The sequence below is a fragment of the Celerinatantimonas yamalensis genome, from assembly GCF_046054155.1.
Classification (GTDB): Bacteria; Pseudomonadota; Gammaproteobacteria; order Enterobacterales; family Celerinatantimonadaceae; genus Celerinatantimonas; species Celerinatantimonas yamalensis.
In genome coordinates, this window is sequence record NZ_JBEQCT010000014.1 from 1 (window position 1) to 57,167 (window position 57,167).

Annotated in this window: 60 protein-coding genes and 8 pseudogenes; 39 read left to right on the forward strand and 29 right to left on the reverse strand. The window is 43.8% G+C overall.

Going from position 1 to position 57,167, the window contains the following annotated elements; all coding sequences use genetic code 11:
• Positions 1 to 140 precede the first annotated feature (140 nt).
• The 10 genes from ABUE30_RS18145 (at position 141) to ABUE30_RS18190 (ending at position 6,274) form a co-directional block, all read left to right on the forward strand.
• On the forward strand, positions 141 to 575 hold the full coding sequence (locus ABUE30_RS18145) for a GNAT family N-acetyltransferase (RefSeq protein ID WP_408625257.1): 435 nt from the start codon (positions 141 to 143) through the stop codon (positions 573 to 575).
• A 135-nt stretch (positions 576 to 710) separates the two neighbouring features.
• Positions 711 to 1,202: a GNAT family N-acetyltransferase gene (locus tag ABUE30_RS18150; RefSeq protein WP_408625314.1), complete on the forward strand. Its 492-nt coding sequence runs from the start codon at positions 711 to 713 to the stop codon at positions 1,200 to 1,202.
• Positions 1,203 to 1,355: 153 nt separating this feature from the next.
• Entirely contained in the window at positions 1,356 to 1,757 is a 402-nt protein-coding gene (locus tag ABUE30_RS18155) for a GFA family protein (RefSeq protein WP_408625258.1), read from the forward strand.
• Between the two features lie 85 nt (positions 1,758 to 1,842).
• Positions 1,843 to 2,334, forward strand: a complete 492-nt coding sequence (locus tag ABUE30_RS18160) for a GNAT family N-acetyltransferase (protein WP_408625259.1) — start codon at positions 1,843 to 1,845, stop codon at positions 2,332 to 2,334.
• Between the two features lie 56 nt (positions 2,335 to 2,390).
• Positions 2,391 to 2,768: a nuclear transport factor 2 family protein gene (locus tag ABUE30_RS18165; RefSeq protein ID WP_408625260.1), complete on the forward strand. Its 378-nt coding sequence runs from the start codon at positions 2,391 to 2,393 to the stop codon at positions 2,766 to 2,768.
• Positions 2,769 to 2,831: 63 nt separating this feature from the next.
• On the forward strand, positions 2,832 to 3,248 hold the full coding sequence (locus tag ABUE30_RS18170; RefSeq protein WP_408625261.1) for a GNAT family N-acetyltransferase: 417 nt from the start codon (positions 2,832 to 2,834) through the stop codon (positions 3,246 to 3,248).
• 491 nt (positions 3,249 to 3,739) lie between these two features.
• Positions 3,740 to 4,159: a GNAT family N-acetyltransferase gene (locus ABUE30_RS18175; protein ID WP_408625262.1), complete on the forward strand. Its 420-nt coding sequence runs from the start codon at positions 3,740 to 3,742 to the stop codon at positions 4,157 to 4,159.
• A gap of 106 nt (positions 4,160 to 4,265) precedes the next feature.
• Positions 4,266 to 4,694, forward strand: a complete 429-nt coding sequence (locus ABUE30_RS18180; protein ID WP_408625263.1) for an ester cyclase — start codon at positions 4,266 to 4,268, stop codon at positions 4,692 to 4,694.
• A gap of 206 nt (positions 4,695 to 4,900) precedes the next feature.
• Positions 4,901 to 5,659 carry an alpha/beta fold hydrolase gene (locus ABUE30_RS18185; RefSeq protein ID WP_408625264.1) on the forward strand — a complete coding sequence of 253 codons (759 nt, stop codon included), beginning with the start codon at positions 4,901 to 4,903 and terminating at the stop codon, positions 5,657 to 5,659.
• A 117-nt stretch (positions 5,660 to 5,776) separates the two neighbouring features.
• Positions 5,777 to 6,274, forward strand: coding sequence for a GNAT family N-acetyltransferase (locus ABUE30_RS18190; protein ID WP_408625265.1), 498 nt, complete (start codon positions 5,777 to 5,779; stop codon positions 6,272 to 6,274).
• Positions 6,275 to 6,295: 21 nt separating this feature from the next.
• Here the strand turns inward: ABUE30_RS18190 and ABUE30_RS18195 are convergent.
• Positions 6,296 to 6,569, reverse strand: a pseudogene (locus ABUE30_RS18195) (transposase); the annotation flags it as partial.
• 105 nt (positions 6,570 to 6,674) lie between these two features.
• Here ABUE30_RS18195 and ABUE30_RS18200 point away from each other — a divergent pair.
• Positions 6,675 to 7,148, forward strand: a pseudogene (locus tag ABUE30_RS18200) (transposase); the annotation flags it as partial.
• A gap of 198 nt (positions 7,149 to 7,346) precedes the next feature.
• Here the strand turns inward: ABUE30_RS18200 and ABUE30_RS18205 are convergent.
• Both ABUE30_RS18205 and ABUE30_RS18210 read right to left on the reverse strand, forming a co-directional pair.
• Positions 7,347 to 7,817, reverse strand: a complete 471-nt coding sequence (locus ABUE30_RS18205; RefSeq protein WP_408625266.1) for a CoA-transferase — start codon at positions 7,815 to 7,817, stop codon at positions 7,347 to 7,349.
• A complete protein-coding gene (locus tag ABUE30_RS18210; RefSeq protein ID WP_408625315.1) occupies positions 7,804 to 8,352 on the reverse strand; it encodes an HPP family protein in 549 nt (182 codons plus the stop codon). The genes ABUE30_RS18205 and ABUE30_RS18210 overlap by 14 nt, the downstream gene beginning before the upstream one ends.
• Positions 8,353 to 8,487: 135 nt before the next feature.
• On the opposite strand from ABUE30_RS18210, the gene ABUE30_RS18215 reads away from it, so the two are divergent.
• Positions 8,488 to 9,048, forward strand: a complete 561-nt coding sequence (locus ABUE30_RS18215) for a TetR/AcrR family transcriptional regulator (RefSeq protein WP_408625267.1) — start codon at positions 8,488 to 8,490, stop codon at positions 9,046 to 9,048.
• A gap of 249 nt (positions 9,049 to 9,297) precedes the next feature.
• A pseudogene (locus ABUE30_RS18220) lies at positions 9,298 to 9,698 on the forward strand (transposase); the annotation flags it as partial.
• 68 nt (positions 9,699 to 9,766) lie between these two features.
• On the opposite strand, the pseudogene ABUE30_RS18225 reads toward ABUE30_RS18220, so the two are convergent.
• From ABUE30_RS18225 to ABUE30_RS18255, 7 genes and pseudogenes are all read right to left on the reverse strand, one after another.
• Positions 9,767 to 10,297, reverse strand: a pseudogene (locus ABUE30_RS18225) (ISAs1 family transposase); the annotation flags it as partial.
• A gap of 189 nt (positions 10,298 to 10,486) precedes the next feature.
• Positions 10,487 to 12,256, reverse strand: a complete 1,770-nt coding sequence (locus ABUE30_RS18230) for an ABC transporter transmembrane domain-containing protein (RefSeq protein WP_408625268.1) — start codon at positions 12,254 to 12,256, stop codon at positions 10,487 to 10,489.
• Positions 12,256 to 12,420 (reverse strand): hypothetical protein, encoded by a 165-nt coding sequence (locus ABUE30_RS18235; RefSeq protein ID WP_408625269.1) that lies wholly within the window; start codon positions 12,418 to 12,420, stop codon positions 12,256 to 12,258. The genes ABUE30_RS18230 and ABUE30_RS18235 overlap by 1 nt, the downstream gene beginning before the upstream one ends.
• A gap of 15 nt (positions 12,421 to 12,435) precedes the next feature.
• Complete coding sequence (locus tag ABUE30_RS18240) at positions 12,436 to 13,134, reverse strand: methyltransferase domain-containing protein (RefSeq protein WP_408625270.1); 699 nt, start codon at positions 13,132 to 13,134, stop codon at positions 12,436 to 12,438.
• Between the two features lie 219 nt (positions 13,135 to 13,353).
• Positions 13,354 to 13,644, reverse strand: a pseudogene (locus ABUE30_RS18245) (heteromeric transposase endonuclease subunit TnsA); the annotation flags it as partial.
• Between the two features lie 104 nt (positions 13,645 to 13,748).
• On the reverse strand, positions 13,749 to 14,933 hold the full coding sequence (locus ABUE30_RS18250) for a BaiN/RdsA family NAD(P)/FAD-dependent oxidoreductase (protein WP_408625271.1): 1,185 nt from the start codon (positions 14,931 to 14,933) through the stop codon (positions 13,749 to 13,751).
• Between the two features lie 275 nt (positions 14,934 to 15,208).
• The gene (locus tag ABUE30_RS18255) at positions 15,209 to 15,952 is read right to left on the reverse strand and encodes a class I SAM-dependent methyltransferase (RefSeq protein WP_408625272.1); all 744 of its coding nucleotides are present in this window, start codon (positions 15,950 to 15,952) and stop codon (positions 15,209 to 15,211) included.
• 150 nt (positions 15,953 to 16,102) lie between these two features.
• Here ABUE30_RS18255 and glf point away from each other — a divergent pair, with 150 nt between their 5' ends.
• From glf to waaA, 4 genes are all read left to right on the forward strand, one after another.
• Complete coding sequence (glf, locus tag ABUE30_RS18260; protein WP_408625273.1) at positions 16,103 to 17,206, forward strand: UDP-galactopyranose mutase; 1,104 nt, start codon at positions 16,103 to 16,105, stop codon at positions 17,204 to 17,206.
• 90 nt (positions 17,207 to 17,296) lie between these two features.
• The gene (gene rfaD, locus ABUE30_RS18265; protein WP_408625274.1) at positions 17,297 to 18,241 is read left to right on the forward strand and encodes an ADP-glyceromanno-heptose 6-epimerase; all 945 of its coding nucleotides are present in this window, start codon (positions 17,297 to 17,299) and stop codon (positions 18,239 to 18,241) included.
• Positions 18,242 to 18,317: 76 nt separating this feature from the next.
• The gene (gene waaF / locus ABUE30_RS18270; RefSeq protein ID WP_408625275.1) at positions 18,318 to 19,370 is read left to right on the forward strand and encodes a lipopolysaccharide heptosyltransferase II; all 1,053 of its coding nucleotides are present in this window, start codon (positions 18,318 to 18,320) and stop codon (positions 19,368 to 19,370) included.
• Complete coding sequence (gene waaA / locus ABUE30_RS18275; protein WP_408625276.1) at positions 19,370 to 20,632, forward strand: lipid IV(A) 3-deoxy-D-manno-octulosonic acid transferase; 1,263 nt, start codon at positions 19,370 to 19,372, stop codon at positions 20,630 to 20,632. The genes waaF and waaA overlap by 1 nt, the downstream gene beginning before the upstream one ends.
• 17 nt (positions 20,633 to 20,649) lie before the next feature.
• On the opposite strand, the gene ABUE30_RS18280 is transcribed toward waaA, so the two are convergent.
• From ABUE30_RS18280 to ABUE30_RS18295, 4 genes are all read right to left on the reverse strand, one after another.
• On the reverse strand, positions 20,650 to 21,453 hold the full coding sequence (locus tag ABUE30_RS18280) for a glycosyltransferase family 2 protein (protein ID WP_408625277.1): 804 nt from the start codon (positions 21,451 to 21,453) through the stop codon (positions 20,650 to 20,652).
• Positions 21,450 to 22,217, reverse strand: a complete 768-nt coding sequence (locus ABUE30_RS18285) for a glycosyltransferase family 2 protein (RefSeq protein ID WP_408625278.1) — start codon at positions 22,215 to 22,217, stop codon at positions 21,450 to 21,452. The genes ABUE30_RS18280 and ABUE30_RS18285 overlap by 4 nt, the downstream gene beginning before the upstream one ends.
• 23 nt (positions 22,218 to 22,240) lie before the next feature.
• Positions 22,241 to 23,257, reverse strand: a complete 1,017-nt coding sequence (locus ABUE30_RS18290) for a glycosyl transferase family 90 (RefSeq protein ID WP_408625279.1) — start codon at positions 23,255 to 23,257, stop codon at positions 22,241 to 22,243.
• 97 nt (positions 23,258 to 23,354) lie between these two features.
• Entirely contained in the window at positions 23,355 to 24,080 is a 726-nt protein-coding gene (locus ABUE30_RS18295) for a 3-deoxy-D-manno-octulosonic acid kinase (RefSeq protein WP_408625280.1), read from the reverse strand.
• Positions 24,081 to 24,170: 90 nt separating this feature from the next.
• Between ABUE30_RS18295 and ABUE30_RS18300 the strand changes: the two genes are divergently transcribed.
• Positions 24,171 to 25,259 (forward strand): glycosyltransferase family 9 protein, encoded by a 1,089-nt coding sequence (locus ABUE30_RS18300; protein ID WP_408625281.1) that lies wholly within the window; start codon positions 24,171 to 24,173, stop codon positions 25,257 to 25,259.
• On the opposite strand, the gene ABUE30_RS18305 is transcribed toward ABUE30_RS18300, so the two are convergent.
• Positions 25,189 to 26,187, reverse strand: a complete 999-nt coding sequence (locus ABUE30_RS18305; protein ID WP_408625282.1) for a glycosyltransferase family 9 protein — start codon at positions 26,185 to 26,187, stop codon at positions 25,189 to 25,191. The genes ABUE30_RS18300 and ABUE30_RS18305 overlap by 71 nt on opposite strands.
• 132 nt (positions 26,188 to 26,319) lie before the next feature.
• Here ABUE30_RS18305 and coaD point away from each other — a divergent pair, with 132 nt between their 5' ends.
• Entirely contained in the window at positions 26,320 to 26,805 is a 486-nt protein-coding gene (gene coaD, locus ABUE30_RS18310) for a pantetheine-phosphate adenylyltransferase (protein ID WP_408625283.1), read from the forward strand.
• Positions 26,806 to 26,809: 4 nt separating this feature from the next.
• Here the strand turns inward: coaD and mutM are convergent, their stop codons facing one another.
• From mutM to radC, 5 genes are all read right to left on the reverse strand, one after another.
• Complete coding sequence (gene mutM / locus ABUE30_RS18315) at positions 26,810 to 27,628, reverse strand: bifunctional DNA-formamidopyrimidine glycosylase/DNA-(apurinic or apyrimidinic site) lyase (RefSeq protein ID WP_408625284.1); 819 nt, start codon at positions 27,626 to 27,628, stop codon at positions 26,810 to 26,812.
• Positions 27,629 to 27,636: 8 nt separating this feature from the next.
• On the reverse strand, positions 27,637 to 28,137 hold the full coding sequence (locus ABUE30_RS18320) for a hypothetical protein (RefSeq protein WP_408625285.1): 501 nt from the start codon (positions 28,135 to 28,137) through the stop codon (positions 27,637 to 27,639).
• 276 nt (positions 28,138 to 28,413) lie between these two features.
• Entirely contained in the window at positions 28,414 to 28,584 is a 171-nt protein-coding gene (gene rpmG / locus ABUE30_RS18325) for a 50S ribosomal protein L33 (protein WP_408625286.1), read from the reverse strand.
• A gap of 12 nt (positions 28,585 to 28,596) precedes the next feature.
• A complete protein-coding gene (rpmB, locus tag ABUE30_RS18330; protein ID WP_408625287.1) occupies positions 28,597 to 28,833 on the reverse strand; it encodes a 50S ribosomal protein L28 in 237 nt (78 codons plus the stop codon).
• A gap of 143 nt (positions 28,834 to 28,976) precedes the next feature.
• A complete protein-coding gene (radC, locus tag ABUE30_RS18335; protein ID WP_408625316.1) occupies positions 28,977 to 29,651 on the reverse strand; it encodes a RadC family protein in 675 nt (224 codons plus the stop codon).
• A 214-nt stretch (positions 29,652 to 29,865) separates the two neighbouring features.
• On the opposite strand from radC, the gene coaBC reads away from it, so the two are divergent.
• From coaBC to ABUE30_RS18365, 6 genes are all read left to right on the forward strand, one after another.
• Positions 29,866 to 31,071, forward strand: coding sequence for a bifunctional phosphopantothenoylcysteine decarboxylase/phosphopantothenate--cysteine ligase CoaBC (gene coaBC / locus ABUE30_RS18340; protein ID WP_408625288.1), 1,206 nt, complete (start codon positions 29,866 to 29,868; stop codon positions 31,069 to 31,071).
• Positions 31,058 to 31,513 carry a dUTP diphosphatase gene (dut, locus tag ABUE30_RS18345; protein WP_408625289.1) on the forward strand — a complete coding sequence of 152 codons (456 nt, stop codon included), beginning with the start codon at positions 31,058 to 31,060 and terminating at the stop codon, positions 31,511 to 31,513. The genes coaBC and dut overlap by 14 nt, the downstream gene beginning before the upstream one ends.
• Before the next feature lie 41 nt (positions 31,514 to 31,554).
• Positions 31,555 to 32,148: a nucleoid occlusion factor SlmA gene (slmA, locus tag ABUE30_RS18350; protein WP_408625290.1), complete on the forward strand. Its 594-nt coding sequence runs from the start codon at positions 31,555 to 31,557 to the stop codon at positions 32,146 to 32,148.
• A 220-nt stretch (positions 32,149 to 32,368) separates the two neighbouring features.
• Positions 32,369 to 33,202 carry a small-conductance mechanosensitive channel MscS gene (mscS, locus tag ABUE30_RS18355; protein ID WP_408625291.1) on the forward strand — a complete coding sequence of 278 codons (834 nt, stop codon included), beginning with the start codon at positions 32,369 to 32,371 and terminating at the stop codon, positions 33,200 to 33,202.
• Positions 33,203 to 33,593: 391 nt separating this feature from the next.
• The gene (locus tag ABUE30_RS18360) at positions 33,594 to 33,797 is read left to right on the forward strand and encodes a hypothetical protein (RefSeq protein ID WP_408625292.1); all 204 of its coding nucleotides are present in this window, start codon (positions 33,594 to 33,596) and stop codon (positions 33,795 to 33,797) included.
• Positions 33,798 to 34,327: 530 nt separating this feature from the next.
• Positions 34,328 to 34,456, forward strand: a complete 129-nt coding sequence (locus ABUE30_RS18365) for a hypothetical protein (RefSeq protein WP_408625293.1) — start codon at positions 34,328 to 34,330, stop codon at positions 34,454 to 34,456.
• Positions 34,457 to 34,556: 100 nt separating this feature from the next.
• On the opposite strand, the gene pyrE is transcribed toward ABUE30_RS18365, so the two are convergent.
• A complete protein-coding gene (pyrE, locus tag ABUE30_RS18370) occupies positions 34,557 to 35,210 on the reverse strand; it encodes an orotate phosphoribosyltransferase (RefSeq protein WP_408625294.1) in 654 nt (217 codons plus the stop codon).
• Positions 35,210 to 35,941: a ribonuclease PH gene (gene rph / locus ABUE30_RS18375; protein ID WP_408625295.1), complete on the reverse strand. Its 732-nt coding sequence runs from the start codon at positions 35,939 to 35,941 to the stop codon at positions 35,210 to 35,212. Before rph ends, pyrE begins: the two co-directional genes overlap by 1 nt.
• Before the next feature lie 130 nt (positions 35,942 to 36,071).
• Between rph and ABUE30_RS18380 the strand changes: the two genes are divergently transcribed.
• From ABUE30_RS18380 to ABUE30_RS18445, 14 genes and pseudogenes are all read left to right on the forward strand, one after another.
• On the forward strand, positions 36,072 to 36,932 hold the full coding sequence (locus ABUE30_RS18380) for a YicC/YloC family endoribonuclease (RefSeq protein WP_408625296.1): 861 nt from the start codon (positions 36,072 to 36,074) through the stop codon (positions 36,930 to 36,932).
• A 180-nt stretch (positions 36,933 to 37,112) separates the two neighbouring features.
• Entirely contained in the window at positions 37,113 to 37,442 is a 330-nt protein-coding gene (locus ABUE30_RS18385) for an Arm DNA-binding domain-containing protein (RefSeq protein WP_408625297.1), read from the forward strand.
• Between the two features lie 217 nt (positions 37,443 to 37,659).
• Positions 37,660 to 38,163, forward strand: a complete 504-nt coding sequence (locus ABUE30_RS18390) for a restriction endonuclease subunit S (RefSeq protein ID WP_408625298.1) — start codon at positions 37,660 to 37,662, stop codon at positions 38,161 to 38,163.
• A complete protein-coding gene (locus ABUE30_RS18395; RefSeq protein WP_408625299.1) occupies positions 38,160 to 39,047 on the forward strand; it encodes a GIY-YIG nuclease family protein in 888 nt (295 codons plus the stop codon). Before ABUE30_RS18390 ends, ABUE30_RS18395 begins: the two co-directional genes overlap by 4 nt.
• 20 nt (positions 39,048 to 39,067) lie before the next feature.
• The gene (locus ABUE30_RS18400) at positions 39,068 to 39,970 is read left to right on the forward strand and encodes an NAD-dependent epimerase/dehydratase family protein (protein WP_408625300.1); all 903 of its coding nucleotides are present in this window, start codon (positions 39,068 to 39,070) and stop codon (positions 39,968 to 39,970) included.
• A complete protein-coding gene (locus ABUE30_RS18405; RefSeq protein ID WP_408625301.1) occupies positions 39,967 to 41,262 on the forward strand; it encodes a glycosyltransferase in 1,296 nt (431 codons plus the stop codon). Before ABUE30_RS18400 ends, ABUE30_RS18405 begins: the two co-directional genes overlap by 4 nt.
• Complete coding sequence (locus tag ABUE30_RS18410; RefSeq protein WP_408625302.1) at positions 41,259 to 42,287, forward strand: radical SAM protein; 1,029 nt, start codon at positions 41,259 to 41,261, stop codon at positions 42,285 to 42,287. The genes ABUE30_RS18405 and ABUE30_RS18410 overlap by 4 nt, the downstream gene beginning before the upstream one ends.
• Entirely contained in the window at positions 42,287 to 43,948 is a 1,662-nt protein-coding gene (locus ABUE30_RS18415) for a methyltransferase (RefSeq protein WP_408625303.1), read from the forward strand. Before ABUE30_RS18410 ends, ABUE30_RS18415 begins: the two co-directional genes overlap by 1 nt.
• Before the next feature lie 3 nt (positions 43,949 to 43,951).
• Positions 43,952 to 44,560, forward strand: a complete 609-nt coding sequence (locus tag ABUE30_RS18420; protein WP_408625304.1) for a histidine phosphatase family protein — start codon at positions 43,952 to 43,954, stop codon at positions 44,558 to 44,560.
• Between the two features lie 15 nt (positions 44,561 to 44,575).
• Positions 44,576 to 46,055: pseudogene (locus ABUE30_RS18425) on the forward strand (HsdR family type I site-specific deoxyribonuclease); the annotation flags it as partial.
• A gap of 101 nt (positions 46,056 to 46,156) precedes the next feature.
• Positions 46,157 to 46,597, forward strand: coding sequence for a transposase (locus ABUE30_RS18430; RefSeq protein ID WP_408625305.1), 441 nt, complete (start codon positions 46,157 to 46,159; stop codon positions 46,595 to 46,597).
• A gap of 307 nt (positions 46,598 to 46,904) precedes the next feature.
• Positions 46,905 to 47,097, forward strand: a pseudogene (locus ABUE30_RS18435) (transposase); the annotation flags it as partial.
• A 726-nt stretch (positions 47,098 to 47,823) separates the two neighbouring features.
• On the forward strand, positions 47,824 to 49,356 hold the full coding sequence (locus ABUE30_RS18440; RefSeq protein ID WP_408625306.1) for a PTS transporter subunit EIIC: 1,533 nt from the start codon (positions 47,824 to 47,826) through the stop codon (positions 49,354 to 49,356).
• Positions 49,357 to 49,847: 491 nt separating this feature from the next.
• The gene (locus ABUE30_RS18445; protein ID WP_408625307.1) at positions 49,848 to 50,510 is read left to right on the forward strand and encodes a DsbA family oxidoreductase; all 663 of its coding nucleotides are present in this window, start codon (positions 49,848 to 49,850) and stop codon (positions 50,508 to 50,510) included.
• 152 nt (positions 50,511 to 50,662) lie between these two features.
• Here the strand turns inward: ABUE30_RS18445 and ABUE30_RS18450 are convergent, their stop codons facing one another.
• The 7 genes and pseudogenes from ABUE30_RS18450 to ABUE30_RS18480 all read right to left on the reverse strand — a co-directional run.
• Positions 50,663 to 51,460: a DUF2931 family protein gene (locus tag ABUE30_RS18450; protein WP_408625308.1), complete on the reverse strand. Its 798-nt coding sequence runs from the start codon at positions 51,458 to 51,460 to the stop codon at positions 50,663 to 50,665.
• Positions 51,461 to 51,527: 67 nt separating this feature from the next.
• On the reverse strand, positions 51,528 to 52,328 hold the full coding sequence (locus ABUE30_RS18455; protein WP_408625309.1) for a DUF2931 family protein: 801 nt from the start codon (positions 52,326 to 52,328) through the stop codon (positions 51,528 to 51,530).
• 66 nt (positions 52,329 to 52,394) lie between these two features.
• A complete protein-coding gene (locus ABUE30_RS18460; protein ID WP_408625310.1) occupies positions 52,395 to 53,195 on the reverse strand; it encodes a DUF2931 family protein in 801 nt (266 codons plus the stop codon).
• Between the two features lie 67 nt (positions 53,196 to 53,262).
• Entirely contained in the window at positions 53,263 to 54,060 is a 798-nt protein-coding gene (locus tag ABUE30_RS18465; protein ID WP_408625311.1) for a DUF2931 family protein, read from the reverse strand.
• A complete protein-coding gene (locus ABUE30_RS18470; protein ID WP_408625312.1) occupies positions 54,041 to 56,125 on the reverse strand; it encodes a phospholipase effector Tle1 domain-containing protein in 2,085 nt (694 codons plus the stop codon). The genes ABUE30_RS18465 and ABUE30_RS18470 overlap by 20 nt, the downstream gene beginning before the upstream one ends.
• Positions 56,126 to 56,914, reverse strand: a complete 789-nt coding sequence (locus tag ABUE30_RS18475) for a DUF4123 domain-containing protein (RefSeq protein WP_408625313.1) — start codon at positions 56,912 to 56,914, stop codon at positions 56,126 to 56,128.
• Positions 56,911 to 57,167: pseudogene (locus ABUE30_RS18480) on the reverse strand (hypothetical protein); the annotation flags it as partial. The gene ABUE30_RS18475 and the pseudogene ABUE30_RS18480, both read right to left, overlap by 4 nt.

Below are 57,167 nucleotides of genomic sequence, written 5' to 3' on the forward strand. Positions count from 1 at the left end.
TAACAAACGGCTCAAGAGGGATTGCCAACGCGTGGCGGCTTTGGTGCAAAATTGAAGTTCAGCGTTTACAGTGTGTTTTTTGAGCTCGGCGGTGCGTTGTCAACCCCTTAGCCGGGCGTTAGTTGCATTAAAGAGGGTAAATGGAATACATAAAGTCAACTCAATCAGATGGAAACAAATTAGCTGAAATTAGAGCGGCTGCTATGAAACCGAGCCTAGAGGCTATAAGACGATTTGATGAAAATCGAGTCAGAAGCAGGTTTCTAGAGTCGTTTGTTCCAGATGAAACCTTTAAAATTGTATATGATAATGAAGTCGTAGGGTTTTATGTGGTGCGAGACAAGGGCGACCATATTTATTTAGATCACCTATACGTCGAGCCAAGCTTTCAGAACATGAAAATCGGTAAGAGTGTCATTGATAAGGTAAAGAAAGATGCAACCCAACGCGGGCTCCCCGTACGGTTAGGGGCTCTAAGAGGTAGCAAATCAAATGACTTTTATAAACAAAATGGCTTTATTAAAACTAATGAAGATGAGTTTGATCTTTACTATGAGTATCGTGGCGGCAACTAACAATCAATTATTGTTCAAGCCCGCTAAAGACTTGCTTCGCAAGCGGGCTTCGGACTCGTTAACACTCGCCGCAAAATAAGGGCGTTATGTAACAAGGAAGGTTCAGTGGAAAAAATATTTTCAGATCGTTTAGTGATGTCTCCGATATCAGAAGATGATTGGCCTCTATTTCACACACTTCAGACCGATCCAGAGGTCATTTCACTTTGCTTCGATGAACCGACTTTGTTGGAAATTCAGTCTAAATTTCGTTCTAAGCTTGAACCATGGACACCAGATTCTAGCCATTGGTACTGTTTGGTTGTTTCGGAATTAGAAACTGGTATCAAAGTAGGCATAACGGGTTATTGCATCCAGAATGGAACAGCTGAAGTTGGTTTTATGTTTTTACCTAGTTTCCACGGTCGAGGTTATGGAACTGAATCATTACGAGCTTTAGTCGAATATTCCCGAAAACATTTTTGCCTAAAAAGTTTTTCGGCTGTGGTTACTGAAGGTAATCTTGGTTCGGAAAAAGTGTTAATCAAAAGTGGATTCACATTACATAGTGTTATTCCTGATGCATATGGAATTGGTGGTCAAATGTATGCTGATCACATATACATGATGGAAAATATTGTTACATAACAAACGCTTCAAGAGGGACAGCCAACGCGTGGCATTTTTATAATGCGTTGGTTTTCAGTGATTACGGTGTTATGCGGAAAGTTGGTAGTAGCGTTGGCTGCTCCTTAAGCGGGCGTTATGTGTTTTCACCCACAGGCCATGGAAGGAGTTCTGATGACTGATCATTTCGGTTCTTGTCTATGCGGCACCGTGAGTTTTGAGGTAAAAGGTGATTTCGACAGCTTTTACCTGTGCCATTGTCAGCATTGCCAAAAAGATACAGGTTCGGCTCATGCGGCAAATCTATTCTCGTGTTCAGCTAAATTAGTCTGGCTGTCAGGTGCAGATGCTGTGACTTCCTTTACGCTCCCTGGCACTCGTCATAACAAAAGCTTTTGTAAGTTGTGTGGTTCAGCATTGCCAAACACTCAGATCGCAGGCTTGCTCGTCGTTCCCGCAGGGTGTTTGGACACTGAGATCACGATGTTGCCAACTGCGCATATCTTTTCATCCAGCAAAGCTGTTTGGGATGAGGGGTTAGGAGAGGTGCCAAAGTTCGAGGGACTTCCAGGTTGAGCTACCATCACATAACCAGTGGCTGTTGTCGGACGCACCTACGCTGCGCTCCGGTAAGCCGCAAAGCCAGGCGTTAAGTACCCAAATGGACAGCAAATTTTTGTCGTATAAGAAAATCTCAATTGATGAACTTCCTCATTTATTTGGAATTATGAAGAATTCCCAATACATGAGGTATAGCGTGGATTTAAATACCTATGAGAAGTGTTTACGGTATGTTCGGAATTTTTCGTCGCAATGGGACACTCTTGGCTATGGGTGTTGGTCAATTACTGAAAAGTCTACCGGAAGCATTATCGGCTGGGGCGGTATAGTCATAGATGAAGACGATCCTAAATGGGGGCCTGAATTGGTCTACTATATCGCCCCAGAAAAAAGCGGATGTGGGTATGCAAGTGAGCTAGCAGAGTTTTCAATGAACTATGCAGCGACAGTCATTGGACTAAATAAAGTAGTCGCTTTCGCCCATCCCGAGAATATTGCATCAAATAGAATATTAGTAAAGGTTGGCTTCAAGCCAGTGCGCTATCTAAAAGCCATGAACAGAAACTACTTCGAGTTCAGTCTAGATACTTAACAAACCGTCGCAAGGGACTCGTAAACTCGCCCGCGAACAGGGGCGTTAAGGTGTTTATGAATATCGAGACTCTGATAATTGAACTAGAAAAGTCGCTACTTACTTTTGAAGTAAGGCACTCTGAAACTGAGCTAAGAAAAAGAATAGCACCGGATTTTAAGGAAATTGGGGCTTCGGGTGCTTATTTCGGTCTAGAAAACATCTTAGAACGTTTGCCTACGGAACAAACTTGGAGCGCTATAGTACAAGACTTTGAGTTCACGCAGCATAGTGATGATATCTGTCAACTGATTTTCAAAGCCTTTATTAAAGGTAATGATGCAGACGAAGGAACATATTCTCTTCGTAGTAGTCTTTGGCAAAGGTTTGGTGATGAGTGGAAAGTTATTTTTCACCAAGGAACAAAGGTGGAGCCTTTTGAGCTTTCACCTTAACAAATGCAGGCAGTCGACGCGAAAAAGCCCGCGCAACTGCTCCAAACGTTACGTGTAGGAAATATGGAATTTGTAAAATCTGAAAATTTTGAAGGAGCAATATCTGCCATTAAAGAAGCTATGGCTTTCGATTATGAAAAGCTCGGGCTTGAATGGGATGATGCAAAGAAACTCGTTCAATATCAGAAGTGCTCGCTTTGGAATATTTCGGTAGAAGGTGAAGTTGTAGGCTTTAATATGGTTTATGAGCACTCTGGTGTTTTTTACTTGGCTGAACTACACATTGGTTCCTGTTACAGAGGTAAAGGTTTTGGTACTGAGGCTTTAAGAAAAATAAAGTCAGTAGCCTCGATGCAAGGTTATTCTGAAGTTCGAGTTGGTGCTTTTAAAGAAGGCAGAGCGCTTAAACTCTACGAGAGAAACGGCTTTGTAAGAGAAAAAGAAACGGAATTAACCTACGAACTAGTGGCAAACACGTAACAAACCGTAGCAGTTCATGCCCGCTAAAACCGCTCCGCGGCGGGCATTGGACGCGATTTCGCTGGCGCTACATTGCGCCACTGTACAGCGGCGTTATGTACTTTCAAAAATCATTAAATCTATCAGTAACTAAAATTCACTCCAATTCAGTTTTACTAAGTGATAAGTTGTATTCATAGGATTCAATTAGGGCGCTATATATCATGGAAAAATCTTCAAATAACTACTGGGAAAACAGGGGTTATCTACAATTTTTAATCTTTAATGGTTTTATATGTTTTTCTATTCCGGTATTTATTCTAGATAATATCTATAACTATTTTTTTCACTCAGCAGAACTGTCTCCTGCGTATTTATTCAAAAGTCTGGCTAGTTGGTTGTTAGTTGGTTTCATTTTTGGTTCATTAAAATGGTTCAGGAGAAAATATCAACAAAGTAAGTTAAGTCGGTAGAACGCACATAACAAAACGTTATATGCATAGAGGTATCTGATGATAACCATTGTTGATTCTCTGCTCAGTGATATTCATCTTGAAACATACCGGCAATGGATATCCGAAGAGTGGGGCCAAGATCATTCTTTTGAATCATTGGATAGGTTCAAACCTTTACCCTCACCCCTACTTGCTATGGTTGGTGAACGTTTGGCTGGCGGCATTTCGTTTACCTGGCATATTGCGCCAGACTATCCAAAGGTGGCATTGTGGATTAACACGGTTTATGTAGAGCCAGCGTTTCGCGGCAAAGGAATCGCAAGAACACTGATCGCTGCTGCTGATGAACATGCTCGAACGGTAACTGAAGAAGAAACGCTTCTCGTGTATACCAATGTCCCTCAGTTGTATGAAGAGAATGAATGGGTACCGACTAGGCAAGAAGGTGAAATGTGGGTACTGCGCAAGGAACTATGAGAACTGCATATAACAAGTACATAAAGTACTCTCCCTTCGGTCGCCGAATGCAGCCTATGGCGGCACCGCTTATAAATGGCCGTTAGCTGAATGTAAGGAAGCTTTAATGTCAGTGGAAGAAGTTGTAAGAGGTTTTATCGACCAAGTCCGTTCTGGGAAACGCCCTGAATTGTCTGCTCAATATTTAGCACCCGTTGTCATAGCTCATCAAATTGTGTCCGGAGTGTCGGAAACAATAGAAAGAACTCCGGAAAATTATCGTTTACATGTAGAAGAATTTCTCGAGGCTTATGGAAGTTATGAACTTTTCATTGAAGAGTTTCTAGTCCAAGGCGAAAAGGTGTATGTGCGTTGGCGTCAAGAAGGTCGACATGTAGGAAGAATCTTGGGTTATGAGCCAACAGGTTTAAAGCTTTCGACAGTAGGAAGCGCTGTTTATCGAGTTAATGAAAACAAAATAGTCGAATACTGGATTCAGCAGGAAAATCAGGGTTTACGTAATCAACTCGCAGCAAACCTTGAGCAATTCAGCTAACAAACGCCTCAAGAGGGACTGTCAACGCGCGGCGTTTCCAGTCCCATTGAGCCGAAGTGGTTACGGTTGTTGTGTTTGGGTTTTGTGGTCATGCGTTGTCAGCCCCTTTGGCGGGCGTTAGGTTCTAAGATGAATCCAAGGCTGTATATAAACACAGTTGTTTCATGATATTATCAATGGCTAAAAATTAATGACTGAGTAGTAACATGAAAGAGTTTAAACTTGATAATAATGTGATTCTTAGGTATCAGGACTTTCCTGGAGATGATGTTCCAATTGTATTTATTCACGGACTTGGTTGCGCCTCATCATTTGACTATCCACAAGTGGCATCAATGAGAAGCTTATCTGATCATAGACGTATTCTCGTTGACTTGATCGGGTCTGGTTACAGTGATAAACCAGAGACATTTGATTACACGATAGCCAATCATGCTAACTGCATAGAAAAATTACTAGATCATTTACATATCGACAATGTTGTAATTTATGGTCACAGCATGGGGGGCGCAATATCTATCGTGTTAGCTAATCTTATAAAAAATAGAGTGAATGCCCTTATTTTAAGTGAAGCTAATCTTGATGCCGGTGGCGGTTTTTTTAGTAAAAAAATTGCAAGTTTTACTGAAAATGATTTTAAAAATTTCGGATATGCGAATCTTATTAAAGAGAGTGTAGCAAGTGGTAATACTGAATGGGCTGCTGGATTATCAAATAGTTCACCAATTGCGATTCACAGAAATGCGATATCTTTGATAAATGGTCAAGTGCCAAGCTGGAGACAATTATATTATTCGCTTGGTACAGCTAAAACATATATTTTTGGAAGTCATAGTCTTCCGGATTCAGACTATGATGAATTGAATAAAAATCATATTAATGTAGTTGTGGTATCAAACGCCGGACACTCGATGGCATGGGAGAATCCGAAAGAGTTAGCCTCAGTCATAGCGAGTTCGATTTAAACAAACCTAACAAATCGCATCAATTGACAAAAATACATGGCGCTACATTTTGGGTACCAAAATTCGTGACATGTATTTTTGAAACTGTGCTCAGCGTTATGTTTTTAAGGAGGTTCAGTGCCAAAAATAATTATTCGACACAGTGAAGTAAATGATATTCCAGCTATCAAAAATATTTATGAGGGTGAGCTTGCTTTTGGCGGAACATTACAGCTTCCGTTCCCTTCTCTGCAAAAATGGGAATCTCGATTAAGTAATCTTCCTAGTGGTTCATACAGTTTCGTTGCTGAATTTGACGGTGAAATAATTGGCCAACTGGGTTTTGATGCTTACCAAAACCCGAGACGAAAACATGTTGGTAGTTTTGGTATGGCAGTTAAAGATAACCATCAAGGTAAAGGTGTTGGTAGTCAGTTATTAGGCGCTGCGATAGAGTTATCTGATAATTGGTTAAACCTAAATCGTCTTGAGATAGAAGTTTACACGGATAATAAAGCCGCAATTAAACTGTATAAAAAATATGGTTTTCAAATTGAAGGTGAATCGGTTAATTTTGCTTTTCGAAATGGAAAGTTTGTTAATGTATACCATATGGCACGTGTAATCAAAACATAACAAGAGGCTATGGCGTCAGAGTTAATTTTTGGCGCTGTTTGCATCCCACATGCAACCATCTCTTAGCATTGAATTTAGGATGACGACCATCTTTCTTACGCAGGCAATAATGGCTACTTTTTTGGGTTTTCCTGCGGCTAAAAGTCGCTGATAGGTCTCTTTAAATACAGGGTTGCATTGCGGGCATCATAGCCATGTATAAAACGGTCCTTACTTGCATTCGCCCACCTTTGATCATTCTCTTCCCTTTAAAGCGACCACTCTCGTGCGTAATTGGTGCGACACCGATTAATGACGTGGTTTAATTGATACGACTAACCCAGTTAAGACATAATTGATTTAACTGGAGATTCAAATGAACACACGTAAATCCTATTGAAAAGAATTCAAGCTTGATGCCATTGCACTGGTAAGAGAGCAAAATTACAGTATTGCTGAAGCGCTAGAAATTTAGAGGTCACACCTCAGCTACTCGGCCGCTGGATAAAAGAAGCAGAAAATGATGAGGGTCATGCATTTCGAGGCAATGGCAAGCTGACACCTGAGCAGGAAGAGATCCGAAAGCTAAAAGCACAAGTAAAGCGCTTAGAAATGGAGCGTGAAATACTAAAAAAAGCGGTCTTCTTTGCCAAAGAAACGAAGTAAAATACGCGTTTATTGCCCAAAATAAGAAGATCTGGCCGGTGATATTAATGTGTCACGTGTTGATACAGAGCATCAAGAGATGTTGCAGTGGGTGAAGAATATTGCCGAGTTTAGCGATAACACCTATGGACAAAGACGCATTCAAAAGGCATTGAATTCACTTGATTACTCTGTTGGGCGTAGGAAAACAGCGCAACTGATGAAAGAAGCAAACGTTTGGGTGCGCTATTAAAAGAAGTCTCTTGACGAACTTAACTAGGGTGACCGAATTCAGTTGACCAGGTCAGATGATCTTGCCGCCATTGCTTGCCAGAAAGCATCATGAAGAGCCGCTTCGCCAGTCATTGATACATTCCCATAGCGGTCGCTTCGCGTCCCTCTTAACAAAGCAAAATCAACCCCTATGTTTGGGTAGTGGAGATATTGTTTACCCAGAACTTCCGCCTCTTCTATAAAGACATGACGATTTAGCATTTAACCTCCCTCCGTCTAAGGGCGGGTCGATAAAAGTGCCGAGCCCTACTCGACTTAATAAGCCGGTAGCACCTTCAGCCATACTCCTAAATAAATGGCTCACGACACCCATTGGCCAATTATGTACTTCAATCTCTCCGTCGATGGCCATTTTTGCTAGGCTTGGGCAGAATCCCCAAAACCCACCAATAGCTCTTGACACTAATCCTGGTAAAGCCAATTTATCCTGACCTTTGCCCGCTTTGTTGCCACCGCCAGATGCAAAGAGTAAGGTTAGATTCTGTGGTTTTTGCTCTGACAGGTATCGGTCGGCAATCGCATCTGATAGTGCGTCAGGGAATCCACAGCAACCAAAGCCACCGGGGATAACAACTGCATTGTTGTGAATCTTTGACGCCGCTTCCAGAGAACTAATAACTTGCATCGTTATTACCCTTCTTTTTCCCAAAACCATGCCAGTAAACAGGCCATCCGTCTTTTACGCCAAAGTTGTTAATAATAGAGGCGATAACAACAAGTAGTGTGCTTCCCACTAAAACGGGAGTGAATAAGAAGCTCAGTCCAACAACAGATTTACCTGCAAGAATAATCACAATTGGGTTAGCTCCAGCGGGTGGATGAACTACACGCAGAAATTGCATCGCCATGATGGATACCCCGACCGCCATAGACATAATGATGTATGAGTCACCCAGTCCATATAGGGCAGCCAAGCCGACCGATGCGGAAATCAAGTGTCCACCAATAACATTTCTTGGTTGAGCGAGAGGTGACGTTGGCGCGGCAAATAAAATAACGCATGTGGCGCCAAATGGAGCCATTAACCAAGGCACTCCTGAGTACTGACCAAGAAGGCACAAACATAAAATTCCTAGCGTTCCCCCAATCAAGCCTTTTGATAGTTGAAGAAGTGATGGGTGTCGCGGAAGTGGTCCGCCACCTTTTAGTTTGTTCATAATTAATTCCTTAATAAAAAATGATATCAATGAAATTTGTGTTACATTAAATGGTACAAGTCTGTACCATTCGAGAATAATGTTACAGATCTGTACACGTTATGCAACTGTTTTATTTTAAAGTTTGGAAATGTATTTATGGGCACCAAAGAACACATATTAGATACCGCTGAATATTTATTTAATGTGAATGGGTACACTGCCGTTGGGGTCGACCTTATTCGCGACACAGCGGGAGTCTCGAAAACGTCTATGTACCGTTATTTCGGTTCAAAAAATAAACTTATACTAGCAGTGCTTGCTAGAAGACATTTACGCTTCGAAGAAACGTTGGGCAGTGCTGTTAAACCTGAAATGAGCATGGAAGAAAAATTGGATGTATTCGTTGACTGGCACTTTAATTGGTTCGGCACTGAGGATTTTCACGGCTGCATGTTTATGCATGCTATGTCGGAATTCAAAGAATCTGATGGCGCTATTGCGGATTCAGCCTATACGCATAAAAAGTGGCTTAAAAGTCTCATAAAAAATATTATTTTGGATAATACTGATTTTGGTGGAAAGCAAGCTGAGGCAAAATCGGAAGCCATAATGACATTTGTAGAAGGCATGATTGTCCGAGCTGAATTTGACGATATCACACCGTATAGACCTGTTTTTCGGTTAGCGATTCGATCACTATCCAAAACACGTTTCTAAAAGAGTGCAATAGTCGTTTTATTGGCTAGTGGCACACACTATATTGGATTAGCCCTATCAAAGCTTGAAGTGCATGCGGAGACCCTTACCCAACTATTGGGACAGGAGGAAGTAAAGTGCCGGGAAGATTATCCAGTCATCTTTGTAAAAGGCGACACGGTTTCTTTAGTATTGTGTAGTGGCATAGTGAATTTGGCCACCTGAATAGAGGTGTTAAACTTACACCTCGCACACATAACAGGTGACATTATGAACAAGCGAACCAGACGAACATTCAGCCCTGAATTTAAACTCGAAGCAGCTCTTTTAGTTGTTGAACAAGGTTATTCCGTTGTTGATGCAGCGCAAGCTATGGGCGTAGGTCAATCCACTATGGACAAGTGGGTTCGACAACTTCGACAAGAGCGTAATGGCATTACACCCAAGGCTTCACCGATGACACCCGAACAAATTGAAATCAGAGGGCTTAAAAAGAAAATTGCTCGCCTTGAAGAGCATAATGAAATCTTAAAAAAGGCTACCGCTCTGGTGATGTCGGACGCACTGAACAATGCTCGATAATCGAGAAACTAAGCCAGTGCTATAGCATACAAACATTGTGCAAAGCCTTTGCGCTACACCGAAGTAGTTTTCGTTATAAAAAACCAGACAAGATATCAGTCTGAATTAACCTTAAATTAAGTTTGTAGTCGCTTCTGATAGATGGTATCTACATATCGAGGGGTTCTCGCTGACAATGCAGCGCATCAATAGTAATGATACTGCCCTTTACATGAATAACATCAATCAGTTGGCGCACAACATTGATCTCACCATTTTTAGTCGCTGTCGGCTTCTGGCTTAAAACGAGACCACGCTCAGTGTCATAAGCGGTCACCAGCTGTAACGCTGTTTTGCTGTCATTTCGGTACGAGCCACGTAGGACTTTTCCATCAAATGCGATGACAGGCTTATTTTGGCTAGTTCTTTGTTCGTTAATCCAACAAGCAAGCGCTTCAAGTAACGCCTCAGCAACGACTGAACGCAGGATGCGTGCGATGGTATGTCGACGTGGAATACCATTTTCAAATGGACGATACTTTCTCAACCAGTCGAGTTTTTCTTCGCCATATAGTTCAATATCTTGCCAACCTTCACACCCCGATGCGATGGCGCTGATAACGAGGAACATGACGTCGACAAGGTCATGTTTTTGATTAATGTCTGAGCGAGTATCTTTGACTACGGATAGATGTTCTATTAGGTTCAAAATGGCTGAATGAATGAGGGCTTTCCGATATTAGATCATATTCGCTAACAAAGTTCGATCCCCCCCTGTAAGGCAGTATGAGACTGTGAGAAAATATAGTCATTAAAAAACACTTTGCATCATTCAAATCAAACATATATCTATACTTCTCTTCATGAATTACTCAGTTAAAGATCTTTAAGCAATAATTTAAGATGTTTCATAAACTCTATTTGATAAATCGTCCAACATAAGATTAAAATTATCAACACGCATCACTTGGTCGACACATGAAGATAGGGTTTTCTCATGAGAAATAACAATCATAATATTAGGATTGATTACACTTCTTATATTATTAAATATATCAATACACATTTTTTCATCTAGATTAGATAATCCCTCATCAATAATTAGAACTCCACCACTTTCTATACCAAGAAGAAAACGAGCTAATATTAACCGTTTTGTTTCACCGTATGAAAGCACTCTTCCACCATCACCAATTGGAGTGTCCAATCCATTTTCTAAATTTTTAGAAACCTGTGTCAGACAGACTAAATCCAATACCCTTTGAATATCTTCATACGAAAATTTATTTCTGAATCCAGTGATGTTATCTTTAAATGATGCTGAAAATATATGACTATCCTGAGGAACAAGAACCAAATATCGATAACGAGATTTTAGTGAAAAAGCATGTGAATATTCATTATTAATAAGAAGATTACCTTTAAAAAAATTATTCTCACTAGCTAATATTTCCGCTAACGAAGATTTTCCTATACCACTTGGTCCAGAAATAAGGTAGGTTTTTCCTTTTAAAAAAGATGCATTCACATGCTCAAATATCTTATGTTGCCTGCCAAAAGTCAGTGAAATATCATTCAAAGAAACTTTTGTAACTTCAGTAATATTTTTTTTGTTAGAAGATGGCTCTATATCGAGTATTTTCTCACTTGAGGTATCATCAACAATATCGAGGTAACGTTTTGCATAAGCTTCAACTTCTTTCAGTTTAATTGACACTTTAAATATATCTGATAGTGGATTACGAAGATAGGATAACAGCATAATAAATGCAGAGAAATCACCAATAGATAATTTCCCAGAAAGTGTCATTTTCGTCCCCCAAAAAACACAAATAATTAGTGATGCTGAAAATATAACTCCAGAACTAATTATTTCTATTGAATTTAAAACTCTTAGATTCATATCTTCTTTTCTAAAACGAAGAGATAAAATTTTCAGTCGTCTTAAAACATTTGATTTAATACCAAGCTTCTTAATTGTTTTAAATAGATATAAGGATTCATATGAAGCTGAAGACATTCCAGACTGAGTCAATGCAGAATATTTAGCTCTTATTTTAGCATGCTCAGAAATAAAAATATTGACAATAAACAACACTGGTATGGTCATTAATGATATTATAGTTAATTTCAAGCTGATTGTTATCATAACTATAGGAATAGAAAGTAGAAAGCAACAACTCGAAAACAACATATTGATAATACTTATCACTTGTTTTCTAGCTGAGCTAGCATCTCTTAATCTTGAAAGAAGATCAGGAACTTTGTGTTTTTTTAAAAACGAAATATCTTTATTAAGAATACCATCAATGTAATCTAATCGAATATCAAAAGATATACGATGCTGCAGAGAGTTATTAATGTAAAGGGAAAGAGAAGACAATATAGGAATAGAAAGATAACAACATAAAAGCGAAGTCATGATTAATGACAACTCATCTGAATTCTTCTTAAGAAGAACATGATCAAACAGATAAGAAATTAATAATGGTCCTGGTATATACATGAACACCAAGATAATATTGATAGCTAATAATAGACTCAAACCACGATAGTATGGTTTAAGTGTTAGAAAGAAGCGCATTACCGGATTTGAAAGAAACTTTTTATAATACATACCGATTCCTATAATTTCTGCCACATAATGTGGCAGAAATAATAACGACATTAAAGTCCACAAGGACAGGGGCCGCATGGACAAGGGCCCGGGCCAAACATACCGATACCCGCATCAACTTTATTAATATATTTTTTATCACTTTCACCTACAGATAGAGATATATTCTCCATAGATAAGTCAAGATCCCCGGATAAAATACTCATATTATCCATTTTTTCCTCCAGTTTTTAAGATAGATAATTTAAAGCCAAAGCATTAAATACTGACTTTTCAACTAGACAATTCGTTGTGGAAGACATCACGTCTCCATGCTCTCTATATGCATCAGCAACACACCCGCCAGCACAAAATGCTTCTATGTCACACCCCTGGCAACTAGGGATATTACCTGTGTACGGGTCACCGAGTGAGCAAACAACTATATCGAAAGTGCCTTCAGAATACGGGATTTCCCTAACGGTGCTACATATGGAATTATCAGTGTCTTCAGCTTCTGAAACCATGGAATGTGAAAGCTCAACTGAGACGTAATTGAACCTCATAAGGTTAAAGCTATTTCTAAACCAGCCTTTTCCAGGTCCAATTTCTAATATTTTTGTTGAGTCGCGCTGATTTGACAGGAAAGCTGAGATATAGTATTCGGTTAGTTTATGAAAATCTGCCGTTGTTTTTCTTCTATCTTCTGTGAACTCTTTCGCAACCCTTGAGTAGCCGTAACGATTAACTTTATCGACCAATTGAGGCTCGGGAAAAGTGTTCTTGAATATAACTCGTGCTTTCAATGAACGTTCTGGATACTTAGCTGCGGACGGTAAATCTGAGAAATGTTCCATATTTACTACAATATCTACTTGATCAGATCCAAACTCATTAAAAAAACTCTCTGTCGGATTTATTACGGTTTGGGTCTCTGCCCGCTGAGCCATCGGGCTTTACTAGTACTTTAATTATCGATTCAAAGATGCCTTCGAATTTATGAAAATTTGAAGGATGAATTTCCTTGATAGGAATCTTGTTTTCGCTATTAAGGCTGAAGATGCTATCCGCGGATATGCCATAATATTGGCCATAAACTTCATCTAAATTGATTAAGCCCCCAGAAAGATAGGCCTCTTTTATTTCTGCCTTACGCTTAAAAAAATATTCTTCATTACTTTCAGAATGTCGCTTTGTAGTGGCAGTAACGGAAACTGCTCCCGAATATCGGTAACTGAATCGGAAAACTCAGCTAAATAGAAAAAGCATGTCTCTTGCTCAGATAAGGTATGGTGAGTCCGTCCCGATTTTATTCCGTCAATCTTACCGCTGTGCCCATGAGACTTAACATCCTGAACTCTTATCCAAGGAGTGTAATTGACTCCTGCCCCTAAACCATATTTTTGTTTTAAAGCCCGCTTAAAATCAGCGAGCTTTTCAAGTTTTCTTCGTCCGGCCACAACATATACTCTCCTCAATTCGATAAAGTGCATTATAGCCTAGTGTACAAGCTTTATTATCCCAAATCGCACTTGTGTACAAACTTTATTGTTCCAAAACATCACTAAACAGCTTGTCCTGCCGCCCAGCCACAGCTCCACGCCCACTGAAAGTTATACCCACCCAGCCAGCCGGTCACATCCACCACTTCACCAATAAAATACATGCCGGGCACTTTTTTACTTTCCATGGTTTTCGAAGAAAGCTCGTCGGTATCTACACCGCCAAGGGTGACTTCTGCGGTGCGATAGCCCTCGTTGCCATTGGGTTTAATCAACCACTCACTGAGCATCAAGGCCAACTGCTGGCGCTGCTCACTCGGTAACTGGCCAATAGCGGTCGTCGCGTCCTTAAAGTCGGCTAAAAAAACCTCAACAAAGCGTTTGGGCAGCTGTTCATTCAATAGATTTTTACAGCTCACACGCGCGCGCTCACGGGCACTCGCTTTAAGCCACTCGTGGCTATCTAGATCTGGCAGTAGGTTGATACGCAAGGCTTGGCCGGGCCACCAGTAATTAGAGATTTGCAGCATGGCCGGCCCAGAGAGACCCCGGTGGGTAAAAAGTAGATTTTCTCGAAACTGATGCCCTGACTCGCTGCTGACAAGGCAGTCTAAACTTACCCCAGCAAGCGGCTCGAAGCGGCTTTTATCATGCGCATGCAAGGTGAAAGGGACTAATCCCGCTCGCGTGGGATAAACGTTTAAACCAAATTGTTCAGCCAGTTTCAGGCCAAAAGGTGTTGCTCCAAGTTTTGGCATCGACAATCCACCGGTTGCCACCACCAGCGAGTCACACTCAAGTGGTCCTTGGCTCGTGGTGAGCACAAAGCCCAGATCAGTAGTGCTCACCGCTAAGATCTCGGTGCGTAGTTGCAAAGTCGCACCGGCGTATTGTAATTCCGTCAGTAGAATATCGAGTAAATCTTGGGCGCTCTCATCGCAAAACAGTTGGCCGAGGGTTTTCTCGTGAAAACTCAACCCATGGCGCTCAACCAGTTCGATAAAGTCTTGGGCGCGGTAGCGGGTTAAAGCCGATTTAACAAAATGGGGGTTATGGCACAGATAAGCCTGTGGTTGGGCATTGATATTGGTAAAGTTGCAACGACCACCACCAGAGATGAGGATTTTACGGCCCGCTTTTTTGGCATTATCAACAAGCAATACGCGCCGACCTCGGTAAGCTGCCTGCGCAGCGCACATTAACCCTGCTGCGCCAGCACCTATGACCACTACATCCCAATGCTGCATTGCTTGACTCCCCATCTGCCCTATCGTTGCATGTATTCGCTAAAATCGCGCCATCATAACGATTTTAAAACAAAAGCCAAAGAAAAACGGGAGGAGCTTTCGCCTCTCCCGTCTTTGGTCGGTCAACAAAGGTCAGATGTTATCTCTTTCCATTACCACGCTATCCCTGCGCGATATAATTAATTTAGTCTGCCCCCTCGCGGAGTGCAAGCCACGCGGCAGGTTTTGTCCGAGAAATTAGAGCTAAGTCACTCTATTTGAGAAATTTTGTTCGCTCAGCGTAGATAGATATCAAAGCGATGATTTTTCGTCTTTAACTCTGCTTGTGGCTTCTCTTTATTGAGCGGCTCAGCAAAGCTTGGCCGCTTCACAACAATCCGTTTAGCGTTCGTTGCTCGCGCGGCTTCCAGTAACCCATCGGCATCATGGTCATCACCCACCAACAGTTGAAATAGGCGCATCTCTTTTTTTACTTGCGCTGATTTTTTCTTATGTGGATACATCGGGTCTAAGTACACGGCATCAACGCCTTCGCCAATATCCGCCAATGCTTGTAAGCTGCTGGCATAGTGCAAGCTAAGCCGCTGGTCTATCCACGTCGATAACTCTGCATTTAAACGCGCTCTGGCTAACCCATCGCTGAGCATGGCTGCCACCGCGGCGCTGCGCTCAACCATGCGGACCTGGCAGCCTAGTGAAGCAACCACAAACGCATCTCGGCCAAGCCCAGCGGTGGCATCTAACACCACTGGACGTTGCCCTTTTTTGATTCCCAGCGCCTTGGTGACAGCTTCTGCGCCGCCATATTTACGCCGGTAATCACTGCGACCATGCACAAAATCCACACAGATCCCATTCAGCTTAGGTTCATCGGCATAATAAAGACTCAGCCCCTGGAGGGTATACTCTAAATAAAGGCCTTGCTCTGGGCGATGGCGACTCAAGGGCAGATCAAAAGTGCTCGCTAATTGCTGGGCGCTCGTTTGTAACAGTGATTCTTGACAAAACAGTGGGATCACACGCACTCCTGATGTTAAAAATTACTCGAAAGTGTAATCGCTCTGGGCATTTTCAACAACACCTCAAAGGCGCAAGTAAATGATTTGAAATGAAGCGAAGCCTGTTACCATAAGCCATGATGAATGGCGTTTGGCAGGAGCAACTTTACCATGGCAAAACTCGATGTACTGATCGTCGGCGCAGGTTTTTACGGCGCGGTGTGTGCCCAGCAACTCCATGCGCGCGGCTATCGCGTGGCGGTGATTGAAAAACGCGCTCATATTGCGGGCAATGCCTATACCGAGTCAAAAGATAACATCATGCTGCATTGCTACGGTGCCCACATCTTCCACACCAGTAACGCCAAAGTTTGGGATTATGTGAATCAATTTGGCGAGTTCAATCGCTTCACCAACAGCCCACTGGCCAATTACCAAGGCCACCTTTATAACCTGCCGTTCAACATGAATACCTTCTACCAGCTGTGGGGCGTCACCACCCCAGAGCAAGCTCTACACAAGCTGAACCAACAGCGCGCTGAGATGGCAGGCATTGAGCCACAAAATTTAGAGCAACAAGCCATCGCCCTTGTCGGCCGAGATATCTATGAACGGTTAATCAAAGGCTATAGTGAAAAGCAGTGGGGCCGCCCCGCAAGCGAGCTCCCGGCATTTATTATTCGCCGTCTACCGCTGCGCTTAACCTTTGATAACAACTATTTTACGGACCGCTTTCAAGGGATCCCCATCCACGGTTACACTGCATTAGTCAGCAATATTCTCGCCGATATCGAGGTCACTCTTAATTGTGACTACTTGGCTGAAAAATCCCATTATGATGCGATGGCGCACCAAGTGATCTACACCGGTCCCATTGATGCCTATTTTGCCTATTGCTATGGTGCCCTTGAGTATCGCTCCTTGAAATTTGAGACCCAGTGTTTTGAGCAAGCCAACGTGCAAGGTAATGCTGTCATTAACTATACAGAACAAAGCATTCCGTACACCCGCAGCATTGAACATAAACATTTTGCCCCCGTTGAGAGCCCAGTCAGCTATGTCAGTTATGAATATCCTGTGCCGTGGCAGATGGGGGATGAACCCTACTACCCGATCAACGATAGCGTAAATAATGCACTCTATCAGCGCTATCGACAACTCGCGACAACCTGCCCTAACGTGCACTTTGGCGGCCGCCTTGGGCAATATCGCTATTACGATATGCATCAAGTCATATCTGCTGCGCTCACCTTTTGCCAGCAATTTAATCTGTGATGAGAGGGTATTTTCTCCGAGAGATAAATTGCTATTGATGAACACGAGCTTTAAAATTTGCCTAAACCTTTTATAACAGGATCTATCTAGATGATTATAGTTACCGGCGGAGCTGGTTTTATCGGCTCAAATATTGTCAAAGCGCTCAACGATGCAGGGCACGAAGATATTATCGTGGTCGATGATCTGCAAGATGGCACTAAGTTTGTCAACTTAGTCGATCTGAAAATCGCTGATTATCTAGATAAAGACGACTTTATTGCGCGTATCGTCTCAGGCGAAGACTTTGGCTCGATTGAAGCCATATTTCACGAAGGTGCATGCTCATCCACCACCGAGTGGGATGGCAAATTTATGATGGAAAACAACTACGAGTATTCCAAAGAGCTACTGCACTACTGCCTAGATCGAGACATTCCCTTTTTGTACGCCTCATCTGCAGCGACCTATGGCGATACCGACACCTTTATCGAAGACCCACAGTATGAAGGCCCACTGAATGTCTACGGTTACTCAAAGCTGCAATTTGATAACTACGTCCGCCGTTTGCTACCATCGATTCGCTCGCAAGTGGTTGGTTTTCGTTACTTTAACGTCTATGGCCCGCGCGAGCAGCATAAAGGCTCAATGGCAAGCGTTGCCTTTCATCTCAACACGCAAATCAATAAAGGTGAAAACCCCAAATTATTTGAAGGTATTGACGGCTACCCAAATGGCGGCCAAAAACGTGATTTTGTCTACGTCAGTGATGTCTGTCAGGTCAATTTATGGTTTTGGGAACACCCTGAACAGTCCGGCATTTTCAATTTAGGAACAGGTCGCGCCGAACCATTCCAAGCCGTTGGGGAAGCGGTCGTCGCTTTTCATCAAAAAGGTCGCATCGAGTACATCCCTTTCCCCGATCATCTAAAGGGTCGTTATCAAAGTTTTACTCAAGCCAATATCGACAAACTACGCGCTGCCGGTTATGACAAACCATTTAAAACCGTCGCTGAAGGCGTCGGCGATTATATGGCTTGGCTTAATCACGCGTAATAGCATAGCTGGCCGGGCAGGTGCTCGGCCAAGTAGGCGGCAGCAGTCGCCGCATTCGTCACAGGATCGATCCCCTATGAAAATACTTGTCATCGGCCCCTCTTGGGTAGGCGATATGGTGATGTCGCACAGTCTTTATCAAGCCTTGAGTGCTCGTTACCCTGACGCTCAAATCGATGTTATGGCGCCCGATTGGTGTCGGCCGCTATTAGAGCGGATGCCAGAAGTGAACCAAGCGCTGCGAATGCCGCTCGGACACGGCGAGTTTAAGCTATCAACCCGCTGGCGATTAGGCCGACTGCTCAAAGGACGCTATGATCATGCGTTTATTTTACCTAATTCATTAAAATCGGCGTTGGTTCCTTTTTTTGCGGGAATTTCCAAACGTACTGGTTGGAAAGGTGAAAGCCGTTATGGCTTGCTCAATGACCTGCGTGCCAATAAGCATGATTTTACGCGAATGGTGGACCGTTATGTGGCGCTGGCTTATCCCAAAGAGCAGATGCGCAGTGAACGTGACTTACCTAATCTGCCCAAGCCTTATTTGCGAGTGACTCGAACCGCCCAGTTAGAGGCGCTTCACACCTTGCAACTGACTGAGCAGCGCCCCATTTTAGCGCTGTGTCCGGGCGCCGAGTTTGGCCCAGCCAAGCGCTGGCCAGAAGCTCAGTATGCGAGCGTCGCCGCCTTTTGGATTGAGCAACGTCAAGGCCAAGTCTGGATTTTTGGCTCAGCCAAAGATCAACCCGTCGGTGAGCAAATCCGCTCAAAATTGGCGCCGGCCCAACAATCACATTGTCATCTGTTAACTGGGCAAACCTCGCTTGGGCAAGCGATTGAGCTGATGAGTTTAAGTAGCGCAGTGGTTTGTAATGACTCAGGACTGATGCATATCGCCGCCGCTTTAAACCGGCCAATTGTAGCCGTGTATGGCTCCACATCCACCCAATACACGCCGCCGCTCAGCGATCAAGTCGCCGTATTACACACCAATATTGGTTGTCGCCCGTGCTTTAAACGCACCTGTCCATTGGGCCATTTAAAATGTTTAACTGAGCTACCCGCCAGCGATGCGATCAATGCGTTAGATAACCTACTACCGACCCTACTCGAGGTGCAAGAAGCGTAATGAAGCAGTTATTGGTTAGGCTTGCCTATAATCTACTGCTGCTGCCCGGGCTTATCTTTGCCTGTTATCGCTTGTATTGGCCCAAAGCGGGTAAGCAGCCCTTTGGGCGGCGCTGGCGAGAGCATTTTGGCATTAGTCGTGCGGTCAAATCGCCTGAAATTTGGTTGCATGCCGTATCGGTTGGGGAGGTCATTGGCTGTGTAGCATTGGTCAAAGCCCTCAAAGCGCGCCATCCCGATTGGCAAATACTGCTCACCACCACGACGGCAACGGGGGCTCAAGAGGTGCACAAACGGCTAGGCGATCAGGTCGTACACCGTTATGCCCCTTTTGATTGTTGGCCCTGTATTTGGCTCTTTTTACAACGTCATCATCCCCAGCAACTGTGGATTATGGAAACTGAGCTATGGCTGAATTGGCTTAGTTTATGCCGCAAACGCCAGATCCCTGTCAAACTCATTAACGCGCGCCTATCTGCGCGCAGCACCCAGCGTTATCAACAATTTGCTACGTTTGCGCAGTTGCTCTTTACTCGCTTAAGCTGGATCGGGGCCCAATATCCGACTGATGCCCAAAACTTTATTGCTGTGGGCGCCGCGCCTGAAATTGTCGAAGTAACTGGCTCTATCAAATACGATTTGCATCTCGACCCAGCGCGCATTCAAGCGGCCCGCTCCCAGCGTTATCAGCTATTTGGCCAGCGTCCGGTGGTCATTGCCGCCAGCACGCATGCTGGGGAAGATCAAATCATGTTAGATATTGCCGCTAAGCTTCGCGTCAGCCAGCCAGCATTATTACTGATTTTAGTGCCTCGTCATCCCGAACGTTTTACCGAAGTTGGCGAATTGCTCGGTGCGCAGGTGCGCTGGGTGAGCCGCAGCGACAAAACGAGTATCCCTGCCAATACACAGGTCTATCTGGGCGATACGATGGGTGAGCTGATGGATCTGTTTGCAATGAGTGATGTCGCGATCATGGGCGGCTCATTTGCAGGCATCGGCGGGCATAACTATTTAGAACCCGCCGCCTTAGGCGTACCTTGCGTGAGTGGCCCATCTGATTTTAACTTTGGCCAGATAAGCGCTCAACTGCAACAGACTGGCGCACTGTATCTGTCTGAGCAGCACGAACAACTGGTGAGTCAAATGGCCAAGTGGCTGAGCGATCCGCAGGCCTATCAGCAGGCGTCTGCTGGCGCTTTGAGCGCCGTGCAAGCCAACCAAGGCGCGACAGCGCGCTCACTAAATGCCCTGCTTACCTAAAGCAGGTGCAGAGCGCCTTATTGCTCACGGGGTTGTTCAAATAGATGGCGATCAAGGCCTTGTTCACAGCGAATAATGCCAGATACTTTAGCGTGCTGATAAATCCGGTCATTTTCAGCCAATTGAGAGCGATCACTTTCTGAGTGATAAAGGTGATAACCCGCCCCTAAAAATTTCAAGTAGTAACGTGATAACCCCGCATTAAGTAGGCGGATCACCAGTTCACTATCTTCTCGGCCCCACCCCACAAAACCTTCGTTATAGCCATTGACGCGTAATAAATCAGCGCGCCAGAACGACATATTACAACCGCGAGTAGCGCCATCATGATTACGTACTTTTGAAAAAATCCGAGAAAGGCTTTGGCTGCGCAGGATATTTTTGCGATTCCGCAGTCCTTTCGCAAACATTTGCGGGTATTGAAATTGCTCAATAATTGCTTTTGACAGCGTAGCCGGCAGTAACACGCGTCCACCTTGGATAAATTGTCCTGCCTTAGCAATTTGACAATGATCCGCGATAAAATGCACAGGGAGTTGGATATCACCATCGACGATAATAATGTAATCGCCGCAGCTTTTAGCGATGGCTTGATTACGACTTTGCGCCAAGCGAAAGCCTTTATCTTCTTGCCAGGAATGGATCAGCGGTACCGGGAAATCTTTAGCAAATTGTCGAATCATCTCAGCGGTGTCATCCCGCGAGCCATCATCAGCGATGATCACTTCATCTGGCAAGCGAACCTGCAAGCGGACACTTTGCAGCACAACGGCTAACGCTTCTTTCCAGTTATAGGTGGTAATAATCAGCGATACGTTCATTCTTTATTGCCGTAATTCTCGCGTAACCAGAGATCAATATATTTTACAAAGGTGGAATGCATACTCAACCACGCGACAATAAACCCATGGCGCCCATCCAAAAAGCCACGATTGATAATGTACATCTTGAAAAAACAAGCCAGCGCATGCACTAGCGCGGTACACAAGCCCGATTTGCGTTTGCCTTCGCGTTCATCAGTCCAAGATTTTAGATAACCAGTCGTTTTGCGGATATAGTGATGTAGATCTTGATAGGTATCGTGCAGTAGACGACCTTTTCGAATTTTTTTGAGCTGACAACCTTTCGGTATAACGACACTTTCATGCACCAACGCATCGCTATACTGGGTGAGCGATCGAGGGTACAACCGCGCCACCCAATCAGGGCTCCAGCCCGAGTGATCGATATATTTACCAAACGCTTTGGTACGCCGATTTACTTGATACACGTTGCTGTTATTAGGCTCGGCAAGCTCAGTCAGAATCGCATCACGCAGCTCCGGTGTCACCCATTCATCAGCATCAATCACAAATACCCAATCGCTCGTCATGTAAGATTGAGCCAGCTGGCGTTGTTTGCCAAATCCGGGCCATTGCGGGTGCTCATACACTTTATCGGTGAATTCTCGTGCAATACGACATGTTTCATCTTCGCTACCCGAATCCACCACCACAATTTCATCACACCAATCACACACGGATAACAAGCAACGACGTAGGTATTGCTGCTCATTTTTGGTGATGAGTAAAACCCCTATACTCAAAAACAACGCTCCAATTTATCAATTTAATTATGAGTCGATTCATCGTGTCCGAATGCCATTCGGACGAAGGGATTATTATGGCTGGATTCAACGCTACATTCCATACATAACGACAAATAGCGCTCTATCACCGCCATGGCAATGGTATTTTCCAGTGCAGGGTTTTGAAATTGTTGGACATAGCGATTGGCATTGCGGCAGATTTGTTCGGCCTCATCGGGGTGTGAAAGGTAGTAGTCCATTTTTTCTTCAAGATCAGCATAATCATCACGGATGCAAACATAATGCACGCCCGGCTCTAAACGACCTTCCATAAACCATGTCTCAAATTTTGGCTTAGGCATCACCGCTAACGAGTTCGATGACATGATCCACTTCAGATTTGAAGCAACATCATTGCCTTCTAAGGAGAGAATAAACTTATAGTGCAGTTGATCTAAAATAGTCATGCGAGGTTTTTGAAAATGTAAATTCTTACAGCGGTTAGTTTGACCAATATTACAACGCGAGTGGTTGAAATATTGCTCAAAAAAGCGAATCCGCTGGGGTTGATGAACGCCGCCACGCCAGACTAATTGATTGTGCTTTTGACTAAACGCAATCTCATCTTGCACCCGAACGAAATGTCTCACTTTGTTTAAATTTAATAGGATAGAGGCTTTATTTAGCTCATGAATTGGCCGACTTTTGACAAACGATGGCATATCGGGCACGTCGCGCACATCACCAAATTGATAACAAAATTTAGCCTGTGGAAAAAGCCGCATATACCGATAAAGATCGAAAAAATAGGGGCATTTAGCGATCTGCCTAAATTCGTTCAGATCAACGGCCGACTGCGAGAGCGAAAAGGGGCGCTGCCAGCGATGATAATAATTGATCCGCTGGCGAATTGTCTCAATGTTATGCGCATCAACAGGTTGGTAACTCAGTAACCGCCGATAAATGACATTGGGAAGCCAGAACCCAAGATAATTACTTAAATAGTAATAGAATTTGCTGTTTTTTGACCGATCCATCCGCGCCATAGGTTTCCACATAGCTAATATCCATACCATCCATTGTACTCATAAGTATAGACAATCATTATGGGTAAAACGTTCAATTTTTTCTATGGCAGTTTAATGAATTCTGTCGTCATTGGAGCATCCCCCGATAGCCCTGCACCAGCAGCAGCCAATCACTTTTAAGCCAGTACCAGTGCGGCAGTTGTTGACGCTCTTTTTCCAGCGAACGATATAATCGGTCCAAATTAGCTTGTTGCCATTTGAGTGCAGGCTTGCGAATGCGGCTCTTATCTAAATCAATAATCCAAACTTTTTCATCGGCGTCGAGCATAATATTGTGGATGTTGAGATCGCTATGATCGACCCCCGCCTCATGAAACAGACGAATTGTCGCCCCTACTTTGGCCCATATAGCGCTTGAGAGGCGCTGATGCATTAACAGCTGCGAGAGATCTTGCGCTTGCTCGATACGTTGGGTGATGAGATCGGCCCGATAAAATAGTCCATCACGCACCAATTGAGCCGCAACAGGAACTGGCGCGGGCAAATTCATCTGCTGCAGCCGGCTGAGCAACTCAAATTCCTGCCAGCAACGGCTTAAAGCCTTTCCTAGATACAAATAATGATCGCGGCTGACAAGCTGACCCATCAAACCGCCGCGGCAATAGTGACGCAATACGAACTGTCGCTCAAGGTATTGAAAAAAGACCACTTGGCCGCGGCCATTAGCCTGTCCGACCACCGCATGTTGGCGGTGCCAGTAGCTTGGCTCGAAAAATTCGCTGGTACAATGACGCCAAATATTGCCATTAAACCAAATCCAGTTTGGTTTTTCAGATTGCTTAATGATATTCATCGAATTATTAATTAATTACAGTCGCGAAGATTTTACATTGCCGACGCGGATTTGCATAATGCATTACACTGATAGCTTTTGACACTCATTATGCAGCCTACAATATCAACACCCACGACTATTTGCATTATTCGCCTATCTGCCATTGGTGATGTATGCAATGCGGCGACGCTCATCAACCGCATCCGGATGCAATGGCACGATGCCAACATCACTTGGATTTGCGGTCCAGCCGAAGCGCAATTGCTAAAATTGATCCCTAATATCACGATTGTCTGCTTTGACAAAAAAGCGGGCTTAAATAGTTATCGTCAAGTGTATAAAGCGCTGCACGGCCGGCAATTCGAACTATTACTGCACCTGCAAGCCTCGCTGCGGGCAAGCTTGCTCTCGGTTGGCATCAAAGCTCGTCGCCGCATTGGCTATCATCGCAGCCGCGCTTACGAGCTGCAATGGTTATTCACCCGTGAAAAGACGGACCGGCCCAAAGGGTTGCACGTGGTTGACAACTATCAAGCATTTGCCGACTATCTGCAATGTCCAGCCGCCCCAGTGAGTTGGCCATTTGTGATCCCCGAGAGCGCTCAAACGCAAGCCGCAGAAAAACTCAAAGTCTTTGATCGACCATTTATTGTCATCTGTCCTGCCGCCAGTAAAGCCTATAAAAACTGGTCCATTCAAGGCTACGCCGCAGTGATTCAGGCATTGCAAGCTCAGCACTACCCCATCGTATTAGTCGGCGGACCAGCACCCATCGAGCTGCAAGTCGCTCAGCAGATCCAAACCCAATTGTCACAACCCGTGCTTAATTGGGTCGGGCAAACGTCGTTAGCCGAGTTAATGGTCATTTTGGCTCAAGCCAAACTACTCATCACCCCCGATACTGGGCCAGCACATATGGCAAGCGCCATGCACACGCCTGTTGTCGGCTTGTATGCCCATCATAACCCGCTACGCGTGGGCCCCTACGGCTCTATCACACTGGCCGTCAACCATTGGCCCGAGCTCATTGAAAAACAAACGGGCAAGCCCCCCGAACAACTGCCTTGGCGTTCACGAGTCAAAGATAAGCACGCCATGCTCACTATCATGCCTGACGAAGTCTTACTTAAGGTGCAAGAGGCGCTGTCAATTGATGAAACCACTGCCGAATGCGAACCGCTGAATCAGTCATATTAATCAGCGAGATATCCTCTTGCGTTAAGCGCCCCGCTGGCGGAGAAAACATCAAACAGCGATTGTCTCGTGCCAGAGGATGGCGCAAAAAATCGCCCCCAAGAGGCAATGGCGCAAATCCCACACAGGGAACATTCAATGCACCAGCTAACCATAACATCGGTCCTTGCTCAGCGATGAGCAAATCCGTTTGGCTGACCAATTGAGCCAATCGAGGCCAATCTGCATCGAGTTCTTCAACGCGGCAGTCGATCGCTTGCTCGCTCAATAGCTGGGCAAGATACTGGCAGTAGGGCAATTCATTATTTGCAGCACATAAGACAAATTCACATTGGTCGGCAACCAAATTAAGGCTACTCAACAATTGTTGATATTGGTCAGCACTCAAATGATCGGGCTGTTCTAGCCCTGAATGAATAATCACACAGTACTTCTGTCGAAACGACGATTGCGCTCGCGGCAATACGTGCAGGTAAGGGCTTTGGACTGCTTGTGATGAGCAACGAATATGCTGTAAATAATCGTCCACCACCTGATCGTAAGCTTGGCGTAACAACCAGGGCTGAGACAGTCGACCAATCGCCTCACCGTCCCAAAAGCGTCGAGTGCCAAGACCCGGCGAAAATCGCTTCGATCCTAACCGCCAGCCCAACCAACGATGCCGGCTTCTCGGAGAAAGACACAAGTAACCTTGATAATCACGCTGTTTTAAGGCTTGATAACGTAATCGAGGTGAAGAAAATGCGAATTCATCAATCACGGGTAGCTTGTCAGGAAGAAGCTCTAAAAAAGAGAGGCTTTCATGACCCGCTAATAACTCAATTTGTATATTCGGTAGTGAATGAATCAAACGAACTAATGCAGGCAGAGCTAACAATCCCTCGCTTGCGATATCACTGATGGCGACTAAAACCCGTGAACCTACAGCCACATTGATAACTCCTTGAAGATGTTAATATGATTGTGACGAATTAATCAGACTGACTCAAGTCATTCCACCACTTTAACCAAGTCGGTATAATGACCCTTTGATCCGCCGCAACTTCTAATCACAGGACTGAACATGTCAAACCGTGTTATCTACCCCGGAACTTTCGATCCAATCACTTATGGCCACAGTGATTTAATTACTCGCGCCGCGGGTTTATTCGATGAAGTGATTGTCGCGATTGCGGCCAATCCCAGCAAACAGCCCTTGTTTGATCTTGATGAGCGCGTGCATCTGGCCAGAGAGGTAAGCGTCCACCTTACGAATGTCAAAGTCATGGGATTTAACGGGTTACTCGCCGAATTTGCCAAAGAGCAGCAAGCTAATATTTTACTGCGCGGGCTACGGGCGGTTTCTGACTTTGAGTATGAGTTTCAGCTGGCGAACCTCAACCGGCGTCTCAACGCCCAGCTTGAAAGTGTCTTTCTGACACCAGCTGAACAGTTTTCGTTTCTATCCTCGACTATCGTCAAAGAGGTTGCCATGCATCACGGCGATATCAGCCAATTTGTCGCACCTGTCGTGGTCGATGCCCTCAAAGCTAAATTTAACCGCCCTTAGACGATTAACGGCGTTTTTGACAATTTGGGCAGTAGAAGGTATTCCGCTGTCCTATTCGCAGACTTTTAATCAAGCTGGCACACTGATGGCAACGCTCGCCCTCACGCCCATAGACATTCAACTCTTGCTTAAAATAGCCGGGTTTGCCATCGGCACTAGAAAAATCACGCAACGTGGTTCCCCCTTGGGTAATGGCTGCCGCTAATACCTGTTTAATGGTCTGAGCTAAGCGCTGATAGCGACTTAAACCAATTTGTCCAGCAACCAACTGAGGGTGCAACCCAGCCATAAACAGCGCTTCACTGGCATAGATATTTCCTACTCCTACCACCACATGGTTATCCATAATCAGTTGTTTCACCGCAACGCTACGCCCGCGGGAACATTGATAGAGCAACTGCCCCGAAAATTCGTCAGTCAATGGCTCTGGGCCGAGTTTGCTCAATAATGGATGGCCCTCAAGGGGCAATTCCCACCAGAGCACAGCACCAAAGCGGCGCGGGTCGGTCAACCGTAAACATTGCCCACTGGCCAAAACCCAATCGACATGATCATGCTTTTGTGCTGGCACATCGGCATCTAACACGCGCAAACTGCCAGACATACCCAAATGAATAATACACACGCCAGCTTGGGTCTCTAGCAGCAGATATTTAGCGCGGCGCTGCACACTAAGTACCACTTGATCGATCATATGGGCAAGCGTATCGGGAATAGGCCAACGTAATTTGGGCTGGCGGACAATCACGTCGATGACGCGTTGCGCACGCAAATGCGGCTCAATGCCTCGACGGCTGGTTTCAACTTCAGGTAATTCAGGCATAAAAAACTCTATGGATGGCGGCTGAACAGGGCATTGTAGCTAACTTGATCAAGCTTTAATAATTGCCCTTGCCAGTTGGTAATAAAATAACTGTCGCCTTTTTTAAACAGGGTCAATTGTAATGGGCTACTACGATTAACCAAATACACTTGAATCGACTGACCTGAGACGCCAGCACCAATCGCTTTAGTCCACTCGGGCAAGGTAATATGCAGCCAAGCATCCACGGTAATCACAGGCCGACCAGCATCGGGTTGACTGCGCCAACCAGTGCCAACCCGTTGGATCACCCGCTGAGGAAGGTCAATTTCTAACACGACTGCATTAGGAGGGAGTATACGGCGATGCCCTGATGGTAACGCGGCGCTCGATGATTTGGTCGAGTCTTTATTGACGATCGATGTATCATCATTGCGATTGAGGTGATCACTGGTCAAACGAAATAATAACATCATGGCGAGCACCACAAAAATCACTACATTATTCCAGCCCTGTCGACCCAATCGCATATTGTCTCTTCCATCTTATATGTATTTATTGAACTCGCGCGGCTTGATTTGAAACGGCGTATCCCGCTTATGCTTTGTAACGGCGTTTTGCATTGCATTTAACGGCCATTATTATCGCGCTCTTGGCGCGTCATTGAGCCAGCTTAGCGCTTATATATCCGTCAGTATAACCAGCTTCGCAGTGATTCGCATCGCCCAATGTGGCTAAATAAAATTTTATGACAGGCATAAAAAAACCCGAGCTATCGACTCGGGTTCTTCGCAAAACAACATCAATTACTTGATTTTGCCTTCTTTGTACATAACATGCTTACGGACAACGGGATCGTATTTTTTGATCTCCATTTTTTCAGGCATGTTACGTTTGTTCTTATCAGTTGTGTAAAAATGACCTGTACCGGCTGATGAGTTCAAACGAATTTTTTCACGTGCACCTTTCTTAGCCATAATTTAAGTTCCTTAAACGTTTTCACCACGACTACGAAGATCAACTAATACAGCGTCGATCCCTTTTTTGTCGATGATCCGCATTCCTTTGGTAGAAATACGCAGTTTAACAAAACGTTTCTCGCTTTCGACCCAGAAACGATGTGATTGTAAATTAGGCAAAAAACGACGACGAGTACGGTTTTTTGCGTGTGATACGTTGTTACCAACGGCTGGCTTTTTACCAGTAACTTGGCATACTTTAGACATGTCAGTCTTCTCCAAAAATTACTTCTGCTCGAGCATCTGTTTGCCCCGTGAGGCCGTCGCCCGGGACGACAGAAAGGCCGCATTTTATACAGTAAAACGCACGTAATATCAACAAAAAGATCACTTTACGTTGAAATTTTAAGCTAAATCCATCCTCGCTGCGCAAACGAGACGATCTGCCCACAACCAACAACGATATGATCGAGTACGCGAACATCAATCAGTGTCAGTGCTTGAACCAGCTTATCGGTAATCATACGATCCGCATGGCTTGGCTCGGCAATTCCAGAAGGATGATTGTGCGCCAATATCACGGCGGCGGCATTGTGCTCCAATACCTGTTGAACCACAACCCGCGGATAAACACTCGCCGCATCGATGGTTCCATAGAAAATCGGCGCGAATTGTAACACCCGATGCTGATTATCCAAAAGCAATAATGCAAATACCTCGCGATTAAAGTGGCTTAATTCACTTTGCAGGTAGTCAAACGCGAGCTGTGGATTGTTCAATGAGTCCCCGCGCTGCAGGCGATCATGCAAATACCGACGGCTCATCTCAAGGGCTGCTTGCAACTGACTATATTTTGCCAGCCCAACCCCATGATGGGTACAAAATGAGTCCTGACTGGCACTAAGAAGCGCTCGAAGCGAACCAAAATCACTTAACAAGTGACGCGCCAACGCCACTGCATCCATTCCTTGACAGCCAGTTCTTAAAAAAATGGCAAGTAATTCGGCATCCGATAATGCCTTCGCCCCTTGGGCCAATAACTTCTCTCGGGGACGCTCAGAAGCGGGCCAGCTTAAAATGGTCATCACGGTATCATCCGTTAACTTATCAGTAATTGATAAATTAATCATTTAATGGCTATTCTGTCAATTTATCAAGTTGCCATTGTTCGAACTGTTGGTCATATGCACGCGTGGCATTTAAGGTTTAACAGTACCCGCGGGCAGTTGTGCATAATCAGTTCTTCACCATTTTTTTTATGGTAGAGTAACGTCAGTTTTTATAACGGATTGGTGTCCCGTGCTTGCTCAAAAAAAGATTCTTCTTGCTGCCAGTGGCGGTATTGCTGCGTATAAATTACCTGAAATTGTCCGTGCTTTACGTAAACGCGGCGCACAGGTTCGCGTTGTGTTAACCGAGCATGCGGCTCATTTTGTCTCGCCCATGGCGCTGCAAGCCCTCAGTGGTTATCCGGTCGCTCAAGCGTTAATGGACCCAGCAGCAGAGCTGTCGATGAGCCATATAGAATTGGCGAAGTGGGCCGATGTGGTGCTGTTGGCACCAGCCACCGCCAACTGCATGGCCAAAATGGCTCATGGCATTGCCGATGATTTAGTCACAACTCTCTTATTGGCTACCCCAGCACCTATTGCTATCGCACCGGCTATGAATCAGCAGATGTATCGCGCCCACGCAACCCAAGCCAATCTGGCATTATTGCGCTCGCGCGGCGTGGTACAGTTCGGCCCCGCCGATGGTGAACAAGCGTGCGGCGATGTTGGCCCAGGGCGGATGCTTCAACCCGATGAGTTAGCTGATGCGCTAAACGCGATGCTTACTCCGCCAGCCAAGCCTCTGGCGGGTTGCCAGATGACGATCACGGCTGGCCCCACTCGTGAAGCAATCGATCCGGTACGTTACATTAGCAATTACAGCTCAGGAAAAATGGGCTATGCCTTAGCACAAGCAGCAGCTAAATTAGGCGCGCAAGTGTCGCTGATTAGCGGCCCAGTCCACCTTGCTACTCCTGCGGGGTGCCAGCGCATTGATGTCAGTAGCACTCAACAGATGTATGATGCGGCCTTACGCCTTGCTCCCAAAAGCGATATTTTTATCGCCTGCGCGGCCGTAGCCGATTACCGAGTTGCTGCGGTTGCTGAGCAAAAAATTAAAAAAAGTGATGAGCAAATGCGGCTGACGTTAGTGCGTAACCCTGATATAGTCGCAGCCGTTGCTAACTTAGCAGATAAGCCATTTGTGGTCGGTTTTGCCGCGGAAACACAAGATGTGGCCTGCTATGCGAAAGACAAAATGCAACGAAAACATTTAGATATGATTGCCGCTAACGATGTGTCTCAACCTGATAGTGGATTTAATGTCGATGACAACGCACTGCACGTGTTTTGGGCTGATGGCGAGCAATTATTACCGAGAGCTGATAAATACCAATTGGCTGAACAATTAATGCAACTGATTACGACCCGATACCAGCATGAAACAAATTGAATTAAAAATCCTCGACCCTCGCGTGGGCCAAGAATTTCCACTACCAGCGTATGCCACCCCTGGCTCAGCTGGCATGGATTTACGGGTCTGCATCGATACGCCGCTTACCCTAGAAGCAGGCCAAAGCGTGTTATTACCAACTGGATTAGCTATCCATATTCAAGATCCAACTCTGGCGGCAACTATTTTGCCCCGCTCAGGGCTAGGTCATAAGCATGGGTTAGTCTTAGGCAACTTAGTTGGACTTATTGACTCAGATTACCAAGGTGAATTAAAGGTATCCTTATGGAATCGCAGTCAAACGCCTTATACTATCGAACCGGGTGAACGGGTTGCACAGCTGGTCATTTTACCGGTTGTTCAAGCTCAGTTTGCACTGGTCGATGAGTTTAACCAAAGCGAACGTGGCAGTGGTGGATTCGGCCACTCTGGAAGCCACTAAGCAACCTTTTCTCGCGCTAATCAGATAATCAGGAAGTCAGAATGGCGGGTAAACCCAAAACTAATCGTCGTGAACAGATCCTTCAAGCGCTAGCCGTCATGTTGGAAACCAGCCCAGGCAAACGCATCACTACGGCACGACTAGCCAGTGAAGTCGGTGTTTCAGAGGCTGCGCTTTATCGTCATTTCCCGAGTAAAGCGCGGATGTTTGAAGGGTTGATCGAATTTATCGAAGACTCGTTGCTCTCACGGATCAACATTATCCAAGGCGAAGAAAAAGATACGCTCACACGCTGTGAACACGTCTTGCAGCTATTGCTTGGGTTCGCTGAGCGTAACCCTGGTATCACCCGGTTACTTAACGGTGATGCGCTGCAAGGGGAGCATGAACGGCTGCGCGTTCGAGTCGATAATCTCTATGATAAAATTGAGCTACAACTCAAGCAGATTTTGCGTGAAAAACGTCTGCGCGAAGGTCATGGTTTTAATCTTGACGAGGGGCAACTGGCCAACTTATTGCTCGCTTATGCCGAAGGTCGGATCGCACAATTTGTCCGCAGTAATTTTGAACTCAAACCCACCGCGTACTTTGAATTGCAATGGCAGTTTATTCATCAACAATTACTGCAAAGCTGACGCTTCTGCGATGATCATTCATCATTGATCATCGCACGATTGGTTTGCTTTCGTCTGCCATATCGCCAGTACAATGATACCTTTGATAAACCTATCGTAGTATAACAATGCCAAGCGCCATTTACTGACATCATTGAGCGCTAATCACTTAGCGCATCAAACAAACACTTGTGCTAAATTCATGTTGAGTCAGTTCATTGTTAATTACCAAAGGAATGTTATGGATATAATCAGTCATGCCACCAGTTGGCTGACCAATAATGAAGGATTGGTCATCGAGTACGTCGTAAATCTAGCAGCAGCATTACTAATACTCGTTATTGGTTTTATCGCCGCAGGTCTTATCGCCTCAAGCATCGAACGGTTGATGAATAAGCGCAAAATCGACCGCACCATCAGCTCATTTACCAGCTCGATGATTAAGTACACTTTCGTTGCGTTTATTCTTATCGCCGCATTATCAAGACTCGGCGTACAAACTGCATCCTTTGTGGCCATCTTAGGTGCAGCGGGTTTGGCCGTTGGTTTAGCCCTGCAAGGTAGTCTCTCAAACTTTGCAGCAGGGGTGCTCATTGTTGGCTTTCGCCCCTTTCGCGCAGGTGACTATGTGGAAGTATCAGGCACCGCAGGTACTATCCAAGATGTCCAGATCCTAACCACAACACTCACCACACCTGATAATAAAGAGGTGATCGTTCCCAACGCCAGTATTTTTAGTGGCCATATCATCAACTACTCACGCCATGATAAGCGCCGCTTAGATTTGGTAATTGGCGTCAGCTATAAATCAGATTTAGCAAAAACTAAAGCCGTGCTCAAAGCTGTTCTTGATCAAGAACCTCGACTATTGAGCGATGAAAAAGTCACTATCGGGGTGTTAGAGCTAGCCGATAGCTCCGTCAATTTTGCGGTGCGTCCTTGGGTGAGAACCCCAGATTACTGGCCAGTGCGCTTTGACCTGCTTGAAGCGATTAAAACTGCCCTCGATGAAGCCGAAATTGAAATTCCATTCCCGCAAATGGATGTCCATTTTGATAAAAGTGAACTGCAATAAACTCTTTCACAATGCGCCCTTTCAAGGGCGCTCACATCCGCTATATGATTATTCCCCTCACTCGACCACGATCAATGTTCAACAACCAAAGACTAATCACCTGCCATATCTAATTTTTTAAGCTGATTATTTTTATAAAGTAACGTTCAACAGCGTTATTGCAACATTCGACAGCAAACACGCCATGGATGTAATAAATTTGTTTACTTTGTGATCTTCAATATGTATGATACACACAATCAAATGGAGATGGGTAAATCTTAACCAGCTCATTTGAACATTATACTGCTCGATACACGATGTATCGTTCTCCAAGAGTTAGACCCGAGGAACCGTGATCAAAAGGCTCTTGTAACAATGGTCAATATCATTGCCCATGAAGGAGAACACCATGAAAAACTTAACTAAAATCGCTTCAACAATCGCCTTTATCGCCGCTTTAGGTGCCGTTAGCACCACTGCCATGGCTGCAACAAGTGATCAGTGTAACAACAATGATTCACAGGCGACTCAAATAATGAGCCTCAATAGTCAGGCAACTAGCAATTGGCAAGCAACCAAAGACAAATTCCAGATTGGTCGCTACTACCATTAATTAAGCATTAGTTCAGCCGAATAGCGCTGCGCAATCAGGGGCAATATCAATTGCCCCAATCAACGCTTATCCATGCGAGCAACCACCTCAGTCATTCCATCGCCCTTCTCAATCTTTGAATCATTGCAGTAAAAACACCTTCAAAACGCCCATCAATCTTTGTCACTGTTTTCATATTGCACTATTTTATGGCGCCAAACATGTTAAGCATGTGTGAAATTTAACAGACTGTTAAACTTTATTTTAGTGACACACATCACAATTTAGTGTTTAATGTTTATAGAAAGTAACCGGAAGGTGATTTGATTCTGCAATAAACTCACACTTGTTACATATATGTAACAGTGTTATATTGATTATGTAGATGGAAGACCTACTGGTTACCATCGCTGTAACCCTCAGCCTAAAGGTTCCCATGCCGTGGCTGCTGACCCACATATGTTCGCCAGCACCAGACTGTCAACCCATTTGACCGTTACAGCATTCTAAAAACCCTGAATGATACAGGTTTACCCTTCGAGGAGAATGCTATGAAATTGATTATTGAATTTTTTAATGCCGTGATTATTGCCACTGTTGGTTTATTTAGCTTAGAAGCGATCAGCGTCCAATATAATACCCGCTCAAATGAACGCTCAGCTTCAACACCCACCGAATAATCGCCATCTCGACCTCAACACGAAAGTGATGATGGTAAGGCAAAATATAATGGAACTTATGTGGATACACTACTCGTTCAGTCAACGAGTAGTGTATTGATTAGTCTGCTAATTTCACGCCATACTGATGTTGATAGCCTTCAACGGCCGCTAAGGCCTCAGGGTTTTGCCCCTGCTCTTGGAGATACGCAATCACATCTGACAACGTGACAATCGCGATGACAGCTGCACCACTATCACGCTCAACTTCCTGAATCGCTGACAATTCGCCCTGCCCACGCTCTTGACGATCCAGTGCAATCAATACCCCGGCCAGTTGGCAAGGATAATGCTCAAATAGTGCCAATGACTCACGAATCGCGGTGCCGGCGGTGATCACATCGTCTACCAACATCACATTTCCCTGTAAAGGCGAGCCCACCAAATTGCCCCCTTCACCATGGTCTTTAGCTTCTTTACGGTTAAAGCAGTAAGGTTTATCAATATCGTAGTGCTCATCCAGTGCAACCACGGTCGCGCTTGCCAACGGAATACCTTTGTAAGCAGGGCCGAATACCAGATCATACTCGACCCCAGCATCCACCAACGCCGCTGCATAAAAGCGACCTAAGCGCGCCAAATCACTGCCTCGATTAAATAACCCAGCATTAAAAAAATAAGGGCTAACACGACCAGATTTAAGGGTAAATTGACCAAACTTGAGCACCCCACGACTGAGCGCAAATTCAATAAACTCTTTTTGATAAGCCTTCATCATTGTCCCTTATGGTTTTCATTAAGCACTTGGCGCTGCAGTTCAAAAATCGAATCAATGCCGCCTTTCGCTAGTGCCAACAGTTTTAACAATTCATCATGACTAAATGGTTCACCTTCAGCCGTGCCTTGAACCTCAATCATGCGGCCATCTTCACTCATCACCACATTCATATCTGTTTGCGCATTGGAATCTTCAACGTATTCCAGATCGCAACGTGGCTCACCATCAACAATCCCTACGGACACGGCTGCAATCAGATACTTCATGGGGTTCACTTTCAATTTGCCTTTTTGTTGCAACCACCAAATCGCATCCATCAACGCCACACACGCCCCCGTAATCGATGCAGTGCGCGTACCACCATCGGCTTGCAATACATCACAATCGAGGGTAATGGTGACCTCACCCAATGCTTTCAGATCAACCGCAGCGCGTAATGAGCGGCCAATCAAACGCTGAATTTCCAAGGTCCGACCGCCCTGTTTGCCGCGGGAAGCTTCACGCGCCATCCGCGATCCGGTCGAACGAGGGAGCATCCCATATTCAGCCGTAATCCAGCCCTGTCCCTTACCTTTCAAAAAGCGTGGCACACCATCTTCAACGGTCGCCGTACATAACACTTGGGTATCCCCGAAAGTGACCAGTACTGACCCTTCCGCGTGGCGAGTGTAGTGACGAGTGATTGAAATCGGGCGAACATCGCTTAACGCTCTGTCATTTGGACGCATCATAATTACCTTGTAGCATGAGAGATATGACAAATTATACGGATTTTCTCCGCCCTCGGCCATGAATCACACTGACGAGTCAGTTGATAATCGTTATAATCGAGTAAATTTTCCTCATGGACTCAATTGAATGATTCATAGTATGACCGGATATGCCCGCCGCGAAATTTCAGGCGATTGGGGCACTGCTGTCTGGGAGATCCGCAGCGTCAATCAACGTTATCTAGAAACTTACTGGCGGATGCCAGAAAATTTTCGCGGCCTTGAGCCCCAACTACGCGACAAAATTCGTAAACAACTGCAGCGAGGCAAAGTTGAGAACAATCTACGCTTTGAATCCAACCAACATCAGCAAGGCGAACTCAAACTCAATAAAACCCTAGCCAATCAGCTTATTCAAAGTGCCGAGTGGGTTCAGCAGCAATCCGGTGGGCAGATCAACCCCGTCGATATTTTACGCTGGCCAGGCGTGATGGAAACCCCAGAGCAAGATACCGACACCATTAGCCAAGAGTTAGTCACAGCCTGGCAGGAAACAGTCACTGACTTTATCGCCAGCCGTGCTAGTGAAGGGGATAAGATCCAAACCATGATCGAAACCCGCTTAAATACCATCACCGAGCAGGCTGCATTTGTCCGTTCACGTCTTCCCCAGGTCATCGAATGGCAACGAGAAAAACTACGCACTCGTTTAAGCGAAGTGATGGCAGAGCTGGATGAAGGCCGGGTTGAACAAGAGATCATTTTATTGGCGCAAAAACTCGATGTTGCCGAAGAATTAGACCGCCTCGACGCGCACGTCAGCGAAACTTACGCCATCTTAAAAAAAGGCGGTCCTTGCGGCCGACGCCTCGATTTTATGATGCAAGAGTTCAACCGCGAAGCGAACACCTTAGCCTCTAAATCCATCGACGCCGAAATCACCAAAGCCGCCGTGGAACTGAAAGTGCTGATTGAACAGATGCGCGAGCAGATACAGAATATTGAATAATTTTCCCTTGTTTTCCAAAGTGTTACAGTCTATTACAAAGCCCTATATTTAAAGGGCTTTGTATTTTTATTCCGCTCTTACCCGTTTCATCTTGTTTCACCCAAGCGGTGAGTTAACTGGTGAGTAATGCCTCGCTATACTTACATCAAATGGTGAGTATTTGGAAGTCATGTGGCATCTATGACAGCAAAGCAGGTGGCCGCACTTGCAAAATCAGGTGAACCAACTAGAAAGTCCGACGGAAAAGGACTCTACTTTGTCGTTCCAGATTCAGGAGCGCCCTACTGGGCCCTTCGATATAGTGGAAACGGTAAACGTAAACAAATGACTCTGAGTCAGTACCCAGGCATGTCTTTGGCCGATGCAAGATCAGAAGCCGAAGTTTTCAAACGTGACTTAAGGCAAGGAGTAGATCCCCTCATTGCAAAACAGCGTCAAAAGTGGACTGGAATCATATCGGTCGATGATTTATTTGAGGATTGGTATAAAAATGATTTAGCGCCAGGCTAAAGCATCCCAACATTCCAGCTCGAATATATCGGAAGGAGATTAAGCCAGTAATTGGCGAGTTTAAAATTCAGGACGTAACGGCTCTAGATGTTCGAGAGATAATTCAAAGAGTTAGGGATAGTGGCCGTCTAACCATTGCAAATGATACGCTTGGCTATGTAGTGGTCAATCAGTTCCAAAAGCCGAATCTGGCATCCCCCTCATAACAGCAAGGAATGTGAGAGCGGGTTATATAGACTTCAGTAATCAAGAATATATTGATAATGAAGCGTTTGAGAGCTGGATGACGAGAGGGATTCCTCAGTTTGGAGACATTCTATTTACAACAGAAGCTCCGCTAGGAATGGCCTGTAAATATCCCAAAGATGGGGTATTTGGTGTTGGACAACGAACCGTGACATTACGAGTAAACGAAAAGTTAAATTCTGATTTTTTACTATATTTTCTTCTGTCAGAAAAAGGGCAACTTTTAATTGATTTAAGGTCGTCTGGCTCAACTGCAAAAGGCATCAAATCTAGCGAACTAAAGAAAATTAAAGTCTATTTTCCTGTTATTGTTGAAGAGCAACAAAAAATCGCCTCAGCCCTCACTGCAGTCGATAAAGAAATCAAACTACTCGAAGTCAAACTGACGCATTTCAAGCAAGAGAAAAAGGCATTGATGCAGCAGTTGTTAACAGGGAAGCGCAGAGTGAAAGTGGATGATAAGGAAGTTTCATGATCAACCATAAAAGACCACGGACTATTCAAATTTTTCTACCTAGTGGCGACCCTGCGGGGATTCGCATTGCTGAGCAAACAACATCGATTATTCGTTTAATTGAAGTGCCGCGCAGTGACATTGCTGAGTTTGTAAAAATGCCTGAAGCCAAACAAGTTGGACTGTATTTTTTAGTCTCTGGCGATAGTAAAGACGAGCTGTATATTGGGCAGTCGGGCGATGTGGGTAGCCGATTAATGCAGCACTACAAAGATGAAAAAAAGGATTGGGAGCGAGCATTGGTATTGGTGTCGCTCACAAATAACTTAACCCAAACCCATGTGCTGTATTTAGAATCTCTGTCGATAGAAAAAGCAAAACACTGTCAGCGTTATGAGCTACTTAATGGTAATGGCGGGCAAAAACCTTACACGCCTATTCCGCTTAAAGCGGATTGTGATGAAATTCATGAAATTGGCAGTTTGTTGTTAGCCACCCTTGGCTACCCCATTTTTGAACCACTGACAGAAGCATCACCGACCAAAACCGAACAAGTCTTTTCATGCAGTCGCACTGGAGTTGATGCTAAAGGTATTTACACTAATGAGGGAATGGTAGTATTAAAAGGCTCGTCAGCCCCCATGATCACGAAGCGCAAAACAGAACAACGCTTTTATGATAAGCGCGACCAGCTATTAGCCAAAGGGGTTATTGCAGAGCAAAATGGTCGCTTTGTATTTCAGCGAGATTACCTGTTCCCCACCCCCAGTGGTGCTTCGATGTTTTTGTTACTCGCCAGCTCTAATGGTTGGGTTGACTGGAAAACAGAGCAAGGGATTACATTACACGACCATCAAGGTCGTACACTTGAGTCAGCCAGTGAGCAGATAAATAACATTGGCTAAGCAGTAAAGGTTCAGAATTAATGAATAAAATTTTAATGACAGGCCATTTAGGACTGATTGGGCGTCATTTATCCCCCCTATTATCTCAACTTGGTTATGAAGTGATTGGCTTTGATATTGCTGATGGAACGGGTGATATTTGTAATACATGGCAGTTAAGCCAAGCATTAAATGAATGCTGTGGCGTAATACATTTAGCGGCTGTTTCGCGTGTAGTTTGGGCGCAGAACGATCCTGAAAAGTGCTGGAAAACTAATGCACTCGCCAGTGAGCAACTTCTTAAATTAGCAGCAAACAGTACACATAAACCTTGGGTACTGGTTGCCAGTAGCCGTGAGGTTTATGGCGAGCCAAAAACTTTACCCGTCACAGAAACCATGCCTTTAGTACCGGCTAATATTTATGGTCGTTCTAAGCTTTACATGGAAGATGCCGCATTAAGCGCACGCAGTGCGGGTATTAACACCGCTATAGTTAGGTTAGCTAACGTGTATGGCTGCACGCTTGACCATGAAGATAGAGTATTACCAGCGTTTAGCAAAAATGCGGCGTTAGGCGTTGATTTACGTGTTGATGGCTTTGAGCATTTATTTGATTTTACCCATGTAGATGACACAGTAGCTGGTTTAGTCAAAGCCGTCACATTATTAAATGAAGGTGAAAAACAATTACCCCCCATTCATTTATTACCTGGACATGGCACAACCTTAAAAGAAGCGGCACAAATAGCCATTACCGCTGCAAATAGCTCATCAACCATTATTGAGTCAGCGTCTCGTACTTACGATGTAACTCGGTTTATTGGCGACCCATCTCGCGCTAAATCGCTACTTGGTTGGCATGCTAGTGTTCTACCTGAACAAGGGATTGCAAGGTTAGTTGACGCATATAATAAAAAATTAAAATTAGGAGCGCATTCGTGAAAATATTAAAAGTCATCCATGGCTACCCTATGCTGTATAACGCAGGTTCTGAAGTTTATTCTCAAACTATTTGTCATGGGTTGGTTAAAAAAGGGCATGAGGTTCGTGTGTTTACCCGTGAAGAAGATGCATTTAGGCCCGATGGCGATATAAGAATTAGCTATGATGATTATGTGCCTGAAATTGTATTACACCTTGTTAATAACCCTCGCCATAGAGATAGATATCGTTTAGCGATTATAGACCAAAAATTTGCCGAATTATTAGATGAATATTGCCCTGATATTGTTCATATTGGTCATTTGAATCATTTGTCGACCTCTTTGGTGTTTGAAGCAAAAAAACGCAATATCCCTGTTGTTTATACGTTGCATGATTACTGGCTGATGTGCCCGCGTGGGCAGTTTATGCAAATGCACTCTGCTGACGACAATCTTTGGGCGGCATGTGACGGACAAGAAAATAAAAAATGTGCCACACAATGTTATGCCCGTTATTTTTCAGGCGATAAAGAAGAGTTAGACCAAGATATTGCTTACTGGAAAAACTGGGTTGAACGCAGAATGCGCCACGTAAAAGAGGTTATTGAGCATGTTGACCTATTTATTTCGCCTGCCAAATATTTAAAAAACCGTTACGAAAAAGACTTTGGCTTGCCAAAAGATAAAAGCATTTACTTAGATTACGGTTTTGATCGCTCTCGTATGTTAGGCCGTAAGCGAGCTGAAGTCGAACCATTTACTTTTGGGTATATTGGTACGCACATTCCGGCTAAGGGTATTCATCAATTAATTGAGGCATTTGGTAAAATAAAAGGTGATGCCATTTTACGTATTTGGGGCCGTGATAGAGGTCAAGATTCTCGTGCATTGCGTGCTATTGCTAAAACATTGCCAGTCGAAAAACGAAACCGTATTCAGTGGATGCCAGAGTATGAAAACCAGAAAATTGCTGTTGATGTATTTAGCAAAACCGATGCGATTGTGACGCCTTCGGTTTGGGTTGAGAATTCTCCGCTTGTTATACATGAAGCGCAGCAGTCAAAAGTGCCAGTGATTACAGCCAACGATGGCGGTATGGGTGAGTATGTTATAGATGGTGTAAACGGTCTAACCTATGAGCATAGGAATGTTGATGCGTTAGCTCAAAAAATGCAGGTGTTTGTTGATGATCCATTGTATGCAAGACAGCTTGGTGAAAAAGGTTATGCATTTAGTGATGATGGTGAAATTCCTTGCATAGACCAGCATATTATTGACTTAGAGGCGTGCTACAAGGAGTTAATGCAATGAGGGAAACCGATTTTTGGCGCATTACCTTAGACACTAACCCTGATACCTGTAATTTAAAATGTGTTATGTGTGAGGATCATTCGCCTTATTCTGATAAGCCTAAACTGCGTAAGCAGCAAGGACGATTACGCCCTAATATGGATAGAGTGATGCTTGAGCAGGTGATCCGCGATGCAGCTGCAATGGGCATTAAAGAAGTAATTCCCTCAACAATGGGTGAGCCTTTACTATACCCTCATTTTAATGTGTTTTTAGACTTGTGCCATGAGTTAGATTTATCGTTAAATTTAACCACTAATGGCACATTCCCTGGCCCCGATAAACACTACAATGTTGAATACTGGGCTGATCGTATTGTGCCTATTGGAAGTGATGTAAAAATTTCGTGGAATGGGGCAACTGAAGCCACCCATAGTAAAATTATGATTGGTGCCCAATTAAACGAACATATTGAAAATGCAAAACGCTTTATTGCCGTTAGGGATAGCTTGGCTGAGCATCATTATTGTTCCATGACAATGCAACTGACGTTCTTACGCAGCAATTTAGAGGAAATTCCTCAAATGGTGGATCTCGCTATTGAACTGGGATTTGACCGAATAAAAGGTCACCAGTTATGGGCACATTTTGATGAAATAGCGACTGAAAATTTACGTAACGATATCGTGTTTGCAGAGCGTTGGAATCAAGTCGTCAAGTATTGCCATGAGCGAGTTGAATTACACAATAAAACCGCATTAAGACCTTTTAAACTCGATAACTTTTCTGAACTACATATAGATAACTTAGACGATATAGCACCGAATGGTCACTGCCCATTTTTAGGCAAAGAGATTTGGATTGATCCATCGGGTCGTTTTAATGTGTGTTGTGCGCCTGATCAAGAACGTAAATCATTGGGGGAGTTTGGCTCAGTTGCTCAGTCGTCACTTTCAGAGTTAGCGCAAAGTAAGCAGTACGTTGAGTTGATGAATACATATCAAGATCACCCTCTGTGCAAGCAATGCACTATGAGGCGCGTGTAATGAGTACATTAACTAAACTCTCTGTTTCAGACGATTGTAGGTATCATACTTTTGCTGATGGCACAGCAGCTTACCATGCACGCTTTGATGAGGTTTTATCATTTCATGGTATAGACAACGCGTATCAAGTTGCGCCTGTTTTTTTAAATGGCCAAGCATGGCACATAGACGAAACAGGCGAAGCAATTTACCCGCATAAATTTCGTCGTACTTTTGGTTTTTACTGCGGCTTAGCGGCTGTAATAGAAAATGATGATTGGTTTCATATATCTCCTAATGGCTTTGCAATTTATGCACAGCGCTATGCCTTTGTAGGTAATTATCAACAGAATATTGCTGTTGTATGCGATAGAGATGGTTTTTACTTTCATATCGATAAGTCAGGCCAACCTCTTTACGAAAATAAATGGCATTACTGTGGGGATTTTAGAGAAGGTATTGCCGTTGCTCAGGCTGAAAATGGCCTTAGTACACACATTGATAAGCAAGGTCGGTTTATTCATTCATTTTGGTTTTTAGATTTAGATGTTTTTCATAAGAGGTTTGCAAGAGCCAAAAGCGATGATGGTTGGCATCACATTGATAAAAATGGCAAACCTATTTATGCACAGCGCTATGCGAGTGTTGAACCTTTTTATAATGGGTTTTCTCGCGTTGAAACCTTTTCAGGGGCACTGCAAATTATTGATGAACAAGGCGATGTAGTTAGAGAGCTTAGAGCTGCAAATAATGATGATTTTGGAGCTTTATCAGCCGATATGGTTGGTTACTGGCGAACCTTTACCATTGCGACGGCCGCAGACTTAAAAATATTCGACTACTTACCTAACGACACAAGCCAGTTAGCGATACAAACAAATACCCTAGAAAAAAGGTTAACTCGCTTGCTTAATGCCTTGGGAGAGTTAGGGCTTGTAAAATGCGAACAGACCGTTTGGCATGTATTACCCAAAGGTGCTTTTTTAACGACTAACCATACTATGTCGCTTGCTAGCGCTGCGACAGAATATCGCGGTGAGTTAATGCAAAGGTGGCACAACCTTACGCAATTAATGCAAGAAGACATTGAAAATGTTGATATTTTTAAACAAGTTAGTCTATCTGATGAGCATACTGCAATGCATCACAATATGCTGCGCAGCTATGCATTAAAAGACTATCAAGAACTTGTTTGTTATTTAGATATTGAAAAAGGCGATGTTGTTTTTGATGCTGCGGGAGGCGTTGGCTCATTAGCACAGCTTATTCTAGATCAGTTTCCGTCAACAAATGTGATTTTGGGTGACCTACAAGGTGTAATCAACTCTAGTAACTTCAGCAATAAGATAGCCTTTGACCTTTTTGAAACATGGCCTGTTAAAGCAGAAAAAATTATGCTGGCTCGTGTGCTTCATGACTGGAACGATGCAGATGCTTTGCAAATTCTTTTAAATGCAGCTGATGCATTACAAAATAATGGTGCGATTTATGTATTTGAAATGCTACTGGATGAGCACAGCTTTGGTGGTTCGCTTTGCGATTTACATTTACTCACGGTGACGGGTGGCCAAGAAAGAACCAAAAGCCAATTTGAGGCGCTATTTAAAAAAGCAGGGCTTTGTATTAATACTGTTATTAAAAAAGATAGCTTAGTAACGGCAATGAAATTAATACGAGAATAGAAAATGAAAAGAATACTCATTGTAAGGCATGCTGCGCGACCCGATATTTTACCGAACACCGTTGGTAATGATGTAATGCTGACTGATGAAGGTATAGAGCAAAGTAAATTATTTGCTTCGCTAATAAACGACCAAGTATTGAGTATTAAAACAAGCCCTATTGAGCGATGCATCCAAACAGCTGAACTCATAGCCCAAACCACCAATTTTAAAGTTGATGATATAGAGCAGTGTCGCTTACTAGGAGATCCTGGTTTCTTTATTAAAGATGCTGACTTAGCTTGGCTACATTGGCTGAAAAAAGGTCATGAAGCCGTCAATTTACATTTGCTTTCAGGTACTGAATCATGGGATGGTTTTTATGATTTAAACAATTCTGTTGAAAGTATTTTTAGTGATATAAAAACGCTATTAAGTAACTCGGCTAATGGAGTACACCTGTGGGTTACCCACGACACAATATTAGCCACTTTAGCGGCTCGCATTGGAGATTCAAGATTAACGCTCCAAGACTGGCCTAATTTTTTGGGTTACTTGGAAATAAAACTAAATAATGACCAAATATATGTGAACTATTCGCAAAAACCTAATTTAGTAGGTGAGGCAATTTAAGGATGATTAGGCACAATGACAAGCATTAAATTTCAAGAAGAATTCAGTGAAAAAATTCCCGCGCTTTCGTTGCTTACTAACTTAGGCTATAGTTTTATTCCACCGAGTGAATGTGAAGCCTTGCGAGGTAATACCTTAGCAAGCGATAAGAAAAGTACCCATCAGGTTGTGTTATTACCTATCATGCGTGCCTTTTTAACCAATCAGACTTTTTCGTTTGCAGGTAAAGAGCATAAGCTATCAGAAGCGGCTATTGATAAGGTGATGCACGAGCGGAACCCTGCCATGAACCTTGGGTTAAAGGCCGCCAACGAAAAGATTTATGATGCGTTGATGTATGGCGTGAGTGTTACTGAATTTATTGATGGTAAAAAGCCTCCCCCACCATTAAGCTGATTGATTGGCATAACATTGATAACAGCCAATTCCATTTTACTGAAGAATTAGTGGTTCAAAATGCCGAAGGCACTGGCAATCGTATCCCTGATATTGTGTGCTTTGTAAATGGTTTGCCATTAGTTGTAATTGAGGCGAAACGCCCAGATTCGAACAAAGAAGGTAAATCGACCAATAGCGAGGCGATTTCTCAGCATATTCGCAATCAAAGTCAGGCAGAAATTCCTCATTTGTATGCTTACAGCCAATTACTGTTAGCAATAAATGGGCATGAAGGCTTATACGCGACCTGCGGCACACAAGATAAATTTTGGGCTAAGTGGAAGGAAGAGCAAATTCCTGAAGCTGAATTTGTCAGGCTTAAAAACCATACGCTAAGCGATGAGCAATTAAATGCGTTGTTTAATCATCGCCCTGCCAAGGATAAAACAGATTACCTATCGCTTATTGCAGCAAGTGAGCTGACCGTGACCGACCAAGATAGGTTGATTGTAAGCCTGTTACGTCCTGAGCGCTTATTGGATATGACTCGCCTGTTTACCTTGTTTGATAAAAAAGCAGATAAGATTGTAGCGCGTTATCAGCAAGTATTTGGTATTAAAGCGTTGATGAGCGTATTAATACCGTTGATGATACAGGCGCTCGTGAAGGCGGTGTTATTTGGCATACCACGGGCAGTGGCAAGTCGTTTACTATGGTGTTTTTATCGAAAGCGCTTATTTGGCTTGAAGAGCTAGCGCAGTGCCGCGTAATTATCGTTACTGACCGCGTGGACTTAGAATACCAACTAAGTCGTACCTTTGCCTCTGGCGGCGTATTAACAGACCGCGATAAAAAAGATGCGATGGCGACAACGGGTAAGCGTTTGGCTGAGCAAATTGGTAAAGGTAATGAGCGAGTTATTTTCTCGATTATTAATAAGTTTGGCTCTGCGATAAAACATAAAGACTGCTACAACGACAGCCCCAATATTATTGTATTAGTGGATGAAGGCCACCGTAGCCAGAACGGCGAAAATAATATCCGTATGCAGCAGACGCTGCCTAAAGCCGCTTATATTGCCTTTACGGGTACGCCACTGTTAAAAGACGATAAAACCCATGCCCTGCCATCCTTGTGGATCGGTCTGATGTTCAAGAACACTTCGCTATATGACGCTACGCGCATCGGTGGCTCTTGATGGTCGGGCCGTGACCCTGTTTGCTGGCAAAGCGCTCACCATTGGCTTGTGAAGCCTATGTGTACAAAGGGCTAGATAAAGGGCGAAAAGCGAAGCGTCACAGCAGAACCCGCCAAAAACACGCCGCCACTCATCTATACCAACGCAGTGCAAAAGAGCCTTGGTTACTGGTTACCAATGTCCCTCATTCGATTTTAAATCAGGTTCAACTCACCAGGCTTTACGCGAAACGAATGCAGATCGAAGAGTCATTCCGCGATTTGAAAAGCACGTCTTATGGTATTGCACTTCGACACAATCGAACCCGCTGTACAAAACGTTTAAGTATATTGTTACTGATTGCCTTATTGGCTGAAATCTTGATGGGATGGAACGGCCTCATTGCTGTTCAGGCAAAGTGGCATTTGACTTTCAAGCCAACAGTATCAAACACCGAAAAGCTCTCTCGATACCTCGACTAGGACGGGAGGTTCGAAACCATCGGCGATATCAAATCAATCAGTCCCACTATCAATGGGCAATAAATGAGTATCAACGGCTCACACACAATGCAGGGCTTGAAAAATTATGAGGGAATACGTCAAGTATTTAATACCTTGTATTTAGAAGATATTTTTTATTCTATGCACCCAAAGAAGTTCACGGTTGACCTGAAACTGTCTATTGGACTGCCTGCAAAAAATCGGCAAAGAAAAAATAAGAGCGCTTAGAGTTTGAATGAGGTTTGAAGCACTCGATATTGCTGTTCTTTTAGTCAATAAATGAGATAATCTATCGGTTTACTTCAAGTATCCAAAGAACGGTCAAAAGGCTATCTACACCACCAATGCCATTGAGGCCACTCATCATCGGTTCCACAAACTGACTCAAACGAAAGGTGGCTCCCGAATGAAAACAGCTTGATCAAGCTGCTATATGCTGCATATTGACTGCTTTGAACAAATGGATCTTGCCAATCCAGACCTGAAACATGACATTTTCTCAACTAGCGGTTCCTTCATTAAGTATCAAATGTTATTTTTTTGAAACAATTTGAAACAATCTGAAACTCTTTGAAACCAACAAAAATATTTAATTGCAGTATAATTTATATGCTAGGATTTTTATTTTATAAATATTTGTTTTTATTGGAATTTTTTTTGTGATTCACCCCTAAGTTTTGCCTCAAAATCGATCTAATCACTGCAAGTTTTTACAACCTCACGTATATTAGCCCCACTCGCTTTGTCCTTATCACTATTAAACGAAAGCTGAGCATGTTTTCAATGGCGTAGTGTCATCGTGATTTTTTATGCAGGATCTTCTGCACTTGGGTTGCGAGAAATTATACGTTTGACGGCTGTTATTTTGGGGGGAGATTTCCCTCATGGAGGATCGTTTAATATTTGGCTAGTCTGCCAGAGCGCGATGTGTCACCCGGTTTTGATTGGGTTTGTCTGTGGTTCCGGCTTGTAGCTATAGATTTTAGTTTTTGTATCGAAGCCTTTAAAGCTTTGATTAGGGGCCTGTTGATATTTCGCGGCAAATTATTGAACAAGTTCGCGAATGAATAGAATCACTTTTACCCCAAAACAATCGTCACTAGTTCGTTATATCGCGGTATGGAAATAACCCGTGAGAGTCTTCCAGTTGAGTCGCGGTTTTGAGCCTAGATTACTGAATAGAAAACTTAAAGGAGTATGTTGTAATGGTGAAAAAAAGTAATATGTCTGCTGCCGAGGCCATCATTGATGGTTTGGGTGGCCCAAGCAATATCAAATTTATGACGTGCTGCGCCACGCGCCTTCGTTTTGAGCTGAATGATAGTTCTAAACCAGATAAAGCCTCGCTGGAAGCGATTCCTGAAGTTATGGGATGTGTTCCACAATCCGGTGATCGCTATCAGGTTATCATCGGCGGCGCAGTCATGTCGGTCTTCAATCAGATCAAAGCATTACCATCTATGCAAGATGGCGCTGAGACATCTGAGGCGACTGAGAACACTGAAGTGTCCAATAGTGATATCAAGGCATCTCTTCGCTCCGGTGGTCCTCGCGGAAGAATCGCATGGATCGACAGCTTTTTCGAATACCTGTCAGACTCGTTCCGCCCGATTCTCGGCGTCCTTCTTGGCGCATCGCTGATTATTGCGATGACCTCCGTCCTCGATGCCTTCCACATCGTTGATTTCCGGGGTGCGAAATCTCCGGGTTGGGTCTTTGTCGACTCTATGTGGCACACGGTGTTTTACTTCCTACCGATCATGATTGCCTATAACGCATCGAAAAAACTCAAAGTTGATCCATGGTTGGGTGCTGCCATCATGGGCGCGCTGATGACACCGGACTTCCAGAAGCTAACAACGATGGCCTCTACAGTCGCGACGAAGGATCCCGTACTAGGGACGACTTCTTACATGGCACACATATTTGGTCTGCCAATGCAGCTTAACGACTATTCAGGTCAAGTCTTCGTTCCACTTCTCATGGTGGGCTTCCTTGCAATAGTGTACCGTTTCCTGCAGAAGATTTTCCCACAGAACGTTCACATGGTGTTTGTGCCGTTTTTCTCGCTAATCATCATGATCCCACTTACTGCATTCGTCCTCGGACCAATTGCTGTATGGGCTGGTATGGATCTTGGGACAGGTCTGGCTTGGATGAACACCCATGCACCATTCGTATTCGCAATTATGATTCCATTACTGTACCCATTCTTGGTGCCATTAGGTTTACATTGGCCACTCAACGCCCTGATGCTGATGAACATTCAGACGCTTGGTTACGACTTCATCCAAGGTCCAATGGGTGTATGGAACTTCGCCTGTTTTGGAGCAACAGCCGGCGTATTGTTCCTGTCATGGCGTGAAAAAGACTCGATGATGCGTCAGACCTCTGTGGGTGCATTAGCGGCAGGCCTGTTCGGTGGCATCTCTGAACCGTCACTGTATGGTATTCATCTGCGCTTCAAGAAAGTCTATTCTCGTATGTTACCTGGCTGTCTCGCTGGTGGCATCGTGATCGCCATCCTGGGTGCGGCTTACGGTGGTGTAAAAACTAAAGCGTTCGCTTTCACCTCATTGTTGACCATTCCAGTCTTTAATCCAATGTGGGTCTATGGGATTGCTATCGCAGTTGCCTTCTTCGTACCTTTCTTCCTGATCGCCATCATGGATTATCGTACTCCTGAAGAAAAGGCTGCAGCTCTGGCTCGGATTAAATCTGAAAAAAAATCGGCATAAGTAGAGCATAGTTGTAACGGTGAAAGAAAAAGCCGTGACATAGAAATAATATTATCTGATAAGTTCCCCAAAGACAGAGCATAGTCTTTGGGTTACCAGCCGCCCGATGAGCTCTTTTTGGAGCATCTGAGGGCGGTTTTTTTTGCCATCTATCTCTACTTATAGAGTTGAGGAAATTGAAATACTGCAACTAGCTCGCATATTAAATTGCACATAGATAATTCACCTCAGCAGCGCTTTGAGTCGTACTATTTCACCAAAAAAATTTTAGCCCTGCCGTCCATACCGAGAGCGCTCGCTCTTTGACTACACGACGTTGTTGTATAGTGGCATACTGAATACATTAAATAATACTTTCCCGACAGATAAACGGGGAGATTGCTTGAGTGAATAGCAGCGCCACTTTTTATGGCTTGATTTCCCCTTTGTTGCATCCGTTACTCAACAACGTTTGAACAGCTTTTTAAAAACCATTAACAGCGAGCTAAAGTATGAAAGAATTTCTCGATATTCAATTTATCTCCGATGTCATGTGCCCTTGGTGTGTGGTCGGTCTGGGAAATCTGAACAAAGCGTTGACTCAACTGGCAGACAAAGTCGATACCCAACTGAGTTTTCAACCGTTTGAACTCAACCCTGATATGCCAGCTGAAGGACAAGGATTTCAAGAACATATCATTGAAAAATATGGTGTCAGTAAAGAGCAATCTGAGCAAAACCGCTTGCAAATCAAAGCCCGCGGTAAAGAGGTTGGTTTTGACTTTAACTTCACTGACCAAAGCCGTATGCAAAATACATTTGACGCCCATCGCCTACTGCATTGGGCACAAGTTGAAGGCAAACAAGCAGCGCTTAAGATGGCTCTATTCACCGCTCACTTTACCCATAATCAGAACGTTAATAATTACACAGTTCTTGCTCATTTAGCTGCCACTGTTGGATTAGATAAAAAAGCAGCTCAAAGCGTTTTAGAAAATGGTCAATATGCAGACGAAGTTCGCCAAAAAGAGGCTTTCTGGCGGCAAAATAGCATTAGCTCGGTACCGACCATCATTATTAATAACAAATATGCTATTACTGGCGGTCAACCCGTTGCAAGCTTCAAGCAACTGATTGAAGAAATTTTGGAAAAAGAACACACGCCGCAAGACTAATTGTCGCTACAAAAAAACACGCGGCAACAAACCATTGCCGCAAGCCTTGTCTTTTTAGCCATTTAACTCAGTGTCAGACATGCAAAAACAGATCAGTCAGTTATTTTTATGACAGTCCTTTCCATAAGAAATAGCGTGCACGATTCGATAATTCAATGCGTGCTCTCGACGGTTTCCCACTGGCCATCAGCTAGAAATTTTCGCTTTAATACTTTATCGATTTTATCCCATTGGATCGGCAGTGGATTGGGGTAACCTATTTGTTTAAAATACTTCAAAATCGGTTGTTGCCGCTCTCTTTCATTTAATTTTCGTAAAAAATCATTCGCACCTTGATGTTCTATTTTATAAGGTTTTAATGTCTCTATGTAGTCAAAAGGACCACATCCAGCTAGCCACACTTTTACATCGCCATTCGGGATAAAGCCAAAGATAAAATGACTTGCATGACACTCCAACGCTACTTTTGGATCTTGAGTCTGGACTATGACAGCCTGATGGGCGATATCTTTAATTTTCTGATTGATTTTTAATCGTGTCTCATAAAATTTTACATTGATCAATGAAACCCAGTGAATGGTGATCATATCAGGGAGCTCTTTGGTTCCCATACCCAGTTGCCTTCTTGTTTGAAGTGTAAACATATCGACCGGCAGAGCATAGCCATCATAGTGAGGGAAATATTGGCGGACTTCTTTTAACGACTCGCCTACAACATTCACTTGATCGCCGATGATCGTCATATTTTCGCCATGACTATCCGTTGGATTAATACTGCTGATATCTACTGGATAAAATGTGGGAACCACATAGCCAACACTCCATGCGGAATACTCTTTTAGATTATCGGGGGTATCCCTTTGTCTATCCGCACAGCCGTCAAGAAATGGCAAAGCCACTAATGCAATTGTCAACATCAAGTTAGGAGACTTACTTTTTAATTGACTCACCTTTTAAATTCCTCAACGGTCAATCATCTCATATACGGCGACTAAATAACGTCATAAGTGAATATGACTAATGCGTGCCCTCGACGGTTTTCCACTGACCATTACCTATATATTTTCGCTTTAAGACTTTATCGATCTTATCCCATTGGATCGGCAGTGGATTGGGGTAACCTATTTTTTTAAAATGTTTGAACATTGTTTGTTGAAGCTCTTTCTTATACATTTTCCGTAAAAAATCATTCGCGCCTTGATGTTCTATTTTATAAGGTTTTAATGTCTCTATGTAGTCAAGCTGACTACATCCACCTAACCAAACTTTCACATCACCATTCGGAATAAAACCAAAGATAAAATGGCTATAGTGGCATTTAACCACAGTATCTGGGCTCCAGATTAGTCGAACTAAGATGGTCTTATTTATTTTCTGTTTAATACTCTTGGTTATTTTTAATCGTGTTTCATAAAATTTTACATTGATCAATGAAACCCAGTGAATGGTGATCATATCAGGGAGCACTTTGGTCCCTATACCAAGCTGCCTTCTTGTTTGAAATGTTAACATATCGACTGGCAGAGCATAACCATCATAATGCGGAAAATATTGACGGACTTCTTTTAATGTCTCCCCGACACTAGGAACTTGAGCACCGATCTCTGTGATACTGTTCCCTTCATTATCCGTTGGATCAATAGAGCGAATATCAACCGGATAATAGGTTGGAGCCACATAGCCAACACTCCATGCGGAATACTCTTTTAGATTATCGAGGGTATCACTTTGTCTATCCACACAGCCGCCAAGAAGTGGCAAAGCCACTAATGCAATTATCAACATCAAGTTAGGAGACTTACTTTTTAATTGACTCACCTTTAAATTCCTCAACGGTCAATCATCTCATATACGGCGACTAAATAACGTCATAAGTGAATATGACTAATGCGTGCTCTCGACGGTTTTCCACTGATCATTACCTATATATTTTCGCTTTAAGACTTTATCGATTTTATCCCATTGGATCGGCAGTGGATTGGGGTAACCTATTTTTTTAAAATGTTTGAACATTGTTTGTTGAAGCTCTTTCTTATACATTTTCCGTAAAAAATCATTCGCGCCTTGATGTTCTATTTTATAAGGTTTTAATGTTCCTATGTAGTCAAGCTGACTACATCCACCTAACCAAACTTTCACATCACCATTCGGGATAAAACCAAAGATAAAATGGCTATAATGGCATTTAACCACAGTATCTGGGCTCCAGATTAGTCGAACTAAGATAGTCTTATTTATTTTCTGTTTAATACTCTTGGTTATTTTTAATCGTGTTTCATAAAATTTTACATTGATCAATGAAACCCAGTGAATGGTGATCATATCAGGGAGCACTTTGGTCCCCATACCAAGCTGACCACGCGACTGAAAGGTAAAAAAATCAAGCGGTAATGCATAGCCATCATAATGCGGGAAATATTGACGGACTTCTTTTAATGTCTCTCCAACACTAGGAACTTGAGCACCGATCTCTGTGATACTGTTCCCTTCATTATCCGTTGGATCAATAGAACGAATATCAACCGGATAATAGGTTGGAGCCACATAGCCAACACTCCATGCGGAATACTCTTTTAGATTATCGGGGGCATTATTCTGTGTATCCACACAGCCGTCAAGAAGTGGCAAAGCCACTAATGCAATTGTCAACATCAAGTTAGGAGACTTACTTTTTAATTGACTCACCTTTTAAATTCCTCAACGTTCAATCGTCTCATATACGGCGACTAAATAACGTCATAAGTGAATATGACTAATGCGTGCTCTCGACGGTTTCCCACTGGCCATCAGCTAGAAATTTTCGCTTTAATACTTTATCGATCTTATCCCATTGGATCGGCAGTGGATTGGGGTAACCTATTTTTTTAAAATGTTTGAACATTGTTTGTTGAAGCTCTTTTTTATACATTTTCCGTAAAAAATCATTCGCACCTTGATGTTCTATTTTATAAGGTTTTAATGTTTCTATGTAGTCAAAAGGACCACATCCAGCTAGCCACACTTTTACATCGCCATTCGGGATAAAGCCAAAGATAAAATGACTTGCATGACACTCCAACGCTACTTTTGGATCTTGAGTCTGGACCATGACAGCTTGATGGGCGATATTTTTAATTTTCTGATTGATTTTTAATCGTGTCTCATAAAATTTTACATTGATCAATGAAACCCAGTGAATGGTGATCATATCAGGGAGCACTTTGGTCCCCATACCAAGCTGACCACGAGACTGAAAGGTAAAAAAATCAAGCGGTAATGCATAGCCATCATAATGCGGGAAATATTGACGGACTTCTTTTAATGTCTCCCCGACACTAGGAACTTGAGCACCGATCTCTGTGACACTGTTCCCTTCATTATCCGTTGGATCAATAGAACGAATATCAACCGGATAATAGGTTGGAGCCACATAGCCAACACTCCATGCGGAATACTCTTTCAGATTATCGGGGGTATCACTTTGTCTATCCGCACAGCCGCCAAGAAATGGTAAAGCCATTAATGCAATCGTCACGATCAAGTTAAGAGACTTACTTTTTACTGCATTCATAAACACTCCGCCGGTAGACCCCATCAATTTGATTAGGGCTATTAGTTATACTGTTATCTGTTGAATGATGGATTAAATATGCTTGAATGAGCGACTGGCTATCAATAGCTTGATATTTTTTACCTTGCCGCGCAGCAGTGAGAACCTTCTCAAATAATGCTCTAAATTCAAATTCATTAATTTTCATTGGGATAAAAAAATCTTCATGACGAGAAGTATTCCAATAAACTGCACCAATATTATCTAGGTCACTTATAGGAATGCCAAAGTGTTCTGCAAAACCATACATCATCGCTAAATATACTCGCGATAACTCACCTTCGACCATATTTACTTCATATAGATTCGCCTTGAACTGTCGATGCTTTGAGCCAATATGGCCTTCATCAAATTTCATATAAAATAAGTGATCGGGCCAAAGCGTATTATTGTTATATAGTTGCAGTCTATTGCTCAGTTGCTGTTTTATTTTTTTCTTGTCCAGCCATGAATAATCGTGCGACAGCTGTGTGACACATTTTTTCTCATAAGTTAACAGATAGTAATCGCTCATTGTTGAATTGATATATGAGCTTCGCGCAGGATAGCCTCCACCGATATCCGAGTGAGCACCCGGCAAGGTGAATTCATAAAAGTTATCCGCTTTATTGAGTTTATTTGAGCTAAAATTATAACGGTATTCAATGCAGTCATTCGCACGTAGATGAACAGCATGTTTCACCCGGCTGGGATCAAGCCATAACTGCACATCACCGTTATTATCATTATGCACCGCGCTGCCGCCTTCGCCATACAGAGGTTCACGAGTCGGTGCAAAGTAGGAGGCGACCGTATCAAATAGCCCAGCAAACATAACCTCAAAAGATTCATTTTGGGACCAATCAAACCCGATTTTAAGACTAATATTGTTATCTTGGCATGCTTTTTCGAATTGAGAAGCAAAGGAATCGGCCGCGGCCGTTTGCTGCTCAGCTAAAATCAGGTTAATAAAGTGTCTCGCCGCCGCAGCGCCGCGACTAAAGCCAAAGACATCAAACTCTAACCGGTTAAACCCATCAAAATTGGATAAGTACTTAAAACTGGCATTATATAAATCTTTAATACTTTTAGTAATTTGATCAATAGCCGTGTTTGCTTTACCAATAATGCCCCATTCACCGCGGCCAAACCCTTTCCCCCAAACAGACTCATCGGCTTTATGAATACGGTGAATATTATCGGTACCTACCCCAGTAATATATTCGGGATGAACGAATATTTTTTTATCATCAATATAGTCATTATAGGTATAAAGATTATACATTTTTTGGACATTAGTGATTTCATTCGCCGCGCTGCCATCAACACCTTTCGGATAAGAAAAACACTCGTTTTCACAAGCCCCCAACGTACTGGCATCCAAACGTTTAAATGTCTGAATAGGAATATTGTTTTTACTATTTGCAAGATACTCTAAGCGCGTTTGTGCCAGACTTTTCCAGCTATGATAGTAACGCTGTAATTGCTGTTTTCCCCACAGTGCACTGTAGGTATGGTTTGCCGTGCCATCAAAGAACACCCCCAAACGCAGAGTGATATAATTAAACCCTCGGACTTTTAAAATATAACTGTGTCCGGTAACCAGTTTTAATCGATCTGCTTTGTTTTTCTGGTGACGCGTCGGTAAAACCTGACCATCTTGCAATGTTGTGAGATCGCCAGCGGTTACGTGAACATGTTGACGAACGCTGTCTTGATACCCTTTTTCGCTGGGCGGTTTTGCAACGCTTTGTCCACGCGCCCCATCGATATTTTTGCCCTCTTTTTGATAAGGGCGATGCAGCTGCGCCTCTTTAAGCCAGCTTTGATTATCTAGGTCGATCGTCACCACTCCTGCCGATAAATGAGTGAGTAACAACGCCGAGTGGCTCATCTGAAAATCAAATTTTTCATGGGTAGCGCTTGTGAGCACGCCCGATACATTCGAAAACGGTCGATTGTATTCATCAATAACTTGAATCTCTATCCAATGATTTTTACGTTCACACTCTAAGCAAAAACCATCCGTCGTGGTTACCGCTCCCATCTACTTTTCCATCCAATTGGTCAGTTGTAAGGTTTCATCTGCGTCTAGTTTGAGCTCTGTGACTAATCGCTCCGCTGAATAATTTGCTTGGGTCGCAAGTTGGCTAATTGCCCACAGTTCTCGCTGCTCCATATTAAAACCTTGGGTGATGGCCTGATTGAGCGCGCTTTCTATCAGCGCGCATTCATTATCTAACGGCATGACTAAATCTGGCGCAACTTCCCACAGCCTTCTCGATAAACTATAGGCATGGTTTTCCACACGATATAACGCCGCTAAGTCATCATCGATTAAACGCCACCAAGGCCGAGACTGTCGCAGCCATGAGCTATTATTATGTGGGTTAAAAATACGTTGCCACTGGCTCTTTTCCCAATAACCGAGCGCCTTTACCGGCCCTAAAATTTGGCTAAGCCTAGTCGCATCCATCATGAAAAGCATCGGCACAAGCACAGTGGGGTCATAAGCGCGAAACATAATGAGTTCACCTTGAAAAGCGGCGATGAGTAAGCTTCTAAAATGATCTAAAATATCATCAGCCGCATAGTCTGTTTGAACGCATAACCCTTGAGTTAATAATTCAGCAGGTAACTCATCGAGCGCATCACACCATGCGATGAGCCACGGCGAGTGATCCGCCAACTGCTCAAACGGCTCGTCAAAAAAGAGCATGGTGGCGCCATCCATAAAATGCTCTCGAGCTTGCATCATCTCAACTTGCTCAATCACGCTATGAGCCACTAACCAGTACTGAAAACAGGATTGAGGGGAATCGAGGTCACGGGTCATGACTCATCACTCTCTTTCGGGCACATTTTAACGCCGATTAAGTGTGCTTTTTCAGCAGTTAAAAAGGACTGATAATCAACCGTTTTTGCCTTCGCCAGCTCCACAGGCGGCTCTACCTCACCAGGTAATCTCGCAATTTTGCCCGCATAGCCACTACCACTGCCGGCACTGCCCCCTGAGTTTAAGTTAATCGCAGGGCCCACCAGAGACACCCCTGACGCATCCACTTTCACAAAGCTGCCACCGGCTTTGA

Bases quoted from the DNA above. Each gene is read 5' to 3' on its own strand.
- ABUE30_RS18145 (WP_408625257.1), top strand. From the start codon at position 141: ATGGAATACATAAAGTCAACTCAATCAGATGGAAACAAATTAGCTGAA.
- ABUE30_RS18150 (WP_408625314.1), top strand. From the start codon at position 711: ATGTCTCCGATATCAGAAGATGATTGGCCTCTATTTCACACACTTCAG.
- ABUE30_RS18155 (WP_408625258.1), top strand. From the start codon at position 1,356: ATGACTGATCATTTCGGTTCTTGTCTATGCGGCACCGTGAGTTTTGAG.
- ABUE30_RS18160 (WP_408625259.1), top strand. From the start codon at position 1,843: ATGGACAGCAAATTTTTGTCGTATAAGAAAATCTCAATTGATGAACTT.
- ABUE30_RS18165 (WP_408625260.1), top strand. From the start codon at position 2,391: ATGAATATCGAGACTCTGATAATTGAACTAGAAAAGTCGCTACTTACT.
- ABUE30_RS18170 (WP_408625261.1), top strand. From the start codon at position 2,832: ATGGAATTTGTAAAATCTGAAAATTTTGAAGGAGCAATATCTGCCATT.
- ABUE30_RS18175 (WP_408625262.1), top strand. From the start codon at position 3,740: ATGATAACCATTGTTGATTCTCTGCTCAGTGATATTCATCTTGAAACA.
- ABUE30_RS18180 (WP_408625263.1), top strand. From the start codon at position 4,266: ATGTCAGTGGAAGAAGTTGTAAGAGGTTTTATCGACCAAGTCCGTTCT.
- ABUE30_RS18185 (WP_408625264.1), top strand. From the start codon at position 4,901: ATGAAAGAGTTTAAACTTGATAATAATGTGATTCTTAGGTATCAGGAC.
- ABUE30_RS18205 (WP_408625266.1), bottom strand. From the start codon at position 7,817: ATGCAAGTTATTAGTTCTCTGGAAGCGGCGTCAAAGATTCACAACAAT.
- ABUE30_RS18215 (WP_408625267.1), top strand. From the start codon at position 8,488: ATGGGCACCAAAGAACACATATTAGATACCGCTGAATATTTATTTAAT.
- ABUE30_RS18230 (WP_408625268.1), bottom strand. From the start codon at position 12,256: ATGTCGTTATTATTTCTGCCACATTATGTGGCAGAAATTATAGGAATC.
- ABUE30_RS18235 (WP_408625269.1), bottom strand. From the start codon at position 12,420: ATGGATAATATGAGTATTTTATCCGGGGATCTTGACTTATCTATGGAG.
- ABUE30_RS18240 (WP_408625270.1), bottom strand. From the start codon at position 13,134: ATGGCTCAGCGGGCAGAGACCCAAACCGTAATAAATCCGACAGAGAGT.
- ABUE30_RS18250 (WP_408625271.1), bottom strand. From the start codon at position 14,933: ATGCAGCATTGGGATGTAGTGGTCATAGGTGCTGGCGCAGCAGGGTTA.
- glf (WP_408625273.1), top strand. From the start codon at position 16,103: ATGGCAAAACTCGATGTACTGATCGTCGGCGCAGGTTTTTACGGCGCG.
- rfaD (WP_408625274.1), top strand. From the start codon at position 17,297: ATGATTATAGTTACCGGCGGAGCTGGTTTTATCGGCTCAAATATTGTC.
- waaF (WP_408625275.1), top strand. From the start codon at position 18,318: ATGAAAATACTTGTCATCGGCCCCTCTTGGGTAGGCGATATGGTGATG.
- waaA (WP_408625276.1), top strand. From the start codon at position 19,370: ATGAAGCAGTTATTGGTTAGGCTTGCCTATAATCTACTGCTGCTGCCC.
- ABUE30_RS18280 (WP_408625277.1), bottom strand. From the start codon at position 21,453: ATGAACGTATCGCTGATTATTACCACCTATAACTGGAAAGAAGCGTTA.
- ABUE30_RS18290 (WP_408625279.1), bottom strand. From the start codon at position 23,257: ATGTGGAAACCTATGGCGCGGATGGATCGGTCAAAAAACAGCAAATTC.
- ABUE30_RS18295 (WP_408625280.1), bottom strand. From the start codon at position 24,080: ATGAATATCATTAAGCAATCTGAAAAACCAAACTGGATTTGGTTTAAT.
- ABUE30_RS18300 (WP_408625281.1), top strand. From the start codon at position 24,171: ATGCAGCCTACAATATCAACACCCACGACTATTTGCATTATTCGCCTA.
- coaD (WP_408625283.1), top strand. From the start codon at position 26,320: ATGTCAAACCGTGTTATCTACCCCGGAACTTTCGATCCAATCACTTAT.
- mutM (WP_408625284.1), bottom strand. From the start codon at position 27,628: ATGCCTGAATTACCTGAAGTTGAAACCAGCCGTCGAGGCATTGAGCCG.
- ABUE30_RS18320 (WP_408625285.1), bottom strand. From the start codon at position 28,137: ATGCGATTGGGTCGACAGGGCTGGAATAATGTAGTGATTTTTGTGGTG.
- rpmG (WP_408625286.1), bottom strand. From the start codon at position 28,584: ATGGCTAAGAAAGGTGCACGTGAAAAAATTCGTTTGAACTCATCAGCC.
- rpmB (WP_408625287.1), bottom strand. From the start codon at position 28,833: ATGTCTAAAGTATGCCAAGTTACTGGTAAAAAGCCAGCCGTTGGTAAC.
- radC (WP_408625316.1), bottom strand. From the start codon at position 29,651: ATGACCATTTTAAGCTGGCCCGCTTCTGAGCGTCCCCGAGAGAAGTTA.
- dut (WP_408625289.1), top strand. From the start codon at position 31,058: ATGAAACAAATTGAATTAAAAATCCTCGACCCTCGCGTGGGCCAAGAA.
- slmA (WP_408625290.1), top strand. From the start codon at position 31,555: ATGGCGGGTAAACCCAAAACTAATCGTCGTGAACAGATCCTTCAAGCG.
- mscS (WP_408625291.1), top strand. From the start codon at position 32,369: ATGGATATAATCAGTCATGCCACCAGTTGGCTGACCAATAATGAAGGA.
- ABUE30_RS18360 (WP_408625292.1), top strand. From the start codon at position 33,594: ATGAAAAACTTAACTAAAATCGCTTCAACAATCGCCTTTATCGCCGCT.
- ABUE30_RS18365 (WP_408625293.1), top strand. From the start codon at position 34,328: ATGAAATTGATTATTGAATTTTTTAATGCCGTGATTATTGCCACTGTT.
- pyrE (WP_408625294.1), bottom strand. From the start codon at position 35,210: ATGAAGGCTTATCAAAAAGAGTTTATTGAATTTGCGCTCAGTCGTGGG.
- rph (WP_408625295.1), bottom strand. From the start codon at position 35,941: ATGCGTCCAAATGACAGAGCGTTAAGCGATGTTCGCCCGATTTCAATC.
- ABUE30_RS18380 (WP_408625296.1), top strand. From the start codon at position 36,072: ATGATTCATAGTATGACCGGATATGCCCGCCGCGAAATTTCAGGCGAT.
- ABUE30_RS18385 (WP_408625297.1), top strand. From the start codon at position 37,113: ATGACAGCAAAGCAGGTGGCCGCACTTGCAAAATCAGGTGAACCAACT.
- ABUE30_RS18395 (WP_408625299.1), top strand. From the start codon at position 38,160: ATGATCAACCATAAAAGACCACGGACTATTCAAATTTTTCTACCTAGT.
- ABUE30_RS18400 (WP_408625300.1), top strand. From the start codon at position 39,068: ATGAATAAAATTTTAATGACAGGCCATTTAGGACTGATTGGGCGTCAT.
- ABUE30_RS18410 (WP_408625302.1), top strand. From the start codon at position 41,259: ATGAGGGAAACCGATTTTTGGCGCATTACCTTAGACACTAACCCTGAT.
- ABUE30_RS18415 (WP_408625303.1), top strand. From the start codon at position 42,287: ATGAGTACATTAACTAAACTCTCTGTTTCAGACGATTGTAGGTATCAT.
- ABUE30_RS18420 (WP_408625304.1), top strand. From the start codon at position 43,952: ATGAAAAGAATACTCATTGTAAGGCATGCTGCGCGACCCGATATTTTA.
- ABUE30_RS18440 (WP_408625306.1), top strand. From the start codon at position 47,824: ATGGTGAAAAAAAGTAATATGTCTGCTGCCGAGGCCATCATTGATGGT.
- ABUE30_RS18445 (WP_408625307.1), top strand. From the start codon at position 49,848: ATGAAAGAATTTCTCGATATTCAATTTATCTCCGATGTCATGTGCCCT.
- ABUE30_RS18465 (WP_408625311.1), bottom strand. From the start codon at position 54,060: ATGAATGCAGTAAAAAGTAAGTCTCTTAACTTGATCGTGACGATTGCA.
- ABUE30_RS18470 (WP_408625312.1), bottom strand. From the start codon at position 56,125: ATGGGAGCGGTAACCACGACGGATGGTTTTTGCTTAGAGTGTGAACGT.
- ABUE30_RS18475 (WP_408625313.1), bottom strand. From the start codon at position 56,914: ATGACCCGTGACCTCGATTCCCCTCAATCCTGTTTTCAGTACTGGTTA.